Annotated in this window: 56 protein-coding genes and 1 pseudogene (1 of these 57 running past the window's edge); 31 read left to right on the top strand and 26 right to left on the bottom strand. The window is 54.7% G+C overall.

Annotated elements, in window-relative coordinates:
• Positions 1–93, bottom strand: partial view of an NAD-dependent deacylase gene (locus ACG98I_RS11095; RefSeq protein WP_394720701.1) — the beginning only. It extends 651 nt beyond the left edge of the window; 93 of the gene's 744 nt are visible here — the first part of the coding sequence; its start codon is at positions 91–93; its stop codon lies beyond the left edge, outside the window.
• Positions 94–120: 27 nt separating this feature from the next.
• On the opposite strand from ACG98I_RS11095, the gene ACG98I_RS11090 reads away from it, so the two are divergent.
• Entirely contained in the window at positions 121–687 is a 567-nt protein-coding gene (locus ACG98I_RS11090; RefSeq protein WP_394720700.1) for a TIGR00730 family Rossman fold protein, read from the top strand.
• A gap of 63 nt (positions 688–750) precedes the next feature.
• A complete protein-coding gene (locus ACG98I_RS11085) occupies positions 751–2,412 on the top strand; it encodes a DUF885 domain-containing protein (protein WP_394720699.1) in 1,662 nt (553 codons plus the stop codon).
• On the opposite strand, the gene ACG98I_RS11080 is transcribed toward ACG98I_RS11085, so the two are convergent.
• Positions 2,409–2,846, bottom strand: a complete 438-nt coding sequence (locus ACG98I_RS11080; protein ID WP_394720698.1) for a tautomerase family protein — start codon at positions 2,844–2,846, stop codon at positions 2,409–2,411. The genes ACG98I_RS11085 and ACG98I_RS11080 overlap by 4 nt on opposite strands.
• 20 nt (positions 2,847–2,866) lie before the next feature.
• Positions 2,867–3,925 carry an AbrB family transcriptional regulator gene (locus ACG98I_RS11075; protein ID WP_394720697.1) on the bottom strand — a complete coding sequence of 353 codons (1,059 nt, stop codon included), beginning with the start codon at positions 3,923–3,925 and terminating at the stop codon, positions 2,867–2,869.
• A 95-nt stretch (positions 3,926–4,020) separates the two neighbouring features.
• On the opposite strand from ACG98I_RS11075, the gene ACG98I_RS11070 reads away from it, so the two are divergent.
• Positions 4,021–4,791: a TSUP family transporter gene (locus ACG98I_RS11070; RefSeq protein ID WP_394720696.1), complete on the top strand. Its 771-nt coding sequence runs from the start codon at positions 4,021–4,023 to the stop codon at positions 4,789–4,791.
• Between the two features lie 3 nt (positions 4,792–4,794).
• Here ACG98I_RS11070 and ACG98I_RS11065 read toward each other — a convergent pair whose 3' ends face one another.
• Together ACG98I_RS11065 and ACG98I_RS11060 are read right to left on the bottom strand one after the other, a co-directional pair.
• Positions 4,795–7,149, bottom strand: coding sequence for an ATP-dependent RNA helicase (locus tag ACG98I_RS11065; RefSeq protein ID WP_394720695.1), 2,355 nt, complete (start codon positions 7,147–7,149; stop codon positions 4,795–4,797).
• Positions 7,127–7,765 carry a sugar O-acetyltransferase gene (locus ACG98I_RS11060; protein ID WP_394720694.1) on the bottom strand — a complete coding sequence of 213 codons (639 nt, stop codon included), beginning with the start codon at positions 7,763–7,765 and terminating at the stop codon, positions 7,127–7,129. Before ACG98I_RS11060 ends, ACG98I_RS11065 begins: the two co-directional genes overlap by 23 nt.
• 42 nt (positions 7,766–7,807) lie before the next feature.
• On the opposite strand from ACG98I_RS11060, the gene ACG98I_RS11055 reads away from it, so the two are divergent.
• The 5 genes from ACG98I_RS11055 to ACG98I_RS11035 all read left to right on the top strand — a co-directional run bounded on the left by ACG98I_RS11055 (position 7,808) and on the right by ACG98I_RS11035 (position 10,910).
• Positions 7,808–8,488: an alpha-ketoglutarate-dependent dioxygenase AlkB family protein gene (locus ACG98I_RS11055; protein WP_394720693.1), complete on the top strand. Its 681-nt coding sequence runs from the start codon at positions 7,808–7,810 to the stop codon at positions 8,486–8,488.
• Positions 8,489–8,779: 291 nt separating this feature from the next.
• Positions 8,780–9,499, top strand: coding sequence for an SDR family oxidoreductase (locus tag ACG98I_RS11050; RefSeq protein WP_394720692.1), 720 nt, complete (start codon positions 8,780–8,782; stop codon positions 9,497–9,499).
• Between the two features lie 34 nt (positions 9,500–9,533).
• The gene (locus tag ACG98I_RS11045) at positions 9,534–10,217 is read left to right on the top strand and encodes a LysE family translocator (protein ID WP_394720691.1); all 684 of its coding nucleotides are present in this window, start codon (positions 9,534–9,536) and stop codon (positions 10,215–10,217) included.
• A gap of 25 nt (positions 10,218–10,242) precedes the next feature.
• Entirely contained in the window at positions 10,243–10,572 is a 330-nt protein-coding gene (locus tag ACG98I_RS11040; protein WP_394720690.1) for a YbjQ family protein, read from the top strand.
• The gene (locus tag ACG98I_RS11035) at positions 10,572–10,910 is read left to right on the top strand and encodes an MGMT family protein (protein ID WP_394720689.1); all 339 of its coding nucleotides are present in this window, start codon (positions 10,572–10,574) and stop codon (positions 10,908–10,910) included. The genes ACG98I_RS11040 and ACG98I_RS11035 overlap by 1 nt, the downstream gene beginning before the upstream one ends.
• On the opposite strand, the gene ACG98I_RS11030 is transcribed toward ACG98I_RS11035, so the two are convergent.
• Positions 10,907–11,368, bottom strand: a complete 462-nt coding sequence (locus ACG98I_RS11030; protein ID WP_394720688.1) for a hypothetical protein — start codon at positions 11,366–11,368, stop codon at positions 10,907–10,909. The genes ACG98I_RS11035 and ACG98I_RS11030 overlap by 4 nt on opposite strands.
• 171 nt (positions 11,369–11,539) lie before the next feature.
• On the opposite strand from ACG98I_RS11030, the gene ACG98I_RS11025 reads away from it, so the two are divergent.
• Positions 11,540–11,827, top strand: coding sequence for an RNA-binding S4 domain-containing protein (locus ACG98I_RS11025; RefSeq protein ID WP_394720687.1), 288 nt, complete (start codon positions 11,540–11,542; stop codon positions 11,825–11,827).
• A 3-nt stretch (positions 11,828–11,830) separates the two neighbouring features.
• Positions 11,831–12,646 (top strand): VOC family protein, encoded by an 816-nt coding sequence (locus ACG98I_RS11020; protein WP_394720686.1) that lies wholly within the window; start codon positions 11,831–11,833, stop codon positions 12,644–12,646.
• Here ACG98I_RS11020 and ACG98I_RS11015 read toward each other — a convergent pair.
• Genes ACG98I_RS11015 through ACG98I_RS11005 form a run of 3 tightly spaced genes read right to left on the bottom strand, consistent with a single transcriptional unit; the run spans position 12,555 to position 15,655 of the window.
• Positions 12,555–13,490, bottom strand: a complete 936-nt coding sequence (locus tag ACG98I_RS11015; protein ID WP_394720685.1) for a PrsW family intramembrane metalloprotease — start codon at positions 13,488–13,490, stop codon at positions 12,555–12,557. The two genes, ACG98I_RS11020 and ACG98I_RS11015, sit on opposite strands and share 92 nt — an antisense overlap.
• Positions 13,487–14,092 carry a hypothetical protein gene (locus ACG98I_RS11010; RefSeq protein WP_394720684.1) on the bottom strand — a complete coding sequence of 202 codons (606 nt, stop codon included), beginning with the start codon at positions 14,090–14,092 and terminating at the stop codon, positions 13,487–13,489. Before ACG98I_RS11010 ends, ACG98I_RS11015 begins: the two co-directional genes overlap by 4 nt.
• A gap of 27 nt (positions 14,093–14,119) precedes the next feature.
• Positions 14,120–15,655 carry a Na+/H+ antiporter NhaC family protein gene (locus tag ACG98I_RS11005; protein ID WP_394720683.1) on the bottom strand — a complete coding sequence of 512 codons (1,536 nt, stop codon included), beginning with the start codon at positions 15,653–15,655 and terminating at the stop codon, positions 14,120–14,122.
• 247 nt (positions 15,656–15,902) lie between these two features.
• On the opposite strand from ACG98I_RS11005, the gene ACG98I_RS11000 reads away from it, so the two are divergent.
• On the top strand, positions 15,903–17,837 hold the full coding sequence (locus ACG98I_RS11000; RefSeq protein ID WP_394720731.1) for a M13 family metallopeptidase: 1,935 nt from the start codon (positions 15,903–15,905) through the stop codon (positions 17,835–17,837).
• 132 nt (positions 17,838–17,969) lie between these two features.
• On the opposite strand, the gene ACG98I_RS10995 is transcribed toward ACG98I_RS11000, so the two are convergent.
• On the bottom strand, positions 17,970–19,280 hold the full coding sequence (locus ACG98I_RS10995) for an HNH endonuclease signature motif containing protein (protein ID WP_394720682.1): 1,311 nt from the start codon (positions 19,278–19,280) through the stop codon (positions 17,970–17,972).
• A gap of 472 nt (positions 19,281–19,752) precedes the next feature.
• On the opposite strand from ACG98I_RS10995, the gene ACG98I_RS10990 reads away from it, so the two are divergent.
• The 12 genes from ACG98I_RS10990 to ACG98I_RS10935 all read left to right on the top strand — a co-directional run bounded on the left by ACG98I_RS10990 (position 19,753) and on the right by ACG98I_RS10935 (position 31,383).
• Positions 19,753–20,658, top strand: coding sequence for an alpha/beta hydrolase (locus ACG98I_RS10990; RefSeq protein WP_394720681.1), 906 nt, complete (start codon positions 19,753–19,755; stop codon positions 20,656–20,658).
• 311 nt (positions 20,659–20,969) lie between these two features.
• Positions 20,970–22,067, top strand: a complete 1,098-nt coding sequence (locus tag ACG98I_RS10985) for an ABC transporter substrate-binding protein (RefSeq protein ID WP_394720730.1) — start codon at positions 20,970–20,972, stop codon at positions 22,065–22,067.
• Positions 22,064–22,846, top strand: a complete 783-nt coding sequence (locus ACG98I_RS10980; RefSeq protein WP_394720680.1) for an ABC transporter permease — start codon at positions 22,064–22,066, stop codon at positions 22,844–22,846. Before ACG98I_RS10985 ends, ACG98I_RS10980 begins: the two co-directional genes overlap by 4 nt.
• Entirely contained in the window at positions 22,839–23,609 is a 771-nt protein-coding gene (locus ACG98I_RS10975) for an ABC transporter ATP-binding protein (RefSeq protein WP_394720679.1), read from the top strand. Before ACG98I_RS10980 ends, ACG98I_RS10975 begins: the two co-directional genes overlap by 8 nt.
• A 463-nt stretch (positions 23,610–24,072) precedes the next feature.
• On the top strand, positions 24,073–24,873 hold the full coding sequence (locus tag ACG98I_RS10970; protein ID WP_394720678.1) for a hypothetical protein: 801 nt from the start codon (positions 24,073–24,075) through the stop codon (positions 24,871–24,873).
• Positions 24,870–25,802, top strand: a complete 933-nt coding sequence (locus ACG98I_RS10965) for a hypothetical protein (RefSeq protein WP_394720677.1) — start codon at positions 24,870–24,872, stop codon at positions 25,800–25,802. Before ACG98I_RS10970 ends, ACG98I_RS10965 begins: the two co-directional genes overlap by 4 nt.
• A gap of 46 nt (positions 25,803–25,848) precedes the next feature.
• Complete coding sequence (locus tag ACG98I_RS10960) at positions 25,849–26,508, top strand: DNA-binding response regulator (RefSeq protein WP_394720676.1); 660 nt, start codon at positions 25,849–25,851, stop codon at positions 26,506–26,508.
• A 112-nt stretch (positions 26,509–26,620) separates the two neighbouring features.
• The gene (locus tag ACG98I_RS10955) at positions 26,621–27,607 is read left to right on the top strand and encodes a hypothetical protein (protein WP_394720675.1); all 987 of its coding nucleotides are present in this window, start codon (positions 26,621–26,623) and stop codon (positions 27,605–27,607) included.
• An 11-nt stretch (positions 27,608–27,618) separates the two neighbouring features.
• Positions 27,619–29,124 (top strand): serine/threonine-protein kinase, encoded by a 1,506-nt coding sequence (locus tag ACG98I_RS10950; RefSeq protein ID WP_394720674.1) that lies wholly within the window; start codon positions 27,619–27,621, stop codon positions 29,122–29,124.
• A 394-nt stretch (positions 29,125–29,518) separates the two neighbouring features.
• Positions 29,519–30,046: a hypothetical protein gene (locus tag ACG98I_RS10945; protein WP_394732562.1), complete on the top strand. Its 528-nt coding sequence runs from the start codon at positions 29,519–29,521 to the stop codon at positions 30,044–30,046.
• Between the two features lie 117 nt (positions 30,047–30,163).
• Entirely contained in the window at positions 30,164–30,778 is a 615-nt protein-coding gene (locus ACG98I_RS10940) for a hypothetical protein (RefSeq protein ID WP_394720672.1), read from the top strand.
• Between the two features lie 161 nt (positions 30,779–30,939).
• Positions 30,940–31,383, top strand: a complete 444-nt coding sequence (locus ACG98I_RS10935) for a hypothetical protein (protein ID WP_394720671.1) — start codon at positions 30,940–30,942, stop codon at positions 31,381–31,383.
• A gap of 73 nt (positions 31,384–31,456) precedes the next feature.
• Here ACG98I_RS10935 and ACG98I_RS10930 read toward each other — a convergent pair whose 3' ends face one another.
• From ACG98I_RS10930 to ACG98I_RS10885, 10 genes are all read right to left on the bottom strand, one after another.
• Complete coding sequence (locus ACG98I_RS10930; protein WP_394720670.1) at positions 31,457–34,846, bottom strand: arabinosyltransferase domain-containing protein; 3,390 nt, start codon at positions 34,844–34,846, stop codon at positions 31,457–31,459.
• A gap of 11 nt (positions 34,847–34,857) precedes the next feature.
• Positions 34,858–36,783 carry a galactan 5-O-arabinofuranosyltransferase gene (locus ACG98I_RS10925; RefSeq protein ID WP_394720669.1) on the bottom strand — a complete coding sequence of 642 codons (1,926 nt, stop codon included), beginning with the start codon at positions 36,781–36,783 and terminating at the stop codon, positions 34,858–34,860.
• Between the two features lie 90 nt (positions 36,784–36,873).
• Complete coding sequence (locus tag ACG98I_RS10920; protein ID WP_394720668.1) at positions 36,874–37,356, bottom strand: hypothetical protein; 483 nt, start codon at positions 37,354–37,356, stop codon at positions 36,874–36,876.
• A 106-nt stretch (positions 37,357–37,462) separates the two neighbouring features.
• Positions 37,463–37,978 carry a hypothetical protein gene (locus ACG98I_RS10915; RefSeq protein ID WP_006823791.1) on the bottom strand — a complete coding sequence of 172 codons (516 nt, stop codon included), beginning with the start codon at positions 37,976–37,978 and terminating at the stop codon, positions 37,463–37,465.
• A complete protein-coding gene (locus ACG98I_RS10910; protein WP_394720667.1) occupies positions 37,978–39,612 on the bottom strand; it encodes an LGFP repeat-containing protein in 1,635 nt (544 codons plus the stop codon). The genes ACG98I_RS10915 and ACG98I_RS10910 overlap by 1 nt, the downstream gene beginning before the upstream one ends.
• A 290-nt stretch (positions 39,613–39,902) precedes the next feature.
• Complete coding sequence (locus tag ACG98I_RS10905; RefSeq protein WP_394720666.1) at positions 39,903–40,661, bottom strand: decaprenylphospho-beta-D-erythro-pentofuranosid-2-ulose 2-reductase; 759 nt, start codon at positions 40,659–40,661, stop codon at positions 39,903–39,905.
• Positions 40,662–40,674: 13 nt separating this feature from the next.
• Positions 40,675–42,090: an FAD-binding protein gene (locus tag ACG98I_RS10900; RefSeq protein ID WP_394720665.1), complete on the bottom strand. Its 1,416-nt coding sequence runs from the start codon at positions 42,088–42,090 to the stop codon at positions 40,675–40,677.
• A gap of 107 nt (positions 42,091–42,197) precedes the next feature.
• Entirely contained in the window at positions 42,198–43,718 is a 1,521-nt protein-coding gene (locus ACG98I_RS10895) for a CotH kinase family protein (RefSeq protein ID WP_394720664.1), read from the bottom strand.
• Between the two features lie 4 nt (positions 43,719–43,722).
• On the bottom strand, positions 43,723–44,409 hold the full coding sequence (locus ACG98I_RS10890; protein WP_394720663.1) for a DUF4956 domain-containing protein: 687 nt from the start codon (positions 44,407–44,409) through the stop codon (positions 43,723–43,725).
• 27 nt (positions 44,410–44,436) lie between these two features.
• A complete protein-coding gene (locus ACG98I_RS10885) occupies positions 44,437–45,279 on the bottom strand; it encodes a polyphosphate polymerase domain-containing protein (RefSeq protein ID WP_394720662.1) in 843 nt (280 codons plus the stop codon).
• Between the two features lie 234 nt (positions 45,280–45,513).
• On the opposite strand from ACG98I_RS10885, the gene ACG98I_RS10880 reads away from it, so the two are divergent.
• From ACG98I_RS10880 to ACG98I_RS10870, 3 genes and pseudogenes are all read left to right on the top strand, one after another.
• Entirely contained in the window at positions 45,514–45,696 is a 183-nt protein-coding gene (locus tag ACG98I_RS10880) for a hypothetical protein (RefSeq protein ID WP_394720661.1), read from the top strand.
• Complete coding sequence (locus ACG98I_RS10875) at positions 45,672–46,778, top strand: sensor histidine kinase (protein WP_394720660.1); 1,107 nt, start codon at positions 45,672–45,674, stop codon at positions 46,776–46,778. Before ACG98I_RS10880 ends, ACG98I_RS10875 begins: the two co-directional genes overlap by 25 nt.
• Positions 46,775–47,449, top strand: a pseudogene (locus tag ACG98I_RS10870) (response regulator). Before ACG98I_RS10875 ends, ACG98I_RS10870 begins: the two are co-directional and overlap by 4 nt.
• 2 nt (positions 47,450–47,451) lie before the next feature.
• Here the strand turns inward: ACG98I_RS10870 and ACG98I_RS10865 are convergent.
• The 3 genes from ACG98I_RS10865 to ACG98I_RS10855 form a co-directional block, all read right to left on the bottom strand.
• Positions 47,452–47,730 (bottom strand): hypothetical protein, encoded by a 279-nt coding sequence (locus ACG98I_RS10865; protein ID WP_394720659.1) that lies wholly within the window; start codon positions 47,728–47,730, stop codon positions 47,452–47,454.
• Positions 47,731–47,820: 90 nt separating this feature from the next.
• Positions 47,821–49,194 carry an MFS transporter gene (locus tag ACG98I_RS10860; RefSeq protein WP_394720729.1) on the bottom strand — a complete coding sequence of 458 codons (1,374 nt, stop codon included), beginning with the start codon at positions 49,192–49,194 and terminating at the stop codon, positions 47,821–47,823.
• Between the two features lie 104 nt (positions 49,195–49,298).
• Positions 49,299–50,327, bottom strand: a complete 1,029-nt coding sequence (locus tag ACG98I_RS10855; RefSeq protein ID WP_394720658.1) for a nucleoside hydrolase — start codon at positions 50,325–50,327, stop codon at positions 49,299–49,301.
• 148 nt (positions 50,328–50,475) lie between these two features.
• Here ACG98I_RS10855 and ACG98I_RS10850 point away from each other — a divergent pair, with 148 nt between their 5' ends.
• From ACG98I_RS10850 to ACG98I_RS10835, 4 genes are read left to right on the top strand one after another with little or no spacing between them, the layout of a single operon-like run.
• Positions 50,476–50,919: a hypothetical protein gene (locus ACG98I_RS10850; RefSeq protein WP_394720657.1), complete on the top strand. Its 444-nt coding sequence runs from the start codon at positions 50,476–50,478 to the stop codon at positions 50,917–50,919.
• A gap of 14 nt (positions 50,920–50,933) precedes the next feature.
• Complete coding sequence (locus ACG98I_RS10845) at positions 50,934–51,905, top strand: hypothetical protein (protein WP_394720656.1); 972 nt, start codon at positions 50,934–50,936, stop codon at positions 51,903–51,905.
• 6 nt (positions 51,906–51,911) lie between these two features.
• Positions 51,912–52,322: a GtrA family protein gene (locus ACG98I_RS10840; protein ID WP_394720655.1), complete on the top strand. Its 411-nt coding sequence runs from the start codon at positions 51,912–51,914 to the stop codon at positions 52,320–52,322.
• Between the two features lie 14 nt (positions 52,323–52,336).
• Complete coding sequence (locus tag ACG98I_RS10835) at positions 52,337–52,795, top strand: GtrA family protein (protein ID WP_394720654.1); 459 nt, start codon at positions 52,337–52,339, stop codon at positions 52,793–52,795.
• Positions 52,796–52,798: 3 nt separating this feature from the next.
• Here ACG98I_RS10835 and ACG98I_RS10830 read toward each other — a convergent pair whose 3' ends face one another.
• Positions 52,799–53,740, bottom strand: coding sequence for a glycosyltransferase (locus tag ACG98I_RS10830; RefSeq protein ID WP_394720653.1), 942 nt, complete (start codon positions 53,738–53,740; stop codon positions 52,799–52,801).
• Between the two features lie 43 nt (positions 53,741–53,783).
• On the opposite strand from ACG98I_RS10830, the gene ACG98I_RS10825 reads away from it, so the two are divergent.
• A complete protein-coding gene (locus tag ACG98I_RS10825) occupies positions 53,784–54,443 on the top strand; it encodes a GNAT family N-acetyltransferase (RefSeq protein ID WP_394720652.1) in 660 nt (219 codons plus the stop codon).
• A gap of 183 nt (positions 54,444–54,626) precedes the next feature.
• On the opposite strand, the gene ACG98I_RS10820 is transcribed toward ACG98I_RS10825, so the two are convergent.
• A complete protein-coding gene (locus ACG98I_RS10820; protein WP_394720651.1) occupies positions 54,627–55,079 on the bottom strand; it encodes a hypothetical protein in 453 nt (150 codons plus the stop codon).
• 537 nt (positions 55,080–55,616) lie between these two features.
• Positions 55,617–56,818 (bottom strand): IS3 family transposase gene (locus ACG98I_RS10815; RefSeq protein WP_394718078.1). Its coding sequence is split into 2 segments (ribosomal slippage): positions 55,617–56,524 and positions 56,524–56,818, totalling 1,203 coding nucleotides; the frame shifts between segments, so codons are not numbered across the junction.
• Positions 56,819–56,843: the final 25 nt, after the last annotated feature.

Below are 56,843 nucleotides of genomic sequence, written 5' to 3'. Positions count from 1 at the left end.
ATCGGCTGACATGCCGGCCCCGGTGAAGAAGTGCACATGGGACGCAGTTTGAATAATCTCACGGGCCTTTATTACTTCTGGCACAGTATCCATGCGGCCAAGCTTATATGCTTGAAAACTATGAAGTCAGTGGCAGTTTATTGTGGATCATCGCATGGAAATTCCCCGCGTTTTGTCGAAGTCGCCCAGGAAATGGGTGCTGAACTGGCGCGCCGCAAGCTGCGCCTGATTTATGGCGGCGGCAATGTGGGATTGATGGGCGTGGTCGCTGATGCCGTGCTGGCTGGCGGTGGGGAAGTCGTTGGCGTGATTCCGGAACAGATGATTAACCGCGAAATGGCGCACGTTGGGCTTACTAGTCTCGAAGTCGTGGACACCATGGCGCAGCGCAAAACCCGCATGGAGGAGCTCGCCGATGCCTTCATTTGCCTACCTGGTGGCGTGGGCACACTGGAAGAAGTGGTGGAAGTGCTCACCATGCAGCAACTTGGGCACGTCGATGGCCCAGTGGGTCTGGTGAACGTGGATGGGTTCTGGGAGCCGTTTATGCACACCTTGCAATCCATGGCGGCCTGCGGTTTTGTACAGTCCCGTTATATTGATGCCATAGCGTTATCTTCGGATCCGGGTGAGATTCTGGATAGTATTGCTGGTTGGACACCTATTGGGGTGAAGTGGGATGAATAATACCGCGCCGCGCCGCCTATTCAGGTGGCCAATAGGCTGGGGAGAAAGATAGACTGTTTAGTCATGAGTTCTGAGCATCAACCGGCTCGCGAGCCATCCCTGCTGGATGCCTCCTGCGATAATTTTTTGGCAGACCTAGCGCAACTAACCCCAACGGATGCCACCGAATGGGGCATTGAAGGCTACGAAGGCGAGCTGCAGGATTTTTCTCCTGAGTACTTTGCTGCTGTGGCTGACCGGACCCGTGAAATGGTCGCGGACTTGGACGCGCTGGATGACAGTACGGATGAGTCTGATGACGAGGACGACTTTGATGACGTGGATTACGTCACCGCAGAAGTCATGCGTGATCGCCTGTGCTTGGAATTGGACCTGCACCACCACGGTGAGGACATTCGCAGCCTCAATAATATTGCGTCTCCAGTGCAGACCATCCGCGATACGTTGCTGTTGATGCCGCAGGAGACCGCGGAGCAGAAGGATGCGATCCGCTCCCGCCTCTCCAAGGTGGAGGCAGCACTGCAGGGTTACCGTGAGTCCCTGGTTGAGGCCGCTGGTCAGGGCATGGTGCCGCCAACGCGTCAGATCAATGAGGTTATCGGGCAGTGCAATGCGCTTGCCGATGCCACCTCGATGCTCGATGGCCTAGGCCTGGACGAGGATAGCGCGGAAGTGGAAGCAGCGAAGGCTGCTTTTGATAGCTTCTCCGGTTGGCTATCTACTGAATTGCAGCCATCTTCTAAGAATGAAGACGCCGTGGGCCGTGACCGCTACGCGCGTTTTTCAAAGCTTTTTGTGGGTGATTCCGTTGACTTGGATGAGGCCTATGAATGGGGCCTGGACCGCCTGCAGGAAATCCGCTCAGAGCAGGACAAGATTGCGAAGGAGCTTTATGGCTCCGATGCAACGCTGCGCACTGCGGTCCGCAAGCTGAATGCTGATGAGCGCTACCAGCTGAACGGCAAGGATGCGCTGGTGGAGTGGATGCAGGGCGTTGCCGATAAGGTCATCGCTGATCTCAATGGCACCTACTTTGATATCCCGGAGCAGGTCCAAAAGATTGAGTGCAAGATTGATCCGGCCGGTACTGGCGGTATCTTCTACACCCAGCCAACTGAGGACTTCTCCCGCCCTGGTCGCATGTGGTGGTCTGTTCCTGCTGGCCAGGAAGTATTCCACACCTGGCAGGAACTCACCACCGTGCACCATGAGGGCGCGCCAGGTCATCACCTGCAGATTGGTTTGGCCCTGATGGATCCAAACCTGAATGCGTGGCGTCGCAATGCCTGTTGGAATTCCGGTCATGGTGAGGGCTGGGCGCTTTATGCCGAGTCACTTATGGCAGAGCTTGGTTACATGGATGATCCGGGCTACCGCATGGGTCTATTGGATTCGCAGCGTCTGCGCGCAGCGCGCGTGGTGGTGGATATCGGATTGCACCTGGGTAAGAAGATGCCTGATGGTGCTGGCATCTGGGATAAGGCGCACATGAAGTCATTCATGCGTGAGAATACCGCCATGGATGATGCGAACCTGTCCTTTGAGGTCAACCGTTATTTGGGTTGGCCAGGTCAGGCCCCAAGCTATGCCTTGGGTGAGCGCCTCTGGCAGAAGACCCGGGATGACGCCGTTGCCCAGGGTATGACTCCGCGTGAGTTCCACTCTGAGGCCCTCGCATTGGGTTCTATCCCTATGTCGATTCTGCGTGAGACCATCCTGGATTAAGCCAAAGACTTAAGCCTTTCCTGAAGCTCCTGCGGCAAGGACGCGAACCATTTATCTTCGTCTCCTGGCTTTGGCAGGAGCTTTCCATATTCCGTCATGTGCTCACCAGGGATTTCATTGATATAGACCCACACGTGCTCTGGTGACAGCTCAAGGACACCTGCGACCTGCGCGGTGATGGACTCAAGTAGCTGAGTCTTTTGTTCTTGGGTTCTGCCAGAACGGATATCCGCGTGCACCCACACGTGCCCTTCCTTGACTTCCTGTCCAGCAAGAAATATCGCGCCATCATTGAAGTCATGAAAGAGAACCTGGACCAAGTAACGCGGCGCAATGGCAATCTCCGCATGCAGCGTGGTGAGCAGTTCAGCGACTTCTTGACGCTGGTTTTGGCTGATGAGGCCACGGTGGGAGTGAACAGCATAAGTAGGCATGAGTGAAATCTACTTTAATTTTAGCCTTGTCGCTTACCCCGGCCTTTAAACACAAAGTTGAGAATCTGCGGAAGATACGCGGCCACGGTAAGCACCAGAATGAGGCGGATGATCTGTAGCGACACCACCACAGGTCCGGCGCCGCCTTCCGATGACAACGCGAGCACAGTTTCCAATGCACCGGGGCTGGTGGCGAGGTAAGCCTCGAAGTATGTGATACCGAATATCGCCATGACTGGGATAGCCAACATCGCGCAAACACCCAGCACCATGGCGATGAGACCAAACGTCGCTGGGAGCTGACCCGCAAAGTGCTTCAGCGTCGGTAGATTCAGGCCACCACCACAGACCCAACCGATGGAAAGAAATGCCATGATGCGGAAGAGCTCCAGCGGCTGCATCGTGACATCGGCAGGCAAAAAGAAAGAAACCAGCACCGTTAAGACAATTGGCCCCATCACGGATGCCACGGGGATGCGCAGCTTCTTGCCCAAGGGCTCACCGAAGGCGGCAATGATAATGACGATTAGAATTACCCACCAGGTGGTACTGGCCTGAATAGACGCATCCTGATCGCCCGCTGGATGCGCCATGAATGTGACCAGCAGCGGCAGGCTCATGGAGACACAGAGCAAGCGAAGGTACTGGGTTAGCGCCACGTAGCGGAAATCCGCGCCTAATTCATCAGCCAAAGGCGGCATCATGGATGCGCCACCAGGAAGCAAGGATAAAATGCCGGTTTCCCTGGTGATTGCTCCTTTTTGCATTTTGTACAGCAAGAACCCGCCGAACATACAAAAGACCACAGACAGTACGCCGACGATGATGCCGATAGGCAGATATTGCAGTAGTTGGCGGGCAGGTGACATGGTGAGTGGCACTGCTGCCATCACGCCAATGAAACCGCGCGAGAGACTGTAATAGTGCTTATTCACTGGCATATCGCGCTTGGAAATCAGCGCCACGGACCCTGATACGACAATCGCTGCCAGAATCCAGGCGGCTGGAACATTGAGCCAGTCAAATAGAAAGCCCAGCACAATCGATGCCGGGACCACTATGAGCCAGCGGAGATCCATGAGCCTGCCTTTGTTAAAGAAGATGGTGGGGAGGAGAGATTATTTAATTAGCTCATTCAAGACTTCCTAGGGTATCAGCAGTTTAGGATGTAGCCATGGAACTGGAGCTTACGCAGTGGGCGCTGTTATTGGGTGGCGCCGCCATTGCCGGGTGGGTGGATGCTGTCATCGGCGGTGGTGGCTTAGTACTAATTCCGCTCATCATGGCGGTCATTCCGGGCGTTGCACCTGCGACGGCGCTGGCTACCAACAAACTGGCGGCGGTCTCCGGCACGGCATCGGCTGCGTTCACGCTGATGCGAACAGTGCGCCCACCGATGAAAGAAACCTTAAAACTAGCGCTTATTGCCGGTATCGCGTCATCCATTGGCGCGCTTGCGGCAACGTTGATTCAAGAAGAATTCATGCGGCCATTGATCATCGTGCTGCTTGTAGCAGTCGGAATATTTGTGGCTTTCAAACCTTCCTTCGGCACCGGTTCCTCTGAGGGTGTGCGCGGCGGCTGGCGCACCTGGGCAGCGCTCGCTGCTGTTGCTGGCATTGGTTTCTATGACGGCATCTTCGGCCCCGGCACCGGCATGTTCCTCATCATGAGCTTTACCGCGATCTTCTCCCAGAACTTCATTAAGTCTGCCGCCATGGCCAAAGTCGTCAACACCGCCACCAACCTCGGAGGCCTGGCCACGTTCATCATCGGCGGGCACGTGTGGTGGACCCTCGGCATTGCCTTGGCCATCGCAAATATCGCCGGCGCGCAGCTCGGAGCCCACACGGTCCTCGGCGGCGGCACCAAGCTAGTCCGCTACGCGCTGCTGACCCTGGTCGTGGTGATGTCCGTGAACCTTGCATGGCAGCAGTGGTCATAGAACTCACATACGGTTTTTAGTTCGAGAAGTTGCCTGCGCGGTCCAGGGATCTTCGGGCCAGGGGTGCTTGGGGTAGCGGCCGCGCATGTCGGCGCGGACGCCGGTGTAGGGGCCGGACCAGAAACTCTTCAGGTCATCGGTCACCGCGAGTGGGCGCCCGGCGGGGGAGAGCAGGTGGAATTGCACGCGCACGCCGGCACATTCGGGGGACTCGGCGAGGCCGAAGCATTCTTGGAGTTTGACCTGAACCACGGGGCGGCCCGAGGAGTAGTCAATGCGTGGATGCGAACCGGATGGAACAGACAGCCTTGCCGGGGCAAGCTCATCCATCGAATTGGCTTCGGGCCAGGGCATAAGACGCTGCAGGGCCTGGTGCATATCGATACCCTTGGGTGAAGCGCCATGCGCCATGGTTTCCAGTTCAGGACCCAACCAGTATTCGGGATCAGCGGATTCCACATTTGGCCATGGATTGCCCAACTGTTCATGCAGGAAATTCATGCGGTCACGCAAAGATTGAGCCTTCTCCGAGAAAGTGAAGAGGGCAAGGCCTTCGGTGCGGATGCCATCGGCAAGCGCGGCGGCAGCCTTATCCGGTGGAACCTTAACCGGGGTGCTGGACAGCTCAATGGAACCTGCGCGCTTAATCGCCCGGCCCTGCAGCTTGCCACCGGTGAACGTCGCGGTGATGGTCTCATCCACCCCGATGATGCCCAAGGCATCGCGTTCCGAAATAGTAGCTGCGGCGCGGATGACCGAACCGGCTTTGCCTGCACCGGATTTGGCCACGCTGACATCAGCGATAGCCAGCCACTTACTCGCATGTATCGATGTGCCTGGCGGTAACCACGCGCGCGTGCCGGAAGCAAGCAGATATTCAGAATCAGTGACTTTTTTGGCGATACGCTGTGGAAATGCTAACCCAGTAATGATGCCGGGGTCAGTGATGCCGCTGCCTGCGGAGACCAGCTTCTCAAGCCGCTTGACCTCGCGTTGAGGCGGCTTCACCATGGCAATATTGCCTGATGGCGAATCTGATAACACCGCGATAGTCGGTGCCGCCTGCGGACCGCATTCAATCAGCGCGCGGCCCAGACGCGGATGCAACGGCAGCTTAGATAGCTTGGTGCCCAATGCGGTGATGGTGCCATTCTGTACCGCGCCGATATCTACCAGCGCATCTTGAGCTTGTGCCCACGCATTGTGCGGCGGTTTATCCGGCAAAGGGAAGTCCGCGCCGCCACCCCACGCGGCAATCATCAATGCGGATTCGGTGAGATCGGACGTGGCGATCTCTGGGGTGATGTGCGCGGCGGCGTGCTGGTAATCGGACTGCGTATAAGCGCGGATGACGGTGCCGGGGCCTTCGCGTCCAGCACGACCGGCGCGCTGGTCCACGGTGGACTGCGCGGCAGAAACGGTAACCAGACCGGTCATACCACGGGCGGTATCCCGGCGGGGGACACGGGAGAGACCAGAGTCCACCACGGCACGCACTCCCGGAACAGTCAGCGATGATTCCGCAATCGAGGTGGACACGATGATGCGCGGGGAATCAGTAGGAGTAAGAGCCCGGTCTTGCTCGGCGCTGGTCAGACGGCCGTGCAGTGGTAGCGCGCCGGGAATCTGCGCACAGACCTGTTCTACTTCACGCACGCCAGGAACGAATACGAGGACCGAATGCCCGATGCTATCGCGTGCTTGTTGTGCTTGGTGAGCCAGATGCGTGAGGAACTCCCGTGTGCAACCGGCTCGCCCGGGGTGCGGATGATATTGCGTATCCAGGGGATAGGTTACCGCTGGGGTATCGAGCACCTTGGCATTCATCAGCTGCGCGAATCGTTGCGCGTCCAAGGTTGCGGACATGGCGACGAGGGAAAGATCCTCTCGCAGTTCAGCCAGCTCCAGCAGCATGGCCAGCACCAGGTCAGTATCTAATTGGCGCTCGTGCACTTCATCGATGGCAACCGCTCCGACGCCAGGTAGTTCCGGATCATTGAGCAGCCTGCGCAGCAGCACGCCGGGAGTCATAAATTCCACGTGCCTGCCCGGGTGGTGCTCACCGCGAATACTAAACCCCACTTTGTCACCAATGCGGCTGCCGTCGAGCTGCGCTAACCTGCGTGCAGCCGCACGTACCGCCACGCGCCGGGGTGCGGTGACCAGGATTTTCCCATTGCTATAATTCGCCAGGGCTGGCGGGACCAGCGTGGTTTTACCGGTGCCAGGCGGGGCTTGCACAACCAGGCGGCCAGTCTGCGAAAGTAACCCGGGGAGCCGGTCAATGTCACCTGCTACAGGAAGCCCCTGGCCAATGGTGGGAAGGTGGAAGATATTACTCAATGCTGTGCACACCATCTACTGGGCCATCGAGCTGCTCCCGCTCAAGCGGCTGTGTGTCATCGAGTGTTCGCACGACCTTGCCAGGGGAGCCGAGCACCAGAGAATTGTCGGGGATATCACGGGTGACCATGGTGCCCGCGCCCAGCACGCAGTTCTTGCCAACGGTGACACCAGGCAGCACGGTGACATTTGCGCCTAACCAGGTGTTATCACCAATCGTGATGGGCTTAGCTTGTTCCCAGCCGCCGCGGCGCATCTGGTGATCCGCAACCGGGTGACCGACGGTAATCAGCGAACAATTCGGTCCAATCATGACATCATCACCAAGAGTGACCGGTGCCTGCGCCAAGATGGTGGCGTTGAAATTGATGAAAACCCGGTCACCACAACGCAGATTGGTGCCGAATTCAATGTTGATCGGCGCGTGAATCATGGTGGAGCCGGACTCCGGGTGAATCATCTCCGCGACAATTTCCCAGGCCTTGTCCATATCCGTATTGCCTAAGTCATTGAGCTGCTTGGCCAACTCAAAACCACGCGCGTGCGCCGCAGCAGTACCCGGGCGTCCCGGGATATGCCACTGGCCCGATGTCATGGCTTCCCACGTGCCGTATTTATCTAGATGACTCATAGATTCATTGTCTCAAAAAGCCGCGCGACTAGGATAAGAGCCATGTTGTTTCATGGCATCGAGCGCGATCCGGCAAAGATTAAACCCGGGGTGGCACATGTTCCAGGTTGGTTGGATAGCCAGACACAGCAGGGTTTGGTGCAACAGCTTCGCGATGAAGCCCGGTACATGGCCGGCACGCCGATGGCCATGGCGAAGCCAGTGTTGAGATCCGGCGGGCAGATGAGCGTGTTCATGCTGCACCTGGGTCATTTCTGGGATCATCAAACGAGCCGCTACGTTGACCGAATGGGTTCGACAAATGTCCGCCCGGTGCCGCAGAACCTCTTAGATATTGCCCGCAGTGGATTGCGTTCTGCCGCCGATGTCGCCGAAGAGCTTGAACCTTGGGTAGATAATTTCCAACCCGATATGGCGTTGATTAATTTCTATCCACCCGGTGCCACCATGGGCATGCACCAGGATGCTTATGAAACCACGCTCGCACCGATTGTGTCGTTGTCTATAGGTGATGAAGCGGTTTTCCGCATCGGCAGCACTGAGCACCGCAATAAGCCCTGGGATGACATTGCCTTATTATCCGGCGACCTCGTTGTGTTCGGTGGCCCCAACCGGCAAGCCTTCCACGGCGTTCCCGAAACGTGCCCCGGCACCCTGGATGAATCTTGCGGCCTCAAAGAAGGCCGCATCAACATCACGTTCCGGCAGGTATACCCGCACTAAAATGCGTGCTATTTCTCGGTGGAGTTGACGCGAACACTTTTTATTCCTATGTTTGAGCTAGAGAAAGCAAGGACAAGGTCCCTTGTTATGAGTTGAAGAGGTCTACACGACAATCTGCGCGTGTAGGCCTCTTCTTTTGCTATTTCGGGGCTAAGGAAATTTTCTTTGGGCTGAGGTACGCAGTTCACGGAAAAGTGTTGGATCCCTAGGGGTCCCTTGTGCTTCCTAGAGTTGTGAATGAAAAGCGCCGTGACGCTGTGGCGGGTGTCTCAAAAGCCTATTGTGGGATTCATGAGTATTCCAGAGAACCAAAAAGTTGCAGTAGTTACCGGAGCATCGTCAGGCATTGGCGCGGCAAGTGCACGTTTGCTTGCCGATGATGGCTGGCACGTCGTTGTCGCCGCCCGCCGCAAGGACAAGCTTGATGCGCTGGCAGAAGAAATCGGTGGCACTGCCATCGAATTGGACGTGACCAAGCAGGAATCTGTCGACGCATTCGCCGAGCAGTTGCCACGCGTTGACCTGCTGGTCAATAACGCTGGCGGTGCCAAGGGGCTGGAACCATTGGTGGAGACCTCCATTGATGACTGGACCTGGATGTATGAAACCAATGTCCTGGGCACCGTGCGTTTGATTCAGGCATTGATTAAGAAGATTGAAGCAGCACCAGATAACTCCGGTCTGATTGTTAATGTTGGCTCGGTCGCGGGCTGGAACGTCTATGAAGGCGGTTCTGGTTATAACGCCGCAAAGCATGGCGTACGTGTCATTTCGCGTGCGCTGCGTTTGGAAAACCACAACATTCGAACCACCGAAATCATCCCAGGCCGTGTGGCCACGGACTTCTCCTTGGTTCGCTTCGAAGGTGATAAGGAACGCGCGAAGGCGGTCTACGATGGCCAACTGAACCTGACTGCCGAAGATGTTGCCGAGTCCATCCGCTGGGTCTCAGCACAGCCAGCACACGTCAACATCGACCGCCTGGAAATCAAACCACGTACGCAAAGCTAGTAGCCACAGGAAGCGGAGTTTAGAATGATTCTTCGTGACTTTTGCTTCCTTAATGACCCTCGTCGGCGTGTGGATAGCGCTCTGTATCGCGCCTGGTCCTGACGTTGTTCAGGTCATGCGCGTGGCATCGCGTTCCACGCGCGCCGGGCTGTGGTGCACCTCTGGTATTAATGCTGGCATCGCCGTGTGGCTCACCGCATCCCTGGCTGGCATGTCCGCGCTGATTGCCGCGCATCCCAGCCTGTTGGGCATCCTGCAATTAGCCGGCGGGTTATTTCTGACCTGGATGGGTATTCAATCTGTGCGTTCCGGGTTCAATGCGCGCCGGCAACCCGCGCACGTCGTGGCCACCGAGGACTCAGAGCCCAAAGCCGAACCACCGGCATCACATAAAGAATCAAAGTTGCCGGAACTCACGGCGTCCCGTTCCTTCCGTTTTGGGCTATACACCAACCTTTCTAACCCGAAGGCCGTGGTGTTCTTCGGTGCTGTCTTCGCGCAATTTATTCGCCCTGAGATGTCCAACGCGTGGACTTTCGGCATCGGCATCTTGTTGCTGGTGCTGTCCGCGGCGTGGTTTAGCATCGTCACGCTAATTGTTCGGTCCTTCTCCACCTGGCTGGCAAAATACTCACCGTGGATTGATATCGCGGCTGGTGTCATCTTTATTTTGCTGGGAATCGTTATGGTCTATGAAGGAATTATCCAGTTGTTCTAGTCTTTAAGCTTGTAGGATAGGCACCATGATTTTCACAACCACGCACTCCGTTGAGGGCCGCGAGATTGAGACCTATATCCGTATCATCGCGGGTGAAACAGTCACTGGTATTAACTTCCTCAAAGACATCGGCGCATCTTTCCGCTCTTTTACCGGTGGCCGCTCCGCTGGCTATGAAGAAGAAGCCGTCCGTGCGCGTGAATCCGCATTGAATGAATTGTGGAACCGCGGCCAGGAAGTCGGCGCTGATGCCGTGGTTGGCATCTCTTTTGATTATTCTCCAATGGGCGCGTCCAATGACATGCTGATGGTGACTGCAATGGGCACCGCGGTCAAGCTCAAGCCCCAGCAGTAATGACAGATTCCACTAATGCGCCTGAGCTATCTGATGTAGCCAGGCGCGTTTTACATATAGCCGGGCTCATCCCGCCGGGTAACGTATCCACGTATGGGGAAGTAGGCAAGGCTGCCGATGCCACCGCACGCCAAGTTGGCGCTATCATGCGTCAGTGGGGTTCGCAGGTCAGTTGGTGGCGGGTCATTAAATCCGATGGCACCTCGCATGATTTCGATCGCGCGAAAAGCCACTGGGAAGAAGAAGGCATCCAACTACGCGGCAAGAAAGTCCGCATGGATATATGCGGACTAGACCACCGGGACCTGCTTAACTTGGATAAAGAACAAGAAACCTAAAGCCTTCCATCCATCGCGCGCCTGATTGCGGTAACGACCTTCTCGGGTTCTTTGGCAGAAGCGAGCATTGATTCGCCGTAGCCTTTCTTATCCACATAATCGATTTGCACCGTCGGCCCGCCAGCGATGTAGCAATGTTCCATTCCGCGGTATTCGCGTGTTCCAACGCCGGCGGCTAGGCCCGTGGTTGGGCCTTGATTGGCAGCGAGGACATCGTCCATTGGAATTCGCAGCTTATTCAGCCCGCGCAGCGCCGAAATCACCACCTCATTGGGGCTGACTTCAATGGTGACGCGGAATAAGAACCCGAAAGCGCCAAAGATTGCGGCGAAAGCGATAAACGCTATTGGCAGGAAAATAATGCCCTCATCAGCCAGCCCTACGACGCTGAACATAAACAATAAGAAGAGACCCGTCGCGCCGAAAATAGCGGTAAATGCAGCGAAGATAAAGAGCATTAGCCCATTGGTCCGGCGATGAAACGTGATGTTTCTATCTCGATGAATTGGTGAAGAAGCATGCATGATGGAATTACCATTTCTGCGATGTGGTCGTGTGCGTAGTGCCCACGATAATCGAGTTTGCGCCCGAAGCTGTGAATATGTCAGTCAGCTGTAAACTAGGTGCCTATGAGTGACATCGAAGTACCGATTTCGGGTGAGTCCATCAAGCTGGGCCAATTTGTTAAGTTGGCCAGCCTCGTTGCCACAGGTGGGGAGGCCAAAGCAGCGATTGCTGAAGGTGCTGTCACCGTCAATGGTGAAGTAGATACCCGCCGCGGCGCGACACTTCATCCTGGCGACCGGGTGTGTGTCGGAACCGCCTGCGCTGTGGTTAGTGAAGACGATGATGATGACTACTTCGATGAAGCTACCGCCGATGATGATTTTGATCCTGAAAAGTGGAGGAACCTCTAAACCATGCCCGCATTTATGTCTGAAGTAGGCATGCCCTACTGGATTGATCTCACCACCTCTGATGCCGAGAAGTCCGCGGAGTTCTACCGCAAGGTCTTGGACTGGGAAGTTACCGCGGAGACAGATGAGTACCGCATTGGTCGTATGCAGGGCCTTCCCATCGGCGGTTTTATTCCACAGCCAGCGGACTCCACCATGCCGGATACCTGGGTGACTTACTTCCGCGCAGGCAACTTGGAGAAGGAATGCCAGCGTGCGGAAGAACTCGGCGGCAAGGTCTTGTCAGGCCCGCAGCAGGTTGAATTAGGTCAGATGGCATTGCTTACCGATGCCGCCGGTGCCCTCTTCGGCCTCATCGAACCAGCGAACACCGAGCAATTCGTCGCAGCTGGCGAACCAGGCCTGCCCGTGTGGCATGAGCTGACCGCCACCAAGGGCTTTACCGAATCACTGGATTTCTATGGCGAGCTATTTAACTGGGAAATTCATAAGGCTGGGGAAGAGTACGCCACAGCTGAAGAAGAAGGTGCAGCTTTTGCTGGTATCTGGAATGCGAAGGATAAGTTCCCACCACAGGTGGGTGGTTTCTGGCAGACCTACCTGGGCGTGCGCAACATGGATGAGGCCATCAAGGCTGCCGTGGAATGCGGCGGCGAGGTCATCCGCGAGCCATGGCTATCCACCTTTGGCCTGATGGCCCTGGTCGCAGATTCCACTGGCGCGACCATTACTTTGACTGAGGTTGAGGATGCTCCTGAGCAGGACCCAACGGAAGGCGATGACCTACTGGGACTGGACGTGGAGTTTCCTCAGCAGTAGGTAATGGCCTGGGGATATAGCTTTGCCCCAGGTCCGCCTTGTATAAGGCGTTGCTGCGCAGGCAGATGCGTGCAAAGACGTAGTACATCACGATCATGATGATGATGATTTTGATGACCATTGGGGTGTTATCCACCAGGTCGTAGTTCCACGCCCAGTGAATGGCGAATGCCACCAACCACCACCCGAATGCGGTGCCTAAGCGCCACATGCGGGACTTGTGGGCAGCAAAGAGCGCCCAGCCAATACCCCAACCAGCGATCGCCGTGCACATCACGTGCAGGCCGGGACCTGCGAGAACACGCAAGCCCCAGGTTTCCCAGAACCCCGCCCAATCGGAGTCTTGGTGCATCTGCGCGCCGACTGCGCCGTAGAGGACATTTTCAATGACCTCGAATCCCAACCCGATCATGCCGCCCACGATCATCGCGTGCCATGGACGCGAGAGCTGCGTAAACGCCAAACAGATAACGAGCACGCCCAGTGCCTTAACGATTTCTTCTGGGTAGGCGCCACCCCACGACGCAACGGATGCGCGCGACTCCGTATAGGCGAAAATCTCCATGAGCGGGAGACCCATAGGAAGCGTCATGATGACGGAGACGCCGCCACCCCACAGCAGAGCGGCATAGAGCCAGGTTCGAGACTCGCCAGCACGTTTGCGTGGCCAAAATGGCAAGCGCGAGAAAAGATAAATGAAGATGGCGAAATATACAGCGGATAACAATGTGCCCAATAAGCCCAGGCCGAATGAGGTAACCAGGGCAGAGATATACATTCCGAGTGCACCAATAGTGCCAATCACCATGGAGATGATTGTCAGCACGTGAAATAGTCGACTCATGCCTGTGTCTCCTCCAAAGCTGCATAGACTGGCATACCGGGTTGTGGAATCTGCGACGGTGAGAAGTCCAAGGTTCCTTTCAAATCAATCGGCATTGGTTCATCAGAGATGGCATCCCACGTCTGTTGAGCAAGTGGGATGAGATCATCGGGATGGCCGTGTAGCAGGATCTGGAACTCCTCACTACCATTACGGAGGCTCATCGCAATCACGCTGTAATTTGGAAGCACCATCATCGAGGCGTCTCCAGCATCCATGATGACATCATGCTCGGCTGAAACCATGAGCCCTGATAGCACTGCACGGCGCAAGGAATTATCGGAATCTTCTACGTCTTTCACCGAATTCATCTGCACCGAAACATCACCGCACAGATGCGCTTGTGGCATCGTGCCGTCTGGATCCCACTCACACTCCACGCCGTTAACAGGTACTGCCCAATCGGAATGAAGAGACTGAAATGTCAAAGGCTCTGTCGCTTTAGGGCCTTGGGACAGAACCGATAAAACCACCGAAGGCGCTGCGGTAGCGATGACTAGCGCAGCGCACAACATGAGGAAGTATTTACCTGATCGTGCCGGTTGGAGTCGGTAAGTTGGCATGGATACCAGAGTACAACTCCACGGATTCTAGACTTCGGCAGCTGCCTCAGCGACCGTTCTCTTATTCAGCGATTTGAGCAGGACGGTCACGAGGATCAGCGCAACCAGCATGCTGAAGAAACCAATAATTGCGGAGGACGTAACGGCCAACAGGAGATAACCCGCCAACGCAGCAATCGCGCCCACCAGCGCATAAGGCAGCTGCGTATTGACGTGGGTGGCCACGGAACAGCCCGCACCGGTACTGGACAAAATCGTGGTATCCGAAATAGGGGAGGAGTGGTCACCCCATACCGCACCGGCTAGGGCCGCGCCGAATGCCGGAATGAGTAGGGTTCCATCAGGTGCTGCAGAGTTCATGATTTCACCCGCCAGCGGCAAGAGAATACCGAAAGAACCCCAGGAGGTACCGGTAGCAAAAGCCATGGCAGCGGCAACGAGGAAGAGCAGAGGAATCAGCCACAATGGGGACACATTGAAACTGGTGACCATGCCCGCGAGGTACTCACCGGTACCGAGCTGGCCAATCAATGAACCCAGCATCCACGCGAGCAGCAGGATATAAATCGCTGGCAGCATAGATTTTGCGCCATCTACTGAACCACGCGCAATGACGCCATTATCGAATTTAGGATTCTGCTTCGTGTACGCGAAGCAATAGGCAAGCGCGACGAACAGACTAGCAATTCCGCCGATATTCAATGTCAGTGCCACATCAGCATTCGCCATGGCATCCAGGATGGACCACGACTCCGCCGCCATCGCACCAGTGACATACATGCCGCCGATGACACCAATAACAAGAACTGCGAAAGGCACGATGAGCGCCTTGATGCTGCCCGACTCGTGCTTCGGCAGGTCATCGGTAAGCTGCCCTGGCGCGTCATCTCCCTCGGCCATAACGCCGTGGCCGAGCGCCGCACGCTGTTCTTCTTTGCGCATCGGACCGAAATCAATCTGCCACAACACAACAATCCACAGCAGGATAATTGCTGCAATCGCGTAGAAATTCATTGCGGCTGAGCGTAGGAAGACTTCCATTTCACTCATGGTTAGTGCGGATGCGGCGATGATTGGCGCCATGATGCCAATGATGGATGCTCCCCAACTAGAAATAGGAACTAGCACCACGGTCGGTGCGGAACTGGAATCAACCAGGTAGGCCAGCTTCGCGCGTGACACCTTCTGCTGATCGGAAATCGGGCGTGAAATCTGGCCCACGGCCAAAGCATTGAAATAGTCATCAATGAAAATGACCATGCCCAAAATGGCAGTGAGCACCTGCGAGTCGCGTCGATTCTTGACGCGCCTGCGCGCCCAATTGGAAAAGGCCGTGGTGCCACCCGCCATGAGGACAATCGCGGTGATGGCGCCTAGCTCCAGCAAGAAGGTCAAAATCAGGATGTTGTACCAATTGATGGCACCATCCACCCAGAACAATTCCAAGACGCTATTAAATAACAGCACGAGGGAATCAAGAGGGTGGAAATTTGTGATCAGCAAGATACTTAAGAGCACACCTGCGAAGAGTGAGATGAGCACCTTTCGGGTAGCGATCACCATGAAAATTGCTACTAAGGGCGGCAAAATGGTGAGCCAGGGTAGGTCAGCAACCATAAAATACTCCGATCCGATAAAGACTAATTAAATCAACATAATATATTTTCATGGGAAAGTCCCATCGAATGTTAAATCAGTAGTTTTGCTAGAGAAATAAATGATGGTTTGAGGAAGCTGAAATGCACCCTTAAAAATGCTGAATCTGTGCCCGCCGAGGAGGTTTTCGCCTAGTGTGGGCGGTATGGCGAAACTGAATGATTTGTACCAATTTGTTAATGGTCCTTGGTTAGAAACCCACGTTATCCCAGATGACCGCGGTGTGGATGGAACTTTCCATGGCCTGCGGGATGAAGCCGAAGTGTTGTCTCATGAGATCGTGAAAGAAGACACCGGCCGCGCGGGTACCTTATATAACTCCTATATGGATACTGACGGCATTAATGCCGCAGGCATGGCGCCCATCGATGTAGACTTGGACCGCCTTGCGGTCGGCAGCATGGAGGAATTCGCAACCGTGCTGGGTGAGCTGGAACGCCAAGGCGTGGGCTCGCCAGTAACTTTCTGGGTAGAGAAGGACTCTGGTTCCGAGGAATCAATTCCGTATATCATCCAGTCGGGCTTGGGCCTTCCTGATGAGGCCTACTACCGCGAGGAAGCCCACGCGGAGACCCTGGCGGCATACCAAACCCACGTGGAAGAGATGTTGGGCTTTTTGGATGAAGCACGCCTTTTCGGCTTGGGCGCCAAGGTTGCCGCTGAGCGCATCGTGAATCTGGAAAAGAAGATCGCTGCTGGTCACTGGGATGTTGTTGCTACCCGTGATGCGGTCAAGACCTATAACCCCACCGAGTTTGACCAGCTGCCTGGTGTTGTTCGCACCATCCTGACCGGTGGCGGCCTGCCTTCGCACCGCGTCGTTAACATGATGCCGTCATATCAAGAGCACCTAGAAGACCTGCTGACGGAGCCATTGCTTGCCGATTGGCAGCTGTGGGCCACCTGGGCCATCCTGCGCGCCCGCGCGGGTGTCTTGCCTGAGGAAGTCGGAAAGAAGAACTTTGAGTTCTATGGCACCAAGCTCACCGGTGCGACCCAGCAGCGTGACCGCTGGAAGCGTGCACTGGGTCTGGCTGAATCCATGGTCGGCCAGGAAATCGGCAAAATCTTCGTTGAACGTCACTTCCCGGCATCGTCCAAGGCAGAGATGGATGAACTGGTGGAATACCTGGTTCGTGCCTACCGCGAGCGCATCTCTGACCTGGCCTGGATGACCCCAGAAACCCGCGAGCGTGCGCTGGAGAAGCTGGGCAAGTTCAAGGCAAAGATTGGTTTCCCTGATACCTGGCGTGATTACTCTGGCCTGGAATTTTCTTCTGCCGGTGCTGATTTGGTGGAAAATGTCCGTCAGGGCAATGCCTGGCTGCACGATTATGAACTCAATAAGATTGGCAAGCCAACCGATCGTGATGAGTGGTTCTCCACTCCGCAGACCGTGAATGCTTTCTACAATCCAGTGGTCAATGACATCACTTTCCCAGCAGCTATCTTGCGTCCTCCTTTCTATAATCCAGAAGCAGATGCCGCTGAGAACTTCGGCGCCATTGGTGCAGTCATTGGCCACGAGATCGGCCACGGATTCGATGACCAAGGCTCGCAATATGATGGCGAAGGCAACCTGAATTCCTGGTGGTCGGATGCTGACCGCACCGCATTTGAGGAGCTGACCTCCAAGTTGGTCAAGCAATTCGATGGCGAAGTCCCATCGGTGCTTAAGGGCGCCGGCATTGAATCTACTGGTGTGAATGGTGAATTCACCCTGGGTGAGAACATCGGCGACTTGGGCGGCCTGGGCATTTCCGTGGTGGCCTACCGCATGTACTGCGAAGATAAGGGGCTGGAACTCAACGGCCAGAGAGCCAAGTTTGAGGTCGAAGATGGCTCCGAGGAACTCGCCGCCGGCGAATTCACTGGCCTGCAGCGCCTCTTCCTGGCGTGGGCACGCGTGTGGCGCACTGCCATCCGTCCGCAGATGGCAGCCCAGTATCTGGCTATTGACCCGCACTCACCAGCTGAGTTCCGCTGCAACCTCATCGCTGCAAATATCTCTGAGTTCTACGAAGCATTCGACGTCGCTGAAGACGGTCCAATGTTCGTTGAAGAGAAAGATCGCGTCACAATCTGGTAGTCCGCCACATTTCGCTTTTTCGCGGAATGTTAGGGAGATAAACCAACTTTCTGATTAGGTAGGCGATAGCACCGCCCTTGGAGTGGATTTCGCTTTTTCACTGAATGTTAGGAAGGTGAACCAACTACCCAACTAGAAGGGCGGAGCTTCGTTGCTGTCCGCTTCTTGATTGTTGGGCTGCCAAGAACGCTTCCAGTCGTGCGGTTGCTTGCATGCGTGGGCTGCTTTGCGTTTGAATTCTTCAACCTGGTCTTCGGGAAGTAAGTTGTGAAACTCGTCTGCCACTTGTTGGATACGGCGGGCGAGTTCTTCCTCTTCCGCTGCGGCTATCTTTTTATGGACCCGTACCCAGCCGTCAATGTCATCGGATGCAGTGAAGTCCAGACCCATGCGCCGAGCGGCTTCGACAAGCATGAATACATTCGGGCTCATCAGTAAGGGGAAAGGTTTGGAGAAGTCGCCTTCCTGGAGCCAGGCTTGGGCAAGTTTCACATCATCAACCCATAAATCATCCATGACGTCCTGGGTTTCTTGACGGCGACGGTCTTCCTCATCGCGTTCTTTGTACCAGTCCTCAATCTGTTCCGTTTGTTCATGCGCGCGTTCCTGCGAGTTCCGGCGACGCCCATCTACTTTTTGGCCAAAGTTCTGCAGCCACTTTTTGGATCCCTTGCCGATGGGGCCGTCTTCGGCGTCATCCGCGACCCACGTGCCGTTTTCAAATAGCCAGTAAGACACGTCGGAGATGGGGTCTACGATATACATCGCCCTTGTGTCCGTCTTGATGTTGTGGTGGTGCTGGCACAAGCAAAATAGATTCGATGCTGAGGTTGGTCCACCTTCATCAAAATTATGCCGGTGGTCCAGTTGGCAATTTTCAGCCGGTACTGAGCATCCTGGCCAGCGGCAAGTGCCATCACGGCCTTCCACGAACAAGCGGATTGCCTCGGTCGGACGGTAGGAATCGGTTACCGCGGTGGCGGCATCATCCATGTCGCTGACCTTCGCGCCCTCTTTAAGTCTTTCCACGGTTTCTGGCCCTACCCAGCCAACTCCTTGGAGGAACGCAGGTGCATTATCGATGTCCTTGGCTGTAAACATCGCCAGCGTGGTGGTGACAAGGCGGGCGGGGATGTCGCCGGTGAGGATTTTCAAGATGGCATCGGCACGCGAGATTCCATGCTCTTTGGCTGTAGCTTTGACGCATTCATTAGCTGCTTCAATCTCTTCATGTGGTGCTTCGATAGTCAGTGATGAAGAGTTATCAGATTCTTTAGTCTTGACCACTCGCCGTTTAGGGCGTGGATCTTTAACGCTGACGCGTTCGTCGTATTCGTGCACCATTTGCCGAACACGTTGGGCAATGTGGCTGGGGGAGGGAAGTAACTGATTTGATGACCGCGGAGTGAGGTAGCGGGTAATTTTGGTGTCAAGCTCAGTCATCACTATTGGGTCGGGGTTCGGGCCGAGCTTAGAAAGGGCGCCGTCTATCGCGATGATTCGTGGGAAATCTAAGTGCCAGTGTGTGGTAATTGCGTCATAAAGTTGGGGAAGTTCGGTGGTTAATCTTTGTAAGGCCAGGAGTGTTTTTATTACCTTGTCTGAGGATTCTCCAACGCTGTGGGCGTAATCCTCGCTGAGTAACTCATAATCTGCTTCCGAGTCGGGAATTAGTTTGAGCCAGGTCTCGTATTCCTGACTGCGGGCGGATGTATATAGCTGAGCTAATGGGTTAGTGGGGCTATTAACTGCATAGAAACAATTGTCCATGATGATGCCAATTCTCTCGAACTAATTTTCTAAATACAATCCTATTCTCGACATATTACCCCGTCCAGTCGAACATAGTAACGAATTAATAACTACCACTATGGTGAGCGTTGCGTCGATGACGGCTTCGCGTAGCCTTGGGAACATGACGGATAAGGCGAATGATGGCGAAAATCAGGAATGGCATATCGGCGGATATGACCACAAGATGAGCCAAGAAGATCAGTTGGAGCAGCTGTATTCCCATATAGAGGCGCATTTTCCTCTGCCGGATTTCACGCCGCCGTGGAAAGGCGGCGCAGGCGATCCCGTGCCTGCCGATAATTACAGTGCCAAGCTCACCGACCGCATCACGCAATCGGCGATGATGGTGCTTGGCACCGCAGTTGACCATGCGATGCCCGGCGTCGCTTTTACCGATGGCATCGATGTCAGCACTCCACGGCCAGGGTTGACGCAGTTCACTCCTGCCAATTCAGAGTCCGCATCCACGTGGATAATCACTTTTCACTCCGGCGGCTGGTGGCGCGGTTCGGGCGCGGCATTGGAAATGCAATGGCAGCCTGAGGTTGCGGCCGCGGCGAACCTCGCTGGGGTCACTGCGCTGGACGTTGACTACCCGCTCGCCCCAGCGCATGCCGTCATTGACATGGTTGCGGCTGGTCAGGAGGCGATAAATTTTGCCCATAGCCAAGGAGCGCAGCGCATTATCGTGTGGGGTTATTCATCGGGTGGCGCTTTGGGCACATTGCTTGCCGATGCCGCCGATGCACTGATTCTCACTTACCCCGACTTTGCGGCCTTGGACGGACTTCCGGAGGATCTCCGTGGTGAGGCTGTCATTCCTGCTAGCAACACCTGGCCCAAGACGTACCTTCAGATTGCGCTTCAAGATGAAGTTGTGGACAATTCCGTGACTCGAAGTATTGCTGACGGGGCGGGTGACGTTGTTGTCGCGGAGTATGTTTCCCGCCACCGCATCTCCACCCCAGAAGTTGCTCGCCAGCGGGTACGCGATATTGCGGACTTCATTAAGGGGCTCGACGCTTAGGGCGAGGTCGTCGAGGGGGTTATTATTCACGAAGAAAGATTCTCCTTTGGTGCGATTTCGGGTGGTGAAAGTGGGCAGCGGCGGTGGGGTGTGGACACCGCTGAATTAATTCACTACTCTCACTAGGTGTCGGATTTAAAAGACAGGTCAGTCTACTTAGAGTTGAATGCTCGGTCTACTAATTTTCGGCCCGAGTGAAAGTTGCAGAAATAGTGCCACATGAACATCTATCCCATCGCTTAAACCGCCTGGACCGCAGGCGCTTTTTGCAATTGGGCGCATTAGCGACCGTCGGTGGGGCGGTTGCTGGAATGGTGGGTTGCGGGACATCGGCAAGCAAGGGCGGACCTGCAGATAACACGCCGTTGACCATTGGGTATGTGCCTATTGCTTGTTCCGCACCAATTGCGATAGCGGATGCCCTGGGATTATTTGAAAAACACGGAGTTAATGTCGTGTTGAAGAAATTCTCCGGCTGGGCAGATCTATGGACGGCATATGCGACGGAGCAGCTCGATGTCGCACACATGCTTTCGCCCATGACCGTTGCGATTGATTCTGGTGTCACCAACGCCGCGCGCCCAACGGAGCTCTCCTTTACGCAGAACACCAATGGTCAAGCCATTACCTTGGCAGACAAACACTATGGTTCGGTGCAATCTGCGCAGGACTTCAAGGGCATGGTGTTAGGTATTCCCTTTGAATACTCCGTGCACGCATTGTTGTTGCGAGACTATTTAGCGGCCAATGGCGTCGACCCAGTTGCTGATGTGGAGCTGCGCTTGCTGCGCCCAGCGGACATGGTGGCGCAGCTTTCCGTGGAAGGCATTGATGGTTTTATTGGGCCAGAGCCTTTCAATGAACGCGCTATTCAGAGTGGTTCAGGCAGGATTTGGCTGCAAACCAAGCAGTTGTGGGATAAGCATCCTTGCTGTTCGGTGGCCATGGCAAAGGAGTGGAAAGCAGAACACGGGGCTCAGGCGCAAGGCGTAGTTGCAGCACTTGAGGAAGCCGCAAACATTCTGAGTACGCCTGCGCACTTCGAGACTTCCGCACGCACCCTGGCGCAGGAAAAATACCTCAACCAGCCAGCGGAATTGCTTGATGGACCATTTTCTGGTGTGTACCAAGACTGGCACGGCAATACCCACACCGATTTGGACCGCATGTCCTTCGGTGACCCCACGGACCCGGCGGCGATTGTATGGATGGCCGCGCAAATCGCCCGTTGGGGCTTGGGCGGTGACACGCTGACGATGGATGATGACCGCATCATTGAGGCAGCGCAAAGCGTACTGGTACCAGGACTTTCAGTAACTGATGGGGCTTTAGAAATCAACGGTGCGGAGTTTGATCCGCTCGCCCCAACAGCAGGATACGACCACACGGATACGGTGATATTTCGGTGAGCACTAAACCAAAACCCATTAACGCTGTCATCTTGGGCGTTGTCATGTTCATTCTCACCATCGGGGTGTGGCAATATGCCGCCAATGCCGGGTGGATTAGTGACATCGCGCCCACACCAGCGAATACTTTCCAGCGTGCGGTGGAGATTCTCTCCAATCCGTTCTATCAGGATGGCCCCGCCAGCGTTGGTATCTTCTGGCATTTGATGGCCAGTTTGCGGCGCGTGCTTTTCGGCTTCCTGCTGGCAGCTTTAATCGCGTTGCCTCTGGGCTTTATTCTGGGGCGCAGTACCACGCTGCGCTGGGCAGTCGACCCGGTGGTACAGATTCTGCGCCCCGTGTCTCCGCTTGCATGGTTGCCTTTAGGCTTGGCGCTGCTCAAAGACGCGGAGAACACCGCCGTTTTCGTCATCTTGCTCTCGGCGCTCTGGCCCATTCTGGTCAACACCATTGATGCAGTGCGCAACGTGAATCCGACGTATATCAATCTGGCGGATACCATCGGCACGCCATGGTGGTCACGCATCATCTACATCTGGTTGCCAGCATCCTTGCCTGGCATCATCACTGGCCTGCGCTTATCTTTGTCCACTGCGTGGTTGGTAATTGTCGCTGCAGAGATGCTCATCGGTGGCCGCGGCGTGGGCTTCTTTGTGTGGAATGCGTGGAACCGTTTGGATATTGACGCTATTGTTGTCGCGATTTTCATCATCGGTATCGCTGGACTCATTCTTGACCATCTAATTGGCGCATTGCAGAAAGTAGTTCGCTATGACTAAATCACTCGCCTCTGTTGAATTGGATGCAATTACCAAGTCCTATGGTTCCACCACGATTATTGGTGATACCAGCGTCACCATTAAAGACGGCGAGTTTGTCTCTTTGCTGGGGCCATCTGGTTGTGGCAAGTCCACCATTTTGAAGATGATCGCGGGTCTTGCTGAGCCATCCACGGGTACCGTGCGCGCGGGCGAGCAGAAGATTACCGGACCAGGGCCTGACCGCGGCATGGTTTTCCAGGATCACGCGTTGCTGCCGTGGATGACTGCGCGCGGCAATATTGATTTCGGCCTGAGCTCTGCGCGCCCGGAGTTGAGCAAGAAGGAACGTGCGGACATCACCGCTCAGCACTTGGAGCAAGTAGGGCTTGCCGATGCCGCCGAGCGCCGCCCCGCCCGCCTTTCCGGCGGCATGCAACAGCGCGTGGGTCTTGCACGTGCATTCGCTATCGATCCACCAATCTTGCTGCTTGATGAACCTTTTGGTGCGCTGGATGCGCTCACCCGTCGTGAACTGCAGCTGCAGCTGCTGGGCATTTGGGAAGCCTCGCGCCGTACCGTTGTCATGGTCACCCACGATGTCGATGAAGCAATCTTGCTCTCCGATCGCGTGCTGGTCATGTCCAAGAGTCCTGAAGCCACCATCATCGCTGATATCGATGTGGATCTGCCACGCCCACGCCATGACGTCAGCGAAGACCCAGATGTAGAAACTTGCACCGCGGAGCTGCGCCGCGAGATGCTGAATCTGCTCGAGCACTAATCCACAAATCTTGGGTGGTTGACCCCGGAAGCGTGTGCACGAAAGTTCCCAAGTTATAAGCGCCTCCATGTCGAGTTTTGTATTGCTCTAGTGAACTCTTGACTCGATAAGGCCCTGAGCTCTTGGGCTCAGCTGTATGTGGACTTGCAGCGAAGGAACGGGGTGGCTGCCTGAATACGTGCATCTACCGGGGATAAAGGGTGTTAATACGTTCGGCGATCTGGATAGTCTTTTTATTGCGCGCGCTGCACGCGTTTACTGATTTTTAGTTCATTATGTTTGCCATTGAACTATTATTACCGGTCACTAGCTCGTGGGGGCATTGGCGGCAAGCTGAATAAAGATATGGACTTTATGGTTGTATGGGGAAGATTCCCCACTATAGTAATTGAGGGTGAGTTTGCTGCAGGTTGTGTGCCAGAATCCTTCAAAGGAACTGGCATATTAATAGAAGGATAATGTGATGACCGAGAAGAACCCTTGGCGCAATGACTCGGACCCAGCTCAGGGAAATGAGCCTAACCCTTGGGCATCTAATCCGGAAACAGTATCTTTTCCTCCTGTCAATGACGGTCATCAGTTCGCTGAACCTAACCCTTGGGATGAAAGTCAGGATTTTGGAACGACTGACCAATCCGCTTATCATGACGCACCCGTAGCAACTCAAGCAACGACTCAAACACAGACTAAGCGCAAGCGTGGATGGTTACTTCCCATTGTGATTCTGTTGGCTCTGGTTGCTTTGGTGGTCGGTGGTGGAGTTATCGCCACCCAAACCGGCTTAATCAACCTGGGATCTGATGAAGAAGACCCAGTTATTGTCACTGAAGTAGTTGCTGTTCCAGCCGAAGAAGATTCTGCACCCGAGGATGATGCCGAGGCAGAAGAATCAGTAGCAGCGAAATCAGTGGAAGAAGACGAGGAAGAAGGGGAAGAAGAGGAAGAAGGGGAAGAAGAGGAAGAATCTCGCCCGACTCGTGTTTCTTTGCCTGGTGGCGCCTCTGCGGCAAACTCTTCGGCTCGCTCTGGTGGCCCACATGGCTCATTCGATAATGCTTATACCGGCAGCAATGTCACCAGTGAGGCATTCGCTGAGCGGGTACGCATGGCGTACGTAGATTTCCACAATGAATCTGGTCGCACGTCCGGCACCATTAGCGCATATAGCCCCGTAACACAGCTGTCATACACTTTGGACTGCGATGATAACGGTAGCTTCGTCACCTGCACTGGTGGTAATAATGCGGTGGTTTATATCTCATGACCGGTGAGTTTCGCTCAAGGGTTCAAGGCTTGGCTTTGGCTGGGACTTTAGCGTTTTCCCTTGTACTTTCGGGATGCACCCTGGAAGCATCTGAGGACTCCAATGGCGAAACCACAACGGTGACGCACACCAGCCAAATCACAACGGAGCCTCCTGTGCATAGTGAGCAGGAGGTGGAGGAACCATCGGCTAGCGCTGCTCCAAGCGAGGACTCGGGAAGTGTCGAAGAGCAATTGCAAGCAGCGGTTGAGCAAACCGTTGGCTTATATGGTGGAACAGCGGGGATTGCCTTCTCTGATGGAACCAGTGAGATATCGGCTGGTGACATGACTGCGTATGCCGCTTGGTCCACCATCAAGGTTCCTATTGCAATCGCTGCATTGCGGCAGGATCCTTCCCAAACTGACAACGTAACAGCAGCGATTCAACGGTCAGATAATGCTGCGGCAGAAGCATTGTGGGCATCGTTGGGCGATCCAGCTTCTGCAGGTGCTGCCACCAGTTCCGTGTTATCTGAAGGCGGAGTCGGTATTCCGGTCAACACGGTGGTGACACGGGACGGGTTTAGCTCGTTTGGTCAGACCATGTGGTCAACAAGTGATCAAGCACGTTTTGCAGCCAATCTAGGATGCATTGCCGGCAGCGATCCAGTGCTGCAGGATATGGCAATGGTGGACCCCAGCCAATCGTGGGGAATTGGTCAATTAACTGGGGCACAATTCAAAGGTGGTTGGGGACCTGAACCTAATGGGGCCTATAGTGCCCGCCAATTTGGAGTATTTACAGATCCCTCCACTGGGCAAACCCGGGCGCTGGCGATTAGCGTCAGACCAGGGTCAGGCGATTTTGGTGAAGCCCAATCGATGGCAAATGCGCTGATTTCTCATATACAAGGTGCGCTTCCCGAAATACCCGCCAATAATTGTTAGAAGATATAAACCCCTATCAACCCTTTTCCACCATGAGGTATCAGCTGTGACTTCAGAACCCCAAATCCCTCCGCTTCGGATTGATGATCTACTGGGTAACCGCGTCATTCTGGAAGCAGGCCAGGAAGCCGTCATCGGACGTGCCGGAACCTTCCCAATCGGTACTGATGATGCTTTCCTGCACCGAAATCTGATCCAGTTTTGGTATGGCGGCGTGGGCTGGATGATCGCCAACCGAGGTCGTCACATTCCTCTAGATATTGAGCCGCGGGGTTCACGTTCGCTCACACGTATTCATTTAGGCCCGGGCGGGGTAACAGCCATGCCTGCGGGGCCAAGCGCCATTACCTTCAGTACTCCAGAACGACAGTATGAAATACATATTGATATCCCTTCTACCGGAATCGCCCGTCCCTCCAGATTCAGTGCTGCCGATGGTGACGTTACCAACGCCCGTCATGTTCCCAATGAGGAGCAGCGAATCTTGATGGAAGCTCTGGCGGCACCATTGATACACAACCCTGGGGCACATGATGGTGATATTCCCACTGTCAGGGAATTGTCTGCTCAGCTGGGCTGGACAGAGAAGAAAACCAATCAGAAGATTGAACGCCTCTGCCAGCGTTTAGCCCAAGACGGGGAGGAGGTGTACAAGCCCTATAAAAACTTCCTTGCGCATTATGCGGCACGCCAGGCGCGTCGGTAAGCGCAGGGAGCATTCCCCACTTTGCCCTAAACCACTATGTACATTCCGGTGGCCAATGCCAGAATGTAAAGCGAAATTAAAACCTATTCCCTCCCTCACGAAAGGTGTCACAATGGCGCACTATGACCTCTACAAGTCCCTCAACCTTGACAGCAATGCATCTTCTGCAGACTTGGTTGCAGAACTGGATTCCCTCCTGCAACAAGGCAAACTAGACAACTTGGGTGGCGCTGAGGAAATTGAACTAGCTAAGAAGATCCTCGGTGATGAGCAGAAGCGGGAACAATACGATTCCCGCCTAGCGGATCCTTCTTCCCCTGAGATCACCGTGGCTAATATTCGAAAGCTTGCCTCCAATCCGTCGAATAACCAGAACCAGAGCGATTCCCGCGGACGTGGATTCAATGCGCAGATTCCACCGGAGAAGATTGCGGCAGTAAAGAGCACTTTCAACTCCGCGGCAGCAGGTGCGACCGACAAAGCACGCGACGTGCAAGCTGAGTATAAGAAGTCTTCTCGCACAGCAATCATCATCACCGCAGTTGCCGCTTTCATTGCTGGTGGCGTCATTGTTGGCCTGGTTGGTTCAATGCTGGGAGGAGGTGGCCGCCCCGGTGCCTCGGGCGTTGACTATAAGGGAGCAGAAGAGTTCGCCAACTCTTTCCTCGAGCTTCGTGGGGAAGAAGAAACCCGCGATTGGATCATTGAAAACACCGATGCCTCAAACCGTAACGGCATGCTGGACTACCTGGATATCAGCAATGACGGAAGGTACACCGGCATGGATTCCTTCTTTGGTGAAAATGAATTGACCGCTGGAACTCCAATCTCCTTGACTGAGTACTTCCGTTCGGTGGATAACAGCACCCAAGACTTCGTAGAGGAATATGCCGATGAAGAGTCTGTAGATGAGGCTGCTAGTGACCTACTGTCTTCCTCCGTGCTTTCTGCAATGACGGGAAGTGGTGACGCCGACATTGACCCATCCAACGAGTACTTCCTCGTGCCAATCATCGGCGACGGTGAGTACGGCGACAGCACGTTGTCCGTGGTCAAGGATGACAATAAGTGGATTCTCTCTAACTTCAGCCGTGGATAACGCTATTTCCTATGGTTAGTAATTCGCAAAGTTTCATCTCGGCGCTCGAAGAACGCCATGGCTTTACTTCCGTGACGGAAGTGGGCCGTGGCGGCATGGGCGTGGTGTACCGTGCCTTCGATCCCAGGCTGCAGAGGTATGTCGCTGTTAAGCAGCTGGCAACTGAGCTTCTCGATGAAGAATCTGGGCTGGCTAGGTTCCGCGCTGAAATGGTGACACTTGGAAGGATTAGCCACTCTGCAGTGGTCAAGATTCATTTTGCTGACGTCAGTGAAGATGGAGATCCTTACTTTGTTATGGACTATATCCAGGGCGACAACCTTGGGGTATTGATCCGTGAACGGCGTGAGTGGGGCAATAGGTTTACAGTCGCCGAGACTGTCGAGCTCTTACGCCCGATTGCCGCAGCTTTGGACTTTCTTCATATGAGGATGGATCCGCCGATTGTTCACCGTGACATCAAGCCAGCCAATATCTTGGTCCCGGATTCCACTGCGAGTGAGTCACGGTCACTCCTGACCGACTTTGGTATTAGCTTGGCCGCGGAGGAAACCCGTTTGACGAGCCTGTCCATGATGATTGGTACTGAGAGATATTGGGCACCGGAGCTTCTCCCCGGAGGAACACATGGCCCAGGCGGACCTGAGCATAGCCAACCTACCGCAAGCAGTGATAACTACGCCTTATCCCTGGTGGCTTTTGAGATGCTCACGCTGCAATCGTTGAAAGACACCATGAGCTCGCAGCAATGGGCGCAATCTGATCGGCCGTTTCCGCGCATCGCGGAGCTTGGGTTGAATCAGAAAGACATGGGCGATGTTGAAACGATAGACAAGCTGTTCCGCAAAGCGCTGAATCCGGCGCCTGCTTACCGATTCATCACTGCTACTGGATTCATTCAAGCATTGGCTCGCACAGGAAATGCTGCTTCAACGCAACGTCCACCGCGCCCGCCGCAGGGAGCAATATCCAATCAGGCCACAAATGTTCCTCAACTTTCAGCCGCTTCATCGAATGATTCCACCGGGACTGAGTTTTCTAAGCCAGTCATGGTGCTACTGAGCGTGATGGCTATTGGACTGCTGAGCATCTTGGGGGCTATTGGATACTTTGTCTTTTCGGGTTCTTCGTGGTCAGAGCAAGAATCTGCTATCGCTGAGGCGTTTCCCGATATCGTTTCTGACTCACCGGATGCTGATGGATGGAATGGGCTGGAATGTACAGCTGGAATTCCGGAATCCGAAGAGCAGGGCAGAATTATCTGCTCTAGTGAGGATCTCAACATCACCCTTGCGGAATTTGGCACTTCAGAACATCGAGATGATGCACTTGCTGGATCCGAAAGGAAGCTGTGGAATGTTGGCGATTGCGAGGTGGCAACAATGAACCTCAATGCTGAGTCGGAACAAGCAGAGGAACGTTTGGCAGTGACGCCGGTGAATGACAAGCAAGAGTTCGGAATCATCCTGGAAGGTCCCGATGCATCGGAGCGCTTTGCCAATCTTCCAGTCTGCTAGAGCTTTCAACAGTTAATAGATAATCAATAGGTGAAGAGGAATAATGACCAACCCGTGGAATGAATCGGATCAACCGGCAGACGATAATCCCTGGGGACAAGCGAGAAATAACCCATGGGACCAGCCCCAAGAACAGGCGCCACCCACAGCGGGATGGGCTACTGCTGATTGGGGAGCCCCACAAGAGCCACACGAGGACACAGATGATCTTCGGAACGCTGCCTTTGTTACATCACCACCGCCTCCGCCGCAAAAGAAGAACCGTGCTGGTGCCATTTTGGCTGGGTTCGTTATTTTTTTAGCATTAGTGACTATCGCAGCGGTTGCCTGGCTATTTCTCAGCGGACGACTGGGGACAGAAGAACCAAGTCGGGGCGATGATTCAGTCGCGCCTGTGGTTGAAACTTCAGAAGTAGCAGAGGAATCTACTGAAGAATCAGCTGAAGCAGAGGAAGAAAACGGGGATGTTACACAGGATTCTGTGGCCGCACAGCCATCAGAAGTATCAGCATCTCGAGTGGATTCAAGCGAGACTCGACGCGTGGAACGTCTTCCTCAGGCACAACCAGTCGAACCAAGCCTGCCTGCTGCAGCTGAACAAGAAGGCCTCACGCTGTCTGGGTGGTCGGATAACGCTGCTACCAGGTGCTCTGGGTCTGAAGAGCTGGTTTACGCTGGACGCGCTAGTGATGCGTGGATAACGGTGTGTGAATCCAATGGTGTGATGACGTATCGTTCAGATATTTTTGATGGTACTTTGACCGACACCGTAGATAGTGGGCGCTCGAATCCGAGCCAGGGTGAGTTCTACATTGACGCAGATCCGTCGATCATCAGAGTGGTTGGCGGTGGCGTTGAGGTCTATCAAGGCGGTAGCTTGGTAGCAGATAAGCAATTGCCTTCTGCTTGGGTTTTGGACTAAAAGTCAGCGGTGATTTCATTACCGTAAATCCCGCGATTTTTCTCGATGAAAGCGGCAAGTGGGGAGCCTTCCCCACAATGTAGAAACGCTCTTAGCTGGTGTTTTACAGTATGAGTCATGAGCACATCGAACACTGACATCATCCTCGCACCTGGCGAAAGCGGCCTCTACTCCCGAGCATTTCGCCCTAACCTTCTCCTCTTCTGGCTCCGCGACTCCTACGTGGTCACCAACAAGCGTCTCGCCCTGAAATGCGCCAACACCATCTTCGGATTCATTCCTCTTGGCTTCGAAGAACGTTCCATTCCAATGGGTTCCATCGCCGGAGTCACCTCATCCCTTAAAGTGAAGCCACTTCGCCTTCTCCTCTTTGGTTTCTTGGCCATCGCTCTCGCGCTGTTGGGATTCGGTTCCCTCTCCAGTGGTTCCTTCAGCGGAGTATTCTTCGTTCTCCTTGGTGCCGCGTGTGGCGCAATCGCAGCTAATGCCATCATGGCTTCCCTGAACGTGACGAATAATGGCGGCGGAGTCAGCGAATTGACCGTCTCAATTCTTGATAAAGCAGCGTTGGATGACTTCAAGAACAAGGCGAATGAATTCATCTACTCTGCCTCCTCTGGTGGAATCTCTTGGCAGCAGGCCTACGCGAATAACACCGAAGGTTTCCAGAACACATTAGGCCAACCACAAGGGCACGTTCCGCCCAACCAGCAAATGAAATCCGGCTGGTAACCTAGCTCCCTTCATCCCCGCCCCAGGTTTCCCTAGACCTGGGGCCTTGACCGTTTTATTGCGCTGCCCCCATCTGCGGGTGCACGAAAGTCCCGACTTCTTTCAATTGCTTTTGCCGCTGAGGGATTCAACCTAATTTGATTAGACGGAAGGTGGAGGAAATGAGATTCATTAAGGGATTAGCAGTGTTGCTGGCGGTCGGGGCGGTCGCGTTCGGTGGTTCGGTTGCGGGCACCAATTATGTCTTGGACTCGCGCGAGCAAGCAGAAGAAGACGCTCAGACTGAAGCGCTGCGTGCGCAGAAACTCAGCGTGATTGTGCCCGGTGTTGATGACAGCGTTGAGGCGGCAGCGAATGCCCCGGTAATCAGAGACAACATTGGTCTCTATACCGTTCGTTGCCAGATTCACGAGGGCAACGCAGAAGGACCTCTCGCGGGATTCGTCTTCGGATACAGTGAAGACACCGTCGAGGACGCAGAGGATATGGCAGAAATCTATGTCTCTCGCGTGGTACCCATGGGCGAGAGCGAAGTAAGCCATTGCCGCACGTGGGATGAGTATGTTTCCATGGGCGCATTTGATGCTAAGGGCTACCCGGCCTAGTCTTTACGAGCATGTAAAAGCCCCGCATCCACCTACGTTTTGCAGGTAAGGAGTGCGGGGCTTCGAAGGCTATTTATTCTTCGCCTTCCTTGCGGATTTTCATCTCAGAGTTCTGCCACCAGCCGGTGCGGATGATCTGCTCATAGTCGATCTCCGCAGGATCTGGGGTAATACCCGCAGAGTTGGTGCGCAGCTCATACTTTTGAATTGCGCCCCAGTCGCGAGCCCAGTCACCGTCGAGGTATGCCGGAATCTCATAGGAGTAGTTGACTGCCTCAGCTGTCGACATTGCGCCACCGCCGGAGAAAGACTGGAAGTCCGTCAGCGAGTTCTGTGCTGCTGCATCTGGCAGGATGCGGTATTCCGGAATTTCCGTCACGCCCGCGAAGTGGTCGAAGCTGCGCTGGCAAGGGAATTGGAAGGCCGTCGACCAGTCCAATAGACCCGGCGTGGAGGAATCGAATACCTCTCCCAAAGGAGTCAGCTCAGGCACGCGTGGTGGGGTAAACGCTAGCCAGGAATCCTCATCAGTGGAGTCATCAACAGCCACGAGGCGAACAACATTTGCTTCTTCTGGAATCTCATCCAGAGCAATGCGTAGGTTGCGCCACTTCGGGGTTGCGCCAACATCGCGCATTTCTAGCTCACCGGTATTGGAGACATCGCCGTTCTCAGCCTGGGTGCCGTATTCCAAGGTCAGCTCCATGCCTTCTTGCTCAATATCATTGACATCGTGGTGATGGATATCGCCAGCGGCAGACACCGTCAAGATAGGGGAGTTCTCACCAGGTTCTTCTGGCAGGTTGTACCACTTGGTGGTTACCTCAGAGGTACCGCGCTGTGCAGAATCATAGGAACCCAAAACCGGAACCTGGGTGTAATCCAGGTTGAATGGCAGGTGCATGGTCGAGCCATTAACACCCTCGGTACCGCGCACGCCGCCCGAGGAGGTGTCGGTGACATTCTCAGTATTCGATTCGGACTCGGTGCCCGAATCTTCCACATCGCCGCCCAGGGAAGGGTCAGAGCTTGAAGATGCTTGGTTGGAATTGGAGGAGGAAGAACTAGATTGGTTGGAGCCAATTGCGCCTACCGATGCCGAATTCTGGTTCTCCGGTTCAATATCCTCCGGGATATTATTCGGGTCGAAGCCGCGGTTATCCTCATCTGGATTAATCAATGAATCACCCAAAGAACCGCTGACAGGAGTCAAAAATGCCTCATTGGTATTGGATTCCAGCAGGGTGTCACTGGCCATCTGGCAGACATCGCCGCCCATGGCATTCAGGTTGCCCTTGCCAATGGAATAGCTTGGGGCCTGATCGACAAATGCCTTAATGAAGGACAAGCAGGAGAATGCCACGATGGCGACACACGCAATCGCCAAAGGTGCGGACAAGATGCTCGCCCAGCGCTTGGAAGAGACCTGCGGCTGAGTCATGCCATGGTTCTTGCGGTAGTTATGACGCAGGGCCTGAACGATGCCGATCGCCAAGATAATAAGGCCAATGACCATGACCACGGTGGAGGCTTCAACCGCCATGAATTGGACGGAACGGTCCCACCATGGGATGCCAAAGGAAGACACGTACCACCAGGCATTCCAGCCGGCCAGAGAGATAGCCATGAGCATCACTACCGATGCCACCGCGAAGGTACGCGCGCGTGGGGAGCGCATCGCAATCTGCGAGAGCACCACCGCACCCAGAGCAGCAATAACACCAGCGATACCGGCGTAGATACCAAAGTGGTGAGTCCACTTGGTTGGGGTGAACATGAGGAAGAACATGCTCAATGCCACGATGATCAGAAGACGCTGCGTTGGGCCCTTCGGGGTACCCAGCACCTTCTTATCGCGAATGAAGGCATAGATGATGAGAACCAAGCTAAAGAGCATGGTGAACATCGCAAAGCGACGCGTCAGGGAGCCATCCACGGAGCTTTGGAACAAGGTGGTGTAGCGAACGTATTCGTCATACCAGTTCAAAGATGGGCCCACGGCGGAACGTACGCGGGTAGATTCCAGCACCGTTGCAAGGGTTTGGTCCATGAAGACGAGGGCCAGAACGCTGGTGCCGACGGCGAGGAAGCTAGAGATCATCGGCAGCCAACCGCCGACTGATTCCTTGCGGCGGCTAAAGATATTAAACAGCGCCGGCAGACTGACCAGGAAGACACCCACGGCCAGCAGGCCCGTTGGGCCAGCAGTCAGGGTCAACGTTGCAGAGAGCGTGCCGATGGCCGCCGGCAGCATGCGTGAGGTTGCGATGGAACGCTCAAATGATGCCCAGGTGAAGATAGCACCGAAAGCAATCATGGGCTCCGGGCGGATACCGTTGTTATACGGCAACCAGAATGCCAAGAACATGAATGCGGCAGTCCAGTGTGCAACGCGACGATCATTGATGACCGGACCAAATCGGGGCAGGATCTCACGCGAGAGAATGAACCACGTCAAAATCGCAGCAATGAGCGTGGGGATACGCATGAAGACCGAGGTCGCCGAGATGCTAGATAGGAATGCAACTAGGTCATAGTACGGGGTACCAAAAGGTGCCTCCGGAACGCCATACCAACGGTAATAGTTGGCCATGTACGTCGAGTATTCTTTCACCCGACCCATGGTCAAAATGAAGCCATCATCGGAGGTATTGGAACCGAAGATATGCCAGAAGGCCAAGATGGCAGCAACCACGCCATCGAGTGGGCGTACCTGCTTCCAGGTAGCCGGCATGAAGCTGATCTTTTTGCCGTCTAGACGGTCCATGCGTGCGATGCACACCAAGGATGCCAGCATCATGATGAAGCCCACGACCATCGCTACAACCTTGATGGTCGTTGGGGAAGAAGTAAACCGTGAGTTGATTTCAACGTGGACGTTGAGGCCGGCATCGGTAAGCGCGGCAAGGTTTTCGGGAGTGTCCTCGATTTCTGTGAAGGTACCGACTACCTGCGGGCGCAGGTCATCTTCAGATTCCTCGGAGAACTCACCAACGGTAACTGCGGTGCCATCCTCAGTGGCCTCAATGGTGATCACGTCATCCGGATTCAGATCCTGAACCTGCTCCTCCGACAGCGACAGCACGACCTCATCGAGGGAGATGACCGAAAGGCCCTCTTCGCCGGCGCGCACGAACATGCCGCGGTTGGATGCTTCTTCGGATTCCTGCGGGACGGTGCCATAGAGCAAATCCTGGCCTTCGCGCAGCATATCTACTGCGGCGACCGGGATGGTGGCATCAATTTCTTCCGGCGCCACCGAAATCAGCGGTGCCGTAACCGAGTTCAGCGAATCTTCCTGCGGCCACTCAAAAGAGGACTGAGTTTGATTAACTGGCAAAAACGGGACGGCCAGAAACATCACGAAACCCAATAGGCCCGTGATGATAGCGGCCATGCGCAGCCCCTTCGGGGCTGGGCGTGCGCTTAGCTCAGGAAGTTCAGCGGTGTAGACATCATTCACGTTGGAATACCTTAGTTCACTCGTGCCACAACGACGAAAGGACCGACCTGTTCAACATCCCACAAATTGGAATCATTGAATACCTCAGGGTCAAACATAATAGCGTCATAGCGGACGTTCGGTTGGTTCGGGAAAATATCCACCGCAAGGTGTGACTTATAGCCATCATCTGCGGATTCAACATTGCCGCGGAACATCATGGCGTCAGGAACATCCCAGGGATTATTTTCCAAAGACTCAACGAATTCTTCAGGGGTCTGATCCCATGAATCATTCGCCCAGGTGGCCATCTGCTCATTACGCTGGCTGAACTGTCCCAAAGGGTTGGCATAGTGCGAAGTAAACGCGTTATAGCCATAGAAGGGGTGGTACGCCAAGAAGAGCTTTTCATCCGTCATGACTACTTCCGCGCCGTGCTCGTTGAAGAAATCAGCGATCTCTTGGTAGTAGCGGGCGGAGTCAGCTGGGAATTTATCCGCGCGTTCACCATTGCCATCAGTATCGGTGTACGCATTATCAATCGCGGATTGGTGCGCAGCGGGAATGCCCTGCATGTAGAAAATTGCAGCAAGAGCCGCAATGACGGTGACTACCGCGGTGACGTGCTCGCGGGTGCGGTAGTGCTCATATAGATGCGCTAAGCCCAGGACACCTGCGGTGGCCATGATGAGAACCACCAAGATTTCCAGACGAAAACCCAAAAGCGTGGTGCCCAACAGCGGCATGACCATGGATGCAATAATCCACAGGTACACGCCAATCAGCGCCCATCCGAGCGTACGGATGTGCACGTTTTTCACACGCACCACCAGATAGATGATTCCGACCAGGCACATCACGCCAACTAAGGATGGCGCGAGGAATGGCACTGGCAATTCAGTGCCTTCTGCCGGCAGGTAGTGCTGCGCGGCGGATTCCAGTGGGTAATCTGCGCGCAGAGCTGCCAGAACATATGGCCCCCACGCGATAGCGGCGATGGCGAGCGAGCCGAAACCGATGACCATCAGGCGCAGAATTGGTTTGAAAGAGCGATCCACGATGGCCGTGACCACAGCCACGAATGAGACCACCATGACGGCAATCGCACCGGTAAAGAGCGTGTAGAAGGTTGCGGAAATTCCGAGGAAGACCAGCAAGCCAACCGTGGATCCCCACGAGCCGTGGAAAGCGCGGGAGCACATGATGGCGGCTGCTGGAACGCCCAGCGCAATAACGGCGGAATAAGGCTCTTCAGTAGATAGCGTCAGACCGATACCGGTGGTGGTCAGCGCAATGACCGTACCCAACGGCAATGAACCGGTCAGGCGCTGCCACACCGGCACCAAAATACAGCACGACATGGCAATGGAGACCAAGGACCAAGGCTGGAATACTTCCCAACCGGCCAGTCCCAGCAGGTTAGCCATACGCCCGCCGAGCCAGAACCAGCCCATGGGGTAGAAGGTCGGCATATCGGCATAGTTCATGTCTGCATAGCCGCCCTCAACCGTCATACGGGTGAGGAACTGGGTACGGAATACCTGGTCAACCTGGATACCATCGAGCCATAGCTTGGATGCAGACAGCGGCATACCCAGGCTGGCAATGACAATAGCCGCCGGTGAAAGATACGCCGCCACCACGGTCAGCCACTTGAATTTGCCCCGTGTCGTCCACAGGTACAGCAAACCAGCGACGATAACGACGGTCGCAACAATGAGAGCGGTGGATAATCCACGGGTCACCATTGAGGTATTAAACGCCGGTAATGAGACCTGCTTGAACACAAACCAGGCAGCCAGGGTGACAACGCCTCCACCAATCGCTGCTCCCGCCATACCCAGAAGCACACCAAGAAGGCTCATGGTGTCACGGGAGGCAGGAGTCAACGACTGCGAATCGCGCACGGGGGATGAGGCGGCAGGCTTAGGCGCCTCCGCTGAATCGGTCACAGTCATGGGATTAGTCTCCCATACTTTTGCCCTAATCCTGATTAAAGGCCGCCCCCTCAATCAAAGATGGGAGCGGCCTCATAGGTTTACAAGTGCTCAATATAGAGCTTTGGTGGCTTCGTCATAGTCGCGCGGAAACCAAGGTTGGTCTTCGTCGCGGCCGCCGATGGGAAACCATGGTGCTACCCAGCAGACTGTCACGCACGCGATGAGGTAGTTGTCGAGCGGATGGTGCTCATTGAGCCAGTCCATCTCTTTTTCTGCCTCAGCGCGTTTGCCAAAATGATGGGGGCGTTTGCTGTCCCATTCCGGGATATGTCCTGGCTTTGGGCGTGATGAAATGATCCACACTTTGTCGCCAATGCTAGCGGGAGAAGTGAAACCTTGCCATTCGGGTTGGGCGTATTCAATAGCTGAAGACTCCATCTGCCAGACCAAAAGTGCTGGGCCACCTTCATGGGATGCAGCTATAAGTGTTTCATTGTATTCCCATGGAATGTACGCGACTAATTTCCTTTCGGAACCGAATCCGCGTGCTTCGCAGATCCATTGATACCCAGGAAGAGCTTGTATTTCCATTACACCCCACACTTGATTCGAGCTGCGGGGATAGGCCCGCGCATAATAATTTTCCGACCTAAAGCGTTTTCTTCATGTGTCTTTCTTGCAGGAAAGCTACTTTTGGTCAATATTGTGCTTTGGTGGTTTCGTCGTAGTTGCGGGGAAACCAGGGTTGGTCTTGGTCGCGTCCGCCGATGGGAAACCAGGGTGGTGTCCATCCGGATTTTTCGAGCACGATTGGTGCTACCCAGCCGACTGTTATACATGCGATGAGGTAGTTGTCGTGTGGGTGGTGCTCGTTGAGCCAGTCCATCTCTTTTTCTGCCTCAGCACGCTTGTCGAAATGATAAGGGCGAAGTCCATCCCATTCTGGAATATGTCCTTGTTGGGGACGTGCCACGACGAGCCACACTTTGTCACCGATACTTGCCGGGGAGGTAAATCCCTGCCATTCAGGCTGTGAGTACTCGATAGTTGAGGAGTCTATTTGCCATGCGGCAAGTGCTGGGCCACCTTCATGGAATGCGGCTTCAAGCTCTTGTTTATATTCCCAAGGGACGTAGGCGACTAATTTCATTTGGGAACCGAATCCGCGTGCTTCGCAGATCCATTGATGCCCAGGAAGAGGTTGCATCTCCATCACACTCCACAGTCGATACGAGCAGCGGGAGGATAGACCCGTGCATAATAATTCTTACCGCCGACAGCAATCACTCCCCGCGCGCTGCCGCCGAACAGATTCGGCCTATTACCTTGACACTTGAATTCGAGCTTCTGGGTGTATAGGGACTTCTGGCCGTTATTGTTGGTGGAAAACTCTGTTCGGTGTACCCATCTGCCAAGTGGAGGTGGGAACCAGTGGTGAGTTCTTAACTGAAGTTGATGCTCAATTGAGTCAACTTTTGTTGTGCAGCTTGTACGAGCTTTGAATCCTACCGTCTGAAGTCCACTGCTGGAGCGCAGGTGAATGTTCTCCGGGTAAAGCGTGCAAGGGCCATATTCCTTTCCTGCAGTTAATGCTGAAACGGCAGGTTCAGAAGCAATAGCATTACCATTGAGGATTTGGTCTTCCAACTCGTCGAAATAACGGTTGGCCTCGGCTTCGGTGGGGAAGTAGATGTACGGCGTTACTATCGGCTGCGAAGCCTTAAATAATTCACCATTAATTGTCCCACCTTGAAAAGCTTGGTCAGCGTATGTACTTCCTTCGCGTGGTACTGCGTCGGCGATCGGGTATCCAAATCGGCCAGATTCATAACCCGCATCGGACCATTTATTGAGAATTTCTCCTTCAACAGGGTGTGCCCCATGCGATGGATGCCAGTAGATTGAACCAGCTTGGAAAATTGAGAATCGTCCCTTGCCATCCGAAGTCTTTGCTTCATTTGCGGTGGGGAATCCGAGTGGGCTGTCTGGACCTCCTAATTCGAGCCATTTCTCAAGAATTAGCCCATTGATGCTTGCGACGTGGAAACCATTGAGTGCTTGGCTGCGGTAAATCCTGCCACCTTGGAACTTTTGTACCCAACCGGTGAGTTCGCCGTCGATACCGGTATTTCCTTGGACCGGTACTTCTCCGGAGGTGGGGTAACCCATCCAGCCGGCTTCCCAGCCATTTGTCGCCCACACTGAAGCAGTGTGGCGTGCGACTGCATGAGCACCAGTTTCGGGAGACCAGTAAATCCAGCCATTAGCAAACTTTTGCCGAAAACCTTTCCCGTCAGGATTTCGGTGCTGCCGCTCGACTGGGTAGAGCAGCCAGCTGGTCACTCCGCCCAGGCGATTATATTGTCGAAGAATATCATCGCAAACTTTGATGTTCTTGGGCCAAATTGTGGAGCAAGTTGATGTGCTCTGCGCGGTTGTTGTTCTAGGACCCTCTTGAAATTCGGAGGCTGCGATACTTACTTCTGCGGCGTCGGCTTCTTGTTTTGAAATTCCTTGAGGAAGTTCGATTTCATCGCTCCACATGTCGCCGTTTATCGCCGGGTTGGGTTCTTCTAGCTGTTTGGCGGATTCAAGCTGGCGTTGTTGCTGCTCAACTTCTGCAGGTGTTAAACCAATCTCTCCATCAATCTCGATTGCTTGATCTTCTTGGAAAAGATGTGAATCGGCCAAAGTTTCACGCTCAGAGACACTGACTGTGCTGGCTGTATCGTTTACTCCAATAGTTGAGGCGGCAGCAGCAGGCTGTATGGAGAGGCTGAACAATGTTGTTAGAACCAACGCTTTGAAGGCAGTGGATTTACTTCGGTGACGTACAGGGATTTTCATAGGATCTCCCGAGGAATGAGTGAATGTTCGTACATCGCGCGTCGTACTAGTCCCAGATAGGAAACGGTGCCTAATCGAAGCCTAATGCGCTACACGGGATTTTGTTGCCGAATCGGGAAATAAATTCATGACACTCAATGGACCATTTGAAGACTCACACCAGCACGTTCAGCCGCTTCTACATTCCGGCTTCTTTGACACACCCGAAGAAGAAACCGTGTGCAGGTATAAAAATTACCGCTTAGCAGGGGATAAACCTGGTAAGCGGTGGCTACTTATTCTGGCAGAGATTAGAACGGCAGACGGCGGAAGATGGTCTGCGGGATGAACTTGAATGCCAAAGAAACGTACTGGAACAGTGGGTGGACAAAGATAGAATCTTTGCCCTCGAGTACTGCTTCGACGGTTGCTTCAGCAACATCTTGGACGTCCACGGTCAGTGGTGCTTCGCCGGCGTCAGCGGACATCTTGGTGCGAACCTGGCCGGGGCGAACAACCAGAACATTCGCGCCGGAGCCACGCAGGGCCTCATTGAGGTTGACGTAGAAACCATCGGTGCCAGCCTTGGATGCGCCGTAAACAAAGTTGGAGCGGCGCACGCGCATGCCGGCGACAGAGCTTAGCGCCACGATGGTGCCGTGACCCTGAGCTTTGAACTTCTGGCCCAAAAGCACGCCCACGGAAACTGGTGCGGTGTAGTTGATCTGTGCAGAAGCCACGGCCTTAGCCTGGTCCTGCCACAGCTCTTCCTGATCGCCCAAGGTGCCAAAGGCTACGACAGCAACGTCAACGTCGCCGCGCTCAAATGCTTTGTCGATGACCTGTGGGTGGGACTCAAAGTCAGTTGCGTCGAAGTCGATAACTTCCACGTCAGCGCCCTGAGCCTTCAAAGAAGTAACTGCATCAGCAATGCGTGGGGAATCCTCGCGTGCAGCGAGGGTGACCTTGGATGGGCCGCGCTCTAGAAACTCGGCGATGATACCTAGGCCGATTTCGCTGGTGCCGCCGAGCAGCAGCATGTGTTGTGCTTGTCCAGTTGCGTTAAGCATGAAGATTCCTTTCTTAGCGCAGCTCGAGGCGGCGTGACATGTCGGAGGCGAAGACGCCCGTTGGGTCAATGTTGTTGCGGGTGGTCAACCAGCCCTCAAGCTCTGGGTACATCTGGTGGAAGTTTTCCGCAGAGGTGCGGGATTCCTTAGCCAGGTACAAACGGCCACCGAATTCCATGACTCGCTTATCTAGGTCATCCAGGAAATCTCCCAGACCCGGACGGATGGGGAAGTCCACGCAAACATTCCAGCCTGGCATTGGGTAGCTCAACGGCGCCTTGTTGCCAGGGCCGAATAGCTTGAACACGTTCAGTGCTGAGTAGTGGCCGGATTTTTGCATATCGCGGATGATGTCCTTGAACGGCTCCACCGCATCCATCGGCACTACGAACTGGTACTGCAAGAAGCCCTTAGAGCCGTAGCCACGGTTCCACTCACCAATCAGGTCCAGCGGTTGGTAGAACTGGGTCAGGTTCTTGACCTGGTTCTTCGCCGGCGCGCCCATCATGTAGTAGGCCTCACCGATACCCATCAAGGTCAACTTATTCATGGTCCAGGATGGGAAAATATCTGGCACAGTCATCAGCTGTGGCGCGTTGAATTTCAACGGATCCGCCGCCAGCTTTGGGGCGAACTCTTCTAGCTGCGCCAGCGTTGCCAAAGAACCACGAGAGATAGTGGAACGGCCGAGCTTTGGCTCAGGAGAAATAACATCGAACCACGCCGAGGAGTAGGTGTAGTTATGTTCCGAACCATCGGAGTGAGCCGCAACGGTCTCATCCAGGTTGGCAGTGCGCTCAGTATCTGCGATGAAGTAAGCCGTTTCGGTCTTGGTCATGCGGATGGTTGCGCGCAGGATAATGCCGGTCAGACCCATGCCGCCGACGGTGGCCCAGAATAGCTCGGCTTCTGGGTCATCATCGGTGCCCTCTGGGGTCAAATGCAGGACGCGGCCATCAGCAACGAGTAGCTCCATGCTGGTGACGTGGTCACCGAAGGAGCCCTCGGAGTGGTGGTTCTTGCCGTGAATATCAGGACCAATGGCGCCACCGATGGTGACCTGGCGGGTGCCCGGCAGGACCGGAACCCACAGGCCGAAAGGCAGTGCGGCCTTCATCAGCTGGTCCAGGGTGACACCGGCATCAACATCAACGATTGCTGATTCCGGGTCGATGGAGTGGATACGGTTCAGTGACTGCATGTCGATGACAAGGCCACCAGCGTTTTGCGCCGGGTCGCCGTAGGAGCGGCCCATGCCGCGGGCGATGACGCCGCGGCGCAGGTGCTCTGGCTTATCGGCGTTGTCATCAGCGACCATGGCAACGGCCTGACGGATGTCCTCAACGTCGGAGGTTGCCAGCACATGTGCGGTCGTTGGGGCGGTACGGCCCCAGCCATGTAGAGATTTTACGGTGGTGTGCAATTCCATAGTTTTCAAGCTTACCTAGCTTTATGGATGTATTACTTGCGCAACTTCGCTAACTCACCGTTTACACAGGTGATTTTCAGTACAACGATCGCCGGACCGGATATCACTTAGACGTCTTCGACGTTTTCAGTCGCACCGAGTCCGCCCCGTCCACCTCGTCCCATACCCATTCCGGCGCTGGGCTCAGGGGCAGTTTCGCTTAACGATGCCAAACTCGAACGAATGCTTTCCGCCAACGTTGCCGCACCTGTGTCACCAGTAGCTTCTGCCCGCGTGGTCAGATCTGTCAGCGTCTGCTCCGCATAACCACTGGCAATCAACGTTTCATAGAGTTCTGCATAAGCCTGCTCATACATAGCGTAGAACTCTTCATCCTCTAAGAAGCGTTCCTTGAGGATTGAGCTATCGCCCATGCCACCGCCAGCACCACCGGCGCCGCCTTCCGGCATAGCTGGCATCTCCATGCCCTCGGGCATTTCACCGTCCTGTGGCATTTGCGGCATCTGCTGGAAGTCCTCGGTAGCGGATTCATCGGTTGTCTCGCCCATGCCTCCGGAAAGGGCCATGTTGAGGTCCCAGGACAATACGGTGAACTGTTCCTCGGTGGTGTCGTACCAGAGGTAGTAGTTATTGCCCGGGCCGTCCATGGCGTCATTATTGGACAAGATTTCCTGGGTTGCCAGATACGTCGTGAAAGACTCCGTATCAACGTAGTCATCGAGTTCAGCCGCGAATTCCTCGTCCGTGGACTCATTGAGGAATTTCATCAACGTCATCACTGGTTGTAGGTCATAAGCGCCCTCGCCATTGATTTGGTTGAAGGATTCCTCATAGTCCGTGGGGTCATCGCCAACATATTCCAGCGAGCCGCCAGCGCGAGCCTTGTACAGCACGCCGTCACCGAGCTCATCGGCCCATTGAGTGTCAGGAGTATCAACCACCAAGCGGGTGGCGGCCTCTGAACCATTGACGGTGACCGTGGAGTAGCTGAAGTCTTGCGTGACCTGGCCGCTTTCCGCAGTCAACGACAAAGCAAGTGCTTCATTGAGCGCAACATCGGAACCGCTGGCCGCGGGGCGTAGCGCAATTTCGGTCTTGCCTTGGAAAGCGCGGCCTTCCTCAAACTCATCGAAGCTGATCAGCCATGGCAACTCCTCCGGTTTCTCCTCAGATAGCTGCGTCATGCCCATGCCGCCTCGACCGCCCTCGGCATTGTCTTCGTCAGTGTTGGTGCTTTTGAGAGACTGCAAGGTGGAATTGCCTTTCAGGCGCAAGCCAACGTTTTCAATGAGGGTGCCATCGATAGTGATATCGGCGCGGATGTATTCTTTTTCGCCTTCAGTCCGGAATGTTTCGAGCATGTCCTCGTATTCCGACTGGTTGAAGGTGATCTCAATGGTGTGCTCGTTCTCATCAAAGAGGTCCGTTTCGCCCTCGATGTCATTTACAATGACGGTTTCAGATACCAGCTCTGAGGTGATGTACGGGCGCACCATGCTGGTGCCAAAAGCCAGCGCGATGGCAAGACAGATAGCAATGGCGGCAACCAGTAACTTCCAGTGGTGCCGCAGCCGCACCGGTAATCGGTGCTTGAGCGGTATCCGTTTCTTAGTTATGGAATGAGACATTTTCTTACATATCCGTCTGGTCGTATCCGGTTAGTACGGTAGCTTTTTGACCAGCGTTAATAACGCGCAGCTCATTAATAAGGTCAGAAGATTTCACGCCCTTCTTCAGACGTGCGGTGTAGCTGTACTCGACCAAGGAGCCGCTGCGAACACTTTCAGTACTAATCAGCTCATATTCGGTGGTGTTGCGGATTAAGATGTCATCGATAAGCGGTGCGTAATCATCGCCATCGGCAGGCACCTGCAGCTTGACTACCTGGCGCTGAACGTCCAAAGCAAACCAGTTGAAGCGGTGCATGAGCACGATGACTAGGCAGATAGCGATGGTGGCGATGATGGCCAGCGAGTAGAAACGCGTACCGCAGGCCATGCCGATACCCATGACTAGGAAGATGAAGCCGACGTCGCGGGTTTCTTTGATGGCATTACGGAAACGCACCACAGACAACGCGCCGACCAGCGCGAATGCGCGGGCAATATTCGAGCCCACAATCAACATGATGAGCGCGATGATCATGCCCAAGATGATGAGCGTTTGGACATAGCCCTGGCTATAGCTGATGTTTTTGTGCGTGTTGCGATACACCCATGCGACAACGAGGCTGCAGATAAACGCAAGGGAAAGTGACAGTAATACATCGGCGACGCTGAAGGTGCCGGAGAGGTCAGTGAGACCGAAATCGAGATCCATGGAAGTTACTCCTTATATAAGTGGTGGTTAGTTGGTGGAGGCGTTCACAATTTGTGAGGGGTCAACGTGTTCTTCCTCAGGCGCGTGGAAGACGGAACGTGGGGCGAGCCCGTGGGCTTCGACGCTTTGGCAATACTTGGAGATTCTTTGCACCTGTAAGTCGTGCCGGGCTGCCATATCGGTGACCCAATACGGTGCGCGCTCGTTGACTTTGATCTCCATCACTGCCAGGTCTGGGCGGATGATGTAGCGGCTTTCGGCCTCTGAGCGCAGGTCAAAGTCACGGTCGCGCCCGCGGATGCGGTGGTCGAGTGTGACTCGCAGGCCCAAGTCAGCATCGGTGCCCACATAAGGTTCACGGCGGTAGCCGGTCATTGCGGTGGGGCGCAGATCCAGGCGGACGATGAGATCTAGGACTTCATCAATGAAGCTTTGATCCGCGCCGGGGTATTCAATGCGCTGGCGGCGGTCACATAGGTCGAGCGCCAAGTGGTAGGGCAGCATGACGCGGCGTTTTTGGGTGACGCGATTGACGCGCTGTTTGATTTCGACAGAGACCATGGCATCTTCCGAAATCGGTTCATCGGCACCGCCGGTTTCGCCATAGCGGCGGATGCGCAGCTTGCGACGAAACTTGAAGCCCTCAATTTTCTCGCGGTAGAAACGCAGCTTGTCCGTGTCATAGTAGACACTCCACACGCCGTAGCCGCGTGGCCCGGAATATGGATCCCGAATCATCTGGTGGTTGAGTTCCTCGCGGATTGTTGGAACCTTGTCCTCTGGTACCAAGTACTTCAACTCATAGCGGTTGAAGGCATGCAATTTACCCGGGGCGCGAAGCTTGTGGCTCACGTTACTGGGTTGGTTCATGAGATTGGATAAGTCCTTCCTGTTCTCATTTTCTGCGGGTGTTTTTCCGCAGCACGATTAGGTATGAACTCATTGTTGTTTGAACGCGAGGATTTGAAATCGCCCCGCAGGAGTATTTCGTGTACTACATCCGCGGTATATTTCTCTCACCCCACGGTGGGACGCGTAAAAGCTCACTAGGCTGACAGAATTAAAGGAAAGAATCAGGCACTAATAGAAGGAGCAACGGGGCATATGCAGCAGCCAAAGCCGAAGGATCGTTCAATGTGGCTGCCTGCGTGGGTAGTAGACATTGGAATCATGGTGTTGATACTGATCGCCACCATTTTTCCATGCCCGGTGGCTTTCCGGGGATATTTCCTGGTGGGCCAGGCGGCGGGCCAGTCCCGCACATGCCTAATCAGTATTTTGCGCTGATTGGATTAGCGCTGGCTGTGGTCACTATGGTGGCAGTGCCATTACGCCGACGTTGGCCGTTACCGGTTTATCTGCTCAGTTTTGTCGCGTATTTAGCCGCGGTGCTTGCAGGAGTGCCCGCATTGGGTCCAGGGATTGGCGCGGTGGTTGCGGTATTTGCTGTGGCCAATAACGTGCCGCGCGTGAAGGCTTGGACTTTCGGTGCCATCGGCGCGGTCATCGTTGCCGTAGTGAGCGTATTTGTCAATGAGCACATGGTGATTGAGCCGCAGGTCTTCCAAATTGCTGCCGCCATTGCTATTGCTACCGCGCTGGGGGACAGCGCGCGCTCGCGCCGTGAATATACTCGCGCTGCAATGGAACGCGCGGAACGTGCCGAGCAAACCCGCGAAGCTGAAACCCACCGGCGCGTTGCCGAAGAACGCCTGCGTATCGCGCAGGATCTTCATGACACCGTCGCGCACCGTATTTCCGTGATTAGCCTGAATGCCGGAGTGGCTTCAAGTTCATTAGAAACCAAGCCAGAAAGAGCTAAAGAGTCCCTTGCCACTATTCGTAGCGCCGCGCGCGATGTGCTGGGTGATATCGGCGTATTGTTGCGCTACTTGCGTGCCGATGACACCGCCGGCAGTGCCAGCGGTTCGGAATGGATGGTGCAGCCCGGGATCGATGACATTGATGCTTTGATTGCAACGGTCACTGAATCTGGTCTTCACGTTGAGCATAACTTCACCGGTGATAAGTCACTGGTGGATGAAACCACGGGCCGTGTTGCCTACCGGGTGGCGCAGGAAGGACTAACCAATGCGCACAATCACGGCTCTGGTGGAAATGCGGCACTCGATATTTCTGTCAAGAACGGCAATGTTAAGACCGTGACCATTCAGGTGACTAACCCGGTATTGGGTACGAGCCGTAACCAACCAGATGCGCCGTCAGGAAACTTAGGGCTGACGGGATTGCGCGAAAGAGTGGGCGCGGTGGGTGGAAAAATCACCGCAGAGGAATCACGCGGTACATTTACATTGATTGCCGAGCTGCCGTTGAGCAGCCGCACCAGAAACCGAGAGGAAACGCTGTGACCACCGTAGTTGTAGTAGATGATCAGGTATTGGTGAGACAAGCGGTGGTGGATATCCTGGACAGCGCTGAGAATATTGACGTCGTGGGTGCTGCCGCCGATGGGATCGAGGCAGCTGAAATGGCAGCGAGTCTGCAACCGGACATCGTGTTGATGGATATTCGCATGCCGCGGCTTGATGGAATTGAAGCCACCCAACGCATTTGTGAGGATCCGGCGAATAGCAATAGCCGGGTATTAATCCTGACCACGTTTGAAGAAGATGAATACGTGGTATCCGCATTGCGCGCCGGGGCCAGCGGTTTCATTGGTAAGGGCGCGGAACCAGAAGAAATTATCCGTGCAGTACACGCAGTTGCTGCTGGTGATGAACTGTTATCGCCCGTGGCAACGCGGAGTCTTATTGCACAGTATGTGCGCTCACCAGGCCCGCGCCCGGTGGCGTCAGAAGAAGCAGCGCGCAAATTGGCACTATTGACAGAAAGAGAACGCGAAGTCCTTTAGCTCGTGGGCCGGGGACTGTCTAATCAGCAGATTGCCGAGACTCTCTTTATCTCCCCGCACACAGCGAAGACCCATGTCAACCGGATCATGACCAAGATTTATGCGCATGATCGAGCGCAGCTGGTCATCCTTGCTTATGAAAGCGGACTATTGGTTCCTGGGGAATAGATTTAATAGAGATCCATGATGTCGCGGATTTCTTGTGGCAATTCTTCTTGCGTGGTGATTTCTGGACCCTCATATTCGCGCAGAAGTTTGTAGACCAGGCCGCGGGAGTTGGAATCTAGCATCGGGATTTCCTGGGCCATCAGACGCGTCATGAAGTCATTGAGCGGCAGGTTCGTGTGCTCTGCTGCGATGAAACGGCCATTGCGCTTGTCATTTTCTGAACGCTCATCTTGCGCCGCTTGCTGAGCTGGGGTGAGGTTTTCCATCTTGCCGTCATACATGCAATCCAGCTTAGCGCTTGGAAGCCTGCGGAAAAGAATATCGCCGTCCCTGCGAGATACTGCGGGAACGGCGATAGTGAGATAGTTGCCTTAGACGACGGCGCCTTCGGCTTCAGCAGCAGTGACTTTTGGGATAAAGAGCGAGGTAGCAGCTGAGATGGCCAGGATGATGGCGGCGACCAAGAATGCGGTGGTGTAACCTGCTGTCGAATCCGAGCCCGCAGGGGAGCCGGCGACCATGAAGACCGGAAGGATGGCGAAGGAAACTCCAGCACCCAGGTTGAATGCTGCGGAGTTCATGCCTGGCAAGAAGCCCTCATTGTCCTTTGGTGAGTTCACAACACCCAGGTTATTGAGCACGATGTTGCCGATACCGGCGTAGGTGACACCCAGCAGGATGACCGCGAGGATGAGCACAATCTTGGAGTGAACACCGACGAAAGCCAGAAGCAGCAACAAGATAGCGGAGGCGATATTGCCGATGCGCAGCAGATTGCCGTAGCCGATAACTGGTGCGTAGCGGCCTGCGAAAGGACCAACTGCCAAACCAATCAGGGCATACGGTGCGAGCAAGAATAGGGAAGCGGCGTCAGCGCTCATACTGAAGCCCGCGGTTGGGTTCTGAGCCAGAGAAACGGCCACGCCATTAACAGCAGCGAAGACACCGGTCATGGTCAACACCGTGGTTAACAGCAAGCCCCAGGTGGAACGGCGCTTGAGGTACTTCGGTGCCACCAGTGGCTGGTCTTGCTTATTTTCCCACTTCCAGAAGACCACGAACATAGCCAAACCAATGACCAGGCCGATGATGACAGATACCCAGTTGGCAGCGCTTGCCTTACCGGCCTCATTAACAGCGAGCGTGATGGCACAAACGCTGATGACCAGGAACAGCGCGCCCCACCAGTCGACCTTGATACCACTGGAAGGCTTAGATTCTGGTGCCCACAGGGCAACCATGGCGACGGCGATGAAGCCGACGATAGCAATGAGCCAGAAGACAGAACGGAAGCCCCAGTTCTCAGCCATCCAGCCAGAGACCAGCACGTCAATACCGGCGACGCCGCCGTTAATCGCGGCAACCAGACCCAGCAAGGTACCCAGGCGGACTTCATTCTTGACCTGGCTGCGCAGGATGATCAGGGTCATTGGAATGGTAGGACCAGCAATGCCCTGCAGCGCGCGGGCAACCATAAGGACACCAATATTCGGTGCAAGCGCTGCGATAACGCCACCAATTGCCATTACAGACAGCATGATGAGCAGAATGCGGCGGCGGCCGACAATATCGGAAAGACGTGGCAGGAACAGACCACACAGTGCACCGCCGGTGAAGAAGGCGGTTTGTGTAAGACCAACGGTGGCTTCGTCGGTGTTGAGCTCTTCCGCCATCGTGGTGAGCACGGGCGAGAGCATTGATGCGTTGAGCTGGAACGCCACCGCGGCGGCGATCAGCACGGTCATCAGCAGTGGCAGACCGCCTTTGCGGGAGTCAACCGGGTCAACAACGCGCGCGTTATTTCCGGTCACGGAGTGAGAATTGGACACAAGGATCTCCTGGTTTAAATCTAGGACTGGAAGTTGGTGTCGCCAATGCGGCGAAGGGCGTCAAAGAGGAGATCCCAGAATTTCTCGGTATCCACATCCACTGCGACAAAGGTATTTGGGGTAGAAGCATCTGGCTCATCATGATCATCAACGAGAGCCAGGCCGCTTGGATCATTATTGGACCATGTGCGGCGCAAGTCCACGATGGTCTGACCGCGGGCATGAGCGCCTTGGGTTTCCACATAGATGGGTGCGCGCAGAACGCGAACGATGGACGGATCAGCAACGGCTGCCACCGCCAATGGATCATGCATTGGTGGGCCTGGGTAGTTGCGTTCTTTCATGTAGGAAGCGCCGAAGAACTCAACGAGCTCTGCGATAAACTGCGCAACATCGGTACCGATGCTCTTGAGCTCTTCCATGCGTTCAGGAACTGCGAGAACCTGGTGGGTGACATCCAAGCCAATCATGGTGACTGGCCAGGACTCTTCAAAAACAATCGCCGCTGCTTCTGGGTCTGCCAGGATGTTGAACTCGGCTGCTGGGGTCATGTTGCCGGTGTGGTGGCCACCGCCCATGAGGGTGATGCCACCGACCCGCTCGACCAGCTGGGGATACATGCGCGCAAAGAGGGCGATATTGGTCAAAGAACCAGTTGGAACAATAACGACCGAACCTGGCTCATTATCTTCAATTACCTGTGCGATCAGGTTGACCGCGTGGGTGTCTTCCAATGGCGCGCCGGGAGCGGGTAGCTCTGGGCCATCCAGTCCCGATTCGCCGTGAATCTCATCTGGGATGAGTTGCGGGCCAACGAGCGGACGGGATGCGCCTGCGGCGAAAGGCACGCCAGTGATGTTGCCAACGCGTGCCAGGGCACGTGCGTTAGTGGTGACCTTTTCTAGGGTTTGGTTTCCCGCGACGGTGGTAACGGCCAATAGCTCAAGATTTGGGTTGCCGTGAGCCAGCAGCAAGGCAATTGCGTCATCATGGCCTGGGTCGCAGTCCAAAATGATCTTTTGTGCAGGTGGGTTGGTACTTGCGTTCATGGCTATGACCTTACTCTTAGGCACCCTACGCAGTGACTTTCCCCGCCGATTTCCAGTTGTGTTCTTGTACTAATTTATTCAGGTTGGTGGCTGTTGGGAGCTCAAAGCTTTCCCACGCACTATTACTTGGCGGGTATTCTGGGGCGTTATGACAAATGATTCTGTTAACACCGAGTACGTAGAAGAAGACAACTACGCCCTGGATGACACCTTGGCTGGCCGCGTGGTGCAGGCGGGCTTTGTGGGCACGGCGTTGTCTTTCCCGGATTACATAAAGAAGCCAGGTTCTTTGATTGCAACTTATGTGTTGACGTTGGCGTCTTTTACCGGTCTGGTGGGCTACCTCAACGCCATTGATGAGGATGAAGAGCATAGTCCGCAGGTGCCGGAAGAATCCACGTTCCCGCTATGGCAGCTGATCGCCGGCGTGGCCGTCGGTGGAACTCTCAAGATATTCGGTATGCGCAAGCTAGCAAAATTCCTGCGTAAGAAGGGAATGAAGAAGCCATGGACACTCTTTGGCGGGATTGGCGCGGTCCTGGTTTTCATCGCTAGCGAATGCGCAGCGCGCACCGCACCGAATCAGAATTAAGTACGCTGGGCACTATGTCAGGCACTGGAGTATTTGACCTCGACAGCCTTCGTGACCGGAAGAAACGTGAACAACAACGAGGCCACGCAGGGTCGAAGAGCCACGATGATGTGGACAAGACTGTCGAATTACGCCGGGAACCACTGACCGTCATCCTGCAAGTATCCAACGTTCGCGAGGACGCTGAAGTTCACCGGCATATTGGTGTCAATGACGCCATGACTTTTGCTCAGCTGCATGACGTCATCACTATTTGTTTCGCTCTTCCAGATGAAGAATCACCGTGGCACTTCTACCGACGGGCAAAAAATTCGGAAGAAGAGTTAGAATCTCGTCGCATTGATCCGGACCACCACATCGCTGAATTTCTCTGGCGCGAGGGTGAAGTGGTGGAATTCACCTGGGGACTGTGGGACTTTGACCTCACAGTTGCTGAGATTTATCCGCGCGATAGCGGTACTCCACAAGCATTGTGCGTTGGGGGCTCCAGCTCCTTCCCTGGAACTAGATTTGATCTCACCGCGATTAACGCGGAGCTGACCGGGCAGGAAGTCATTGATGAGGTACTCACGTATCTCACGCCACCTGCACGCGGGGTAATTGAACGCTCTCGTCTCTTCGATTTTGTCCCGCTGCTGCAAGCCTTGGATTTGAACCATGACGTGGACTTATCCGAAGAAAAGTGGAATCAGATTTCCACCCTTCCGCGTGAGGTGACCACCGAAGGACAAGATGCATTTTGGTCCATCGTGTTGGGATTGGCGTGTATGGGCGCCCCGGATTTGATGGACTCAGTCACCGCCACCACGATGGAGGCCTTGGGGTGGATTGATGATGATGGCCGCGAGCTGACGGCGGATGAAATCTGGGGGATGTGTCCGGCATCGGCAAGCGTTTTGGCGTCAGTTGGGGCCTGCGGACCCGACGCGGCAGCACCAGTAGACCGTTTAGATATCTTCCGTGCGCTGTTGCGTGGGGTAGGCTAACCGTTCGTGACTTCATCGAATAATTCTTTAAAGACCCAGCTTTCGCGGTTTGTCCTAGTTGGCATCTTCACCGCGATCCTGGACTATTCGGTCACTATGCTTTTGACCTATTTCGGTCTGCACCGCTCTGCGGCAAAAGCTATTGGCTGGGTCTTTGGCACCATCGCCGCCTATCTCGTGAACGCACGCTGGACGTTTGGCGCAAAGGTATCCGGCAAGACCGCTATCAGCGTTGCCCTGCTCTATGCCTCCACCTTTGCCGTGCAGAATATCTTGTATTGGCTGCTGGAATCACCACTGATGGCACTAGGATTGACTGGACTCACAAAAGACACCGTGGCATTCGTGATCGCCCAGGGTGTGGCGACGGTGACGAACTTTGTCATCCAGCGCGTATTTGTTTTTAAATCGAAGTAGGTAAGGTCAACGCGATGACTTCTCAAGGCGCTGAACGGTTGGCCAAATCGCATTCTTTGAAAGGCCAATCCACCAAATTTGCTATCACTGGCGGTATCTCTGCCGTTATTGATGCGAGTTTGACCTGGATTTTTCAGATTGCGCTGGAGCTTTTAGGAAATATTGGCGCGCGCTCGGTCGGCTTTTTCTTCGGTACTTTAACGGCTTATTTGCTCAACCGTCGGTGGACGTTTCGTGCCGAGCCATCCAAGCGGCGTTTTGCGCTGGTGGCGTTGACCTACGGCATTACCTACGTCATCAACATCGTGATCTATCGCTGGGCATTTCCATTCTTCGACCACACTTTGGAATGGCGCTCCACTTATGCACTGGTCATGGCGTTTATCATCGCGCAAGGTACCGCCACCATTATTAACTTTTTCGTGCAGCGGTGGTTGATTTTTCGCAACGCACCAAAAATCCGCGAGGTCTAATTTTTAGCCATGTTCGGGCCGGCGGAAGTCTTCGCGGCGGCCGCGGTTGTGGAGCTTAAGCCACTGCATAAAGCCCTTGGGGTCATGTTGCTGGACGAGGAAAAACCAGCCAAAGCGCGCGAATTCCTGGGGCAGTAGCTTGCGCATGCCGCGCTGCCACAGCAGGTAACCACGGTTGCGGTAGGTGAAATAGCGTTTGAACTCGCCTTCTGGGTATTGCGTGTGCATCTTGCCGCCAAGAATCGGCTTGAATTCATCCGAACCATCCGGATGCAGGTAAGCACAGGTCAGTGCAGTGCCGAAGCTCAGGCCAGAGTTGACCAGGCGGCGATGGTATTCCACTTCATCACCGCGAATAAACAAGCGGTAATCGGGTACGCCGATGATTTCCATGGCTTTGCCCGAAATAAGTGCACCATTGAAAAGCGATGCGATACCCGGCAGGAAGTCGCCTTCGAGCTCTTCCATGCGGCGGCGCCAGACGAGACCTTGTCGTAGCGGGAATGCGAGTGCGCCAGGGTCATTGATATTGCATACAGCTGGTGAAACCTCATGCAGCTGGTTGGCTTCTGCGACGCGATAAAGCTCGGCGAGCACAGCGGCATCGGCAGGCCAGCCATCATCATCAGCGCACCAGATGGCGTCGGCGCCGAGGGATAACGCGGTCAGGAATCCAAGCGCGAAACCGCCGGCGCCGCCCAGGTTGGTCTTCGATGCCACATAGACGGCTCGCTCACCGGCGAGCTCTTCCACCAGGTTCTTCACGGCTGCTTCAGCGCCATTATCCACGACGATAACCCACTTCACCGGGTGGGTTTGGGCAACCACTTGCTCAAGCGATGCGCGCAGCAATTCCACGCGATTATGCGTGACGATGACAGCTGCTGTTGAACCAGATGAGCTTAAAGGTGCAACCTGTGGGGCATGAGAGTGCGAAGTGGACATGATTGCTATTCTTCCATGAAATAATTGCTGGTAACCTTTCGGCATGGAACTTGAGTTCATCTGGCCACCTTTTGGATTAGAAATCACAGTCAGCAATGGCCGTGATGAGCTATCGCTGCGGGTGATGCGCGATGAACACATTGCCGCGATTGCCGGTGTGACACCTGCGGATATATACGGCGCCGATATCCCGGACTATGCCTTTGGCTGGCTCTTTGATGAAGACAATAATTCGGCACAATTTCGTTGGCTCAACCGCGCGCAAACCTCCCCAACGCAGTGGTGGCTAGATTTCATCGTGATGCGCGGTGAAGAGGTAGTTGGCACTCTCTCTATGCGTGCCCCTGATTTTCCGGAGACCAAGTCTATTGAGACTGGCTCTTGGATTTATCACAAATACCAAGGCCAAGGCTTGGGTACATTGGTGCGCCATGCTTTAGCTGCAACCGCGTTCAATCATTTTGGTGCTTCACAACTGACCACTAGTTGGGCGGACGCCAATGTGGTATCAGCGACCGTGAGTTCAAAACTGGGATATCGCAAGATCAAGAGCATTGAGGTGGACAACCTCGGTCCGGGTGGTCAGACCACACCCGGTACCCAAGCGATGCTTGAGCGCGCGGACTATCAGCAGCCTTCGGACATTAAGGTCACCGCAACTGGCGTGAGTCCTGAGCTGAAAAAGCTTTTGGGACTTGCATAAGCATTGGTAATGAAAAGCGACGGCTACAGATAGAAAATCTCCACCTCGCCACGGTGCCCTTTTTATGAAGGAACTACGCGTGGTGAGCGGAGATTGAATTCTGCAAATCTTTAGAAACCATTAGGCGATCAAGCACGCGCTGCGCGGAGCGAAGGCTGCAGTGTGCCCAAATGTCTCTTCAAATTAGATAGACAGCCCTGGGATCAGACCGGAAACAGCTGCGAATGCAGCACCAATGGCCAGCAGAATGCCGATCAAAGCATCAGCGGAAGAGCCCAATGCCCAGTCCTGCTCGGCATCATTTTCATAGGAGGAACCGAAGATGCTCTCCTGAAGATCAGCTAAAGAATCCTGGTTTTCTTCGGAGCTGCTGTCTGCGGAACCCTCTACAGTCTCAGAGGAGAACTCATGTCCTGGGGATACCTCGGTATCGTACGTATTGCCGCCTTCTCCGTTATCTTCTTTCTCGGAAGAACCAGGTAGGGAAGAGGAGTCCTCATCGCTAGCATTTTCCGTGTTGGAGGAGTTGGTGATCTCTGAAGAGGAGTCGTCCTCATTGGTTTCTGCGAATGCTGCAGTGGTGGACAGGGATAAAGCGGTGATTGCTGCCAAAGCGGCGGTAGTAATGCGCTTCATAGGGAATTCTCCTTGAATAGTACTGACGTAGTGCAAAATAACGGTGCACGAGAATCTCATCGCTCTAACCCCCGTCCAGCGTTAAGTATATACACTACTTAAATGTAGATGCTATTTCTAGTGATTCTTCCTGTGGGGGTGCTAACTGCAGGCCGCATGATGCGGCCCCACTTTCAGCTGCGCGGTTATTGTGCGTGTGAAAGTGGGGCCGAAGAAGGATGAACTACAGGGGTTTAGCGCACTAAGCAAGGACGCTTTGCGTCAAACTCCCAGTTTGGAATCAGGTACTGCATGGCAAGTGCATCATCGCGGCTTCCCAAACTGGGGTTGCCCGCAAATTGTGGACACGTAGTTAAGCTACTTAGTGGTTAAGCAGCGGCTTTCTTTTTATCGTCTTGGTCAGCGATCCGGGCCTCGAAATCGACAGGGCTGATCATCCCGATAGCTGAATGCCGACGGCGCCGGTTGTAGACGATCTCAATCCAGCGAGCCACAGCCTTGGGCCCGACCCCCGGGAAGTGGACACGGAGGATTTAATCAAGAAGCAGATCTTAGGATAGCAGGACAGCGCTCCTCAAACACCACAGGAGCCAGATATTTACACCAGGAATGTCGGCGCACCGTGTTGTAACGGGTACACCAGCGGAAAACATCCCGCCGGCAGATCAACTGGTTGGCAAAGGTCTTGGAATCTTGAAGGACTTCCCTCTTCAGGGCCGCGTTGAACGACTCCGCCAAAGCGTTGTCCGCACTGGTCCCAATTGATCCCATCGACTGCCTGATCCCCAACTGGGTGCAGGTGTCCTGGAACGCATTCGATGTGTACACACTGCCGTGGTCCGAGTGGAAAATTGCTTCCTTCATGCTCCCTCGCTGGCCTTTGGCCATCACCAGCGCATCCTGCACCAGTGATGTGCGCATGTGATCGGCGATCGCGAAGCCAACCAGCCGGCGGGAATAGCAATCAATGACCGTAGCCAAGTACATATTCGACCCATCTGCAATCGGCAGATAGGTAATGTCACCGACGTAGACCTGGTTCGGCTTGTCGGCAGTGAATTTACGGCCGACAAGGTCAGGGAACACTGGTTTCTTCTGATCTGACACGGTGGTGGTGACCTTGCGTTTCTTGGTGTAGCCAAACAGTTTGAGTTCACGCATGATCCGCGCAACCCGCTTGTGATTCACGGGCTCATGACCCGGCTGGTCTTTAAGTTCAGCCGTAATCCGCTTGGCCCCGTAGCAACCATTTTCGGCAGTGAATACAGTCTTGACCCGTGCACCGAGGATGGCGTCGGATATGAGTCGTTTCCTCCGGGCTGAGCTGCTGTTTTTCCATTTGTAATAGGAGGACCTGCTGAGTTTCAACACGTCACATAACCGCTTAACCGAATGGTTCTTCTGGGCGTCGTCAACGAACTGGAAGCGGATCACCAGTTCGTCTCTTCCGCGAAATATTTAGCAGCCTTTCGCAGGATATCGCGCTCTTCGCGTAAGCGGCTGACTTCCCGTTCCAGCTGGCGGATCCGCTCAGCCTCGGTCACCGACATCGACGAGGGCGACTCTGCGGTGCGGGTTTTGGTACGCGCACCTGTCCCGTACTTTTTCAACCAGTTATGCAGGGTGGCACGGTTGATTCCGAGGTCCACGGCGATGGTCTTGAGCGAGGCACCTGGGGAGTTCTCGTAGAGCGCAACAGCGTCGCGCTTGAACTCCTCTGTGTAGGTCTTGCGTGGCATGGTGGCAGATTACCTTTCCCAGCAT

Origin of the sequence: Corynebacterium sp. L4757 (assembly GCF_043673995.1) — a bacterium.
GTDB lineage: Bacteria > Actinomycetota > Actinomycetes > Mycobacteriales > Mycobacteriaceae > Corynebacterium.
Note: the sequence above shows the minus strand (reverse complement) of the source record. Positions and strands in the feature narration are given on the sequence as shown.

Excerpts from the sequence above, each read along its gene's own strand:
- ACG98I_RS11090 (WP_394720700.1), top strand. The coding sequence starts at position 121 with ATGAAGTCAGTGGCAGTTTATTGTGGATCATCGCATGGAAATTCCCCG.
- ACG98I_RS11085 (WP_394720699.1), top strand. The coding sequence starts at position 751 with ATGAGTTCTGAGCATCAACCGGCTCGCGAGCCATCCCTGCTGGATGCC.
- ACG98I_RS11080 (WP_394720698.1), bottom strand. The coding sequence starts at position 2,846 with ATGCCTACTTATGCTGTTCACTCCCACCGTGGCCTCATCAGCCAAAAC.
- ACG98I_RS11075 (WP_394720697.1), bottom strand. The coding sequence starts at position 3,925 with ATGGATCTCCGCTGGCTCATAGTGGTCCCGGCATCGATTGTGCTGGGC.
- ACG98I_RS11070 (WP_394720696.1), top strand. The coding sequence starts at position 4,021 with ATGGAACTGGAGCTTACGCAGTGGGCGCTGTTATTGGGTGGCGCCGCC.
- ACG98I_RS11065 (WP_394720695.1), bottom strand. The coding sequence starts at position 7,149 with ATGGTGTGCACAGCATTGAGTAATATCTTCCACCTTCCCACCATTGGC.
- ACG98I_RS11060 (WP_394720694.1), bottom strand. The coding sequence starts at position 7,765 with ATGAGTCATCTAGATAAATACGGCACGTGGGAAGCCATGACATCGGGC.
- ACG98I_RS11055 (WP_394720693.1), top strand. The coding sequence starts at position 7,808 with ATGTTGTTTCATGGCATCGAGCGCGATCCGGCAAAGATTAAACCCGGG.
- ACG98I_RS11050 (WP_394720692.1), top strand. The coding sequence starts at position 8,780 with ATGAGTATTCCAGAGAACCAAAAAGTTGCAGTAGTTACCGGAGCATCG.
- ACG98I_RS11040 (WP_394720690.1), top strand. The coding sequence starts at position 10,243 with ATGATTTTCACAACCACGCACTCCGTTGAGGGCCGCGAGATTGAGACC.
- ACG98I_RS11035 (WP_394720689.1), top strand. The coding sequence starts at position 10,572 with ATGACAGATTCCACTAATGCGCCTGAGCTATCTGATGTAGCCAGGCGC.
- ACG98I_RS11030 (WP_394720688.1), bottom strand. The coding sequence starts at position 11,368 with ATGCTCTTTATCTTCGCTGCATTTACCGCTATTTTCGGCGCGACGGGT.
- ACG98I_RS11025 (WP_394720687.1), top strand. The coding sequence starts at position 11,540 with ATGAGTGACATCGAAGTACCGATTTCGGGTGAGTCCATCAAGCTGGGC.
- ACG98I_RS11020 (WP_394720686.1), top strand. The coding sequence starts at position 11,831 with ATGCCCGCATTTATGTCTGAAGTAGGCATGCCCTACTGGATTGATCTC.
- ACG98I_RS11015 (WP_394720685.1), bottom strand. The coding sequence starts at position 13,490 with ATGAGTCGACTATTTCACGTGCTGACAATCATCTCCATGGTGATTGGC.
- ACG98I_RS11010 (WP_394720684.1), bottom strand. The coding sequence starts at position 14,092 with ATGCCAACTTACCGACTCCAACCGGCACGATCAGGTAAATACTTCCTC.
- ACG98I_RS11005 (WP_394720683.1), bottom strand. The coding sequence starts at position 15,655 with ATGGTGATCGCTACCCGAAAGGTGCTCATCTCACTCTTCGCAGGTGTG.
- ACG98I_RS10995 (WP_394720682.1), bottom strand. The coding sequence starts at position 19,280 with ATGACTGAGCTTGACACCAAAATTACCCGCTACCTCACTCCGCGGTCA.
- ACG98I_RS10990 (WP_394720681.1), top strand. The coding sequence starts at position 19,753 with ATGACGGATAAGGCGAATGATGGCGAAAATCAGGAATGGCATATCGGC.
- ACG98I_RS10985 (WP_394720730.1), top strand. The coding sequence starts at position 20,970 with ATGGTGGGTTGCGGGACATCGGCAAGCAAGGGCGGACCTGCAGATAAC.
- ACG98I_RS10975 (WP_394720679.1), top strand. The coding sequence starts at position 22,839 with ATGACTAAATCACTCGCCTCTGTTGAATTGGATGCAATTACCAAGTCC.
- ACG98I_RS10970 (WP_394720678.1), top strand. The coding sequence starts at position 24,073 with ATGACCGAGAAGAACCCTTGGCGCAATGACTCGGACCCAGCTCAGGGA.
- ACG98I_RS10965 (WP_394720677.1), top strand. The coding sequence starts at position 24,870 with ATGACCGGTGAGTTTCGCTCAAGGGTTCAAGGCTTGGCTTTGGCTGGG.
- ACG98I_RS10955 (WP_394720675.1), top strand. The coding sequence starts at position 26,621 with ATGGCGCACTATGACCTCTACAAGTCCCTCAACCTTGACAGCAATGCA.
- ACG98I_RS10950 (WP_394720674.1), top strand. The coding sequence starts at position 27,619 with ATGGTTAGTAATTCGCAAAGTTTCATCTCGGCGCTCGAAGAACGCCAT.
- ACG98I_RS10940 (WP_394720672.1), top strand. The coding sequence starts at position 30,164 with ATGAGCACATCGAACACTGACATCATCCTCGCACCTGGCGAAAGCGGC.
- ACG98I_RS10935 (WP_394720671.1), top strand. The coding sequence starts at position 30,940 with ATGAGATTCATTAAGGGATTAGCAGTGTTGCTGGCGGTCGGGGCGGTC.
- ACG98I_RS10925 (WP_394720669.1), bottom strand. The coding sequence starts at position 36,783 with ATGACTGTGACCGATTCAGCGGAGGCGCCTAAGCCTGCCGCCTCATCC.
- ACG98I_RS10920 (WP_394720668.1), bottom strand. The coding sequence starts at position 37,356 with ATGGAAATACAAGCTCTTCCTGGGTATCAATGGATCTGCGAAGCACGC.
- ACG98I_RS10915 (WP_006823791.1), bottom strand. The coding sequence starts at position 37,978 with ATGGAGATGCAACCTCTTCCTGGGCATCAATGGATCTGCGAAGCACGC.
- ACG98I_RS10910 (WP_394720667.1), bottom strand. The coding sequence starts at position 39,612 with ATGAAAATCCCTGTACGTCACCGAAGTAAATCCACTGCCTTCAAAGCG.
- ACG98I_RS10905 (WP_394720666.1), bottom strand. The coding sequence starts at position 40,661 with ATGCTTAACGCAACTGGACAAGCACAACACATGCTGCTGCTCGGCGGC.
- ACG98I_RS10900 (WP_394720665.1), bottom strand. The coding sequence starts at position 42,090 with ATGGAATTGCACACCACCGTAAAATCTCTACATGGCTGGGGCCGTACC.
- ACG98I_RS10895 (WP_394720664.1), bottom strand. The coding sequence starts at position 43,718 with ATGTCTCATTCCATAACTAAGAAACGGATACCGCTCAAGCACCGATTA.
- ACG98I_RS10890 (WP_394720663.1), bottom strand. The coding sequence starts at position 44,409 with ATGGATCTCGATTTCGGTCTCACTGACCTCTCCGGCACCTTCAGCGTC.
- ACG98I_RS10885 (WP_394720662.1), bottom strand. The coding sequence starts at position 45,279 with ATGAACCAACCCAGTAACGTGAGCCACAAGCTTCGCGCCCCGGGTAAA.
- ACG98I_RS10880 (WP_394720661.1), top strand. The coding sequence starts at position 45,514 with ATGCAGCAGCCAAAGCCGAAGGATCGTTCAATGTGGCTGCCTGCGTGG.
- ACG98I_RS10875 (WP_394720660.1), top strand. The coding sequence starts at position 45,672 with ATGCCTAATCAGTATTTTGCGCTGATTGGATTAGCGCTGGCTGTGGTC.
- ACG98I_RS10865 (WP_394720659.1), bottom strand. The coding sequence starts at position 47,730 with ATGTATGACGGCAAGATGGAAAACCTCACCCCAGCTCAGCAAGCGGCG.
- ACG98I_RS10860 (WP_394720729.1), bottom strand. The coding sequence starts at position 49,194 with ATGACCGTGCTGATCGCCGCCGCGGTGGCGTTCCAGCTCAACGCATCA.
- ACG98I_RS10855 (WP_394720658.1), bottom strand. The coding sequence starts at position 50,327 with ATGAACGCAAGTACCAACCCACCTGCACAAAAGATCATTTTGGACTGC.
- ACG98I_RS10850 (WP_394720657.1), top strand. The coding sequence starts at position 50,476 with ATGACAAATGATTCTGTTAACACCGAGTACGTAGAAGAAGACAACTAC.
- ACG98I_RS10845 (WP_394720656.1), top strand. The coding sequence starts at position 50,934 with ATGTCAGGCACTGGAGTATTTGACCTCGACAGCCTTCGTGACCGGAAG.
- ACG98I_RS10835 (WP_394720654.1), top strand. The coding sequence starts at position 52,337 with ATGACTTCTCAAGGCGCTGAACGGTTGGCCAAATCGCATTCTTTGAAA.
- ACG98I_RS10830 (WP_394720653.1), bottom strand. The coding sequence starts at position 53,740 with ATGTCCACTTCGCACTCTCATGCCCCACAGGTTGCACCTTTAAGCTCA.
- ACG98I_RS10825 (WP_394720652.1), top strand. The coding sequence starts at position 53,784 with ATGGAACTTGAGTTCATCTGGCCACCTTTTGGATTAGAAATCACAGTC.
- ACG98I_RS10820 (WP_394720651.1), bottom strand. The coding sequence starts at position 55,079 with ATGAAGCGCATTACTACCGCCGCTTTGGCAGCAATCACCGCTTTATCC.